Source organism: Pseudodesulfovibrio aespoeensis Aspo-2 (genome assembly GCF_000176915.2).
Lineage (GTDB): Bacteria > Desulfobacterota > Desulfovibrionia > Desulfovibrionales > Desulfovibrionaceae > Pseudodesulfovibrio > Pseudodesulfovibrio aespoeensis.
Map to the genome: position 1 here is coordinate 1,092,368 of NC_014844.1, position 57,364 is coordinate 1,149,731.

49 protein-coding genes, 1 pseudogene and 1 riboswitch (2 of these 51 cut by a window edge) are annotated in these 57,364 nt (G+C 62.7%); of the genes and pseudogenes, 23 read left to right on the forward strand and 27 right to left on the reverse strand.

Annotated elements, in window-relative coordinates:
• Together DAES_RS04855 and DAES_RS17550 are read right to left on the reverse strand one after the other, a co-directional pair.
• On the reverse strand, window positions 1-1,901 hold the 5' portion of the coding sequence (locus tag DAES_RS04855) for a ribonucleoside triphosphate reductase (RefSeq protein WP_013513919.1). The gene continues 160 nt to the left of window position 1, outside the view; 1,901 of the gene's 2,061 nt are visible here — the first part of the coding sequence; its start codon is at window positions 1,899-1,901; its stop codon lies off the left edge, out of view.
• A gap of 176 nt (window positions 1,902-2,077) precedes the next feature.
• Window positions 2,078-2,258, reverse strand: a riboswitch (cobalamin riboswitch).
• Between the two features lie 249 nt (window positions 2,259-2,507).
• On the reverse strand, window positions 2,508-2,660 hold the full coding sequence (locus DAES_RS17550; RefSeq protein WP_157864809.1) for a hypothetical protein: 153 nt from the start codon (window positions 2,658-2,660) through the stop codon (window positions 2,508-2,510).
• A 10-nt stretch (window positions 2,661-2,670) separates the two neighbouring features.
• On the opposite strand from DAES_RS17550, the pseudogene DAES_RS17930 reads away from it, so the two are divergent.
• Window positions 2,671-2,758 (forward strand): annotated as a pseudogene (locus tag DAES_RS17930) (IS5/IS1182 family transposase); the annotation flags it as partial.
• Between the two features lie 14 nt (window positions 2,759-2,772).
• On the opposite strand, the gene pgm reads toward DAES_RS17930, so the two are convergent.
• The gene (pgm, locus tag DAES_RS04860; RefSeq protein ID WP_013513920.1) at window positions 2,773-4,443 is read right to left on the reverse strand and encodes a phosphoglucomutase (alpha-D-glucose-1,6-bisphosphate-dependent); all 1,671 of its coding nucleotides are present in this window, start codon (window positions 4,441-4,443) and stop codon (window positions 2,773-2,775) included.
• 311 nt (window positions 4,444-4,754) lie between these two features.
• On the opposite strand from pgm, the gene DAES_RS04865 reads away from it, so the two are divergent.
• On the forward strand, window positions 4,755-6,668 hold the full coding sequence (locus tag DAES_RS04865; protein WP_013513921.1) for a methyl-accepting chemotaxis protein: 1,914 nt from the start codon (window positions 4,755-4,757) through the stop codon (window positions 6,666-6,668).
• 225 nt (window positions 6,669-6,893) lie between these two features.
• On the opposite strand, the gene DAES_RS04870 is transcribed toward DAES_RS04865, so the two are convergent.
• Both DAES_RS04870 and DAES_RS04875 read right to left on the reverse strand, forming a co-directional pair.
• Window positions 6,894-7,385, reverse strand: coding sequence for a cyclic nucleotide-binding domain-containing protein (locus tag DAES_RS04870; protein ID WP_013513922.1), 492 nt, complete (start codon window positions 7,383-7,385; stop codon window positions 6,894-6,896).
• Between the two features lie 73 nt (window positions 7,386-7,458).
• The gene (locus tag DAES_RS04875) at window positions 7,459-8,697 is read right to left on the reverse strand and encodes a M48 family metallopeptidase (RefSeq protein WP_013513923.1); all 1,239 of its coding nucleotides are present in this window, start codon (window positions 8,695-8,697) and stop codon (window positions 7,459-7,461) included.
• Between the two features lie 213 nt (window positions 8,698-8,910).
• Between DAES_RS04875 and DAES_RS04880 the strand changes: the two genes are divergently transcribed.
• Entirely contained in the window at window positions 8,911-9,786 is an 876-nt protein-coding gene (locus DAES_RS04880) for a tetratricopeptide repeat protein (protein ID WP_013513924.1), read from the forward strand.
• 47 nt (window positions 9,787-9,833) lie between these two features.
• Here DAES_RS04880 and DAES_RS04885 read toward each other — a convergent pair whose 3' ends face one another.
• A complete protein-coding gene (locus DAES_RS04885; RefSeq protein WP_013513925.1) occupies window positions 9,834-10,253 on the reverse strand; it encodes a hypothetical protein in 420 nt (139 codons plus the stop codon).
• Between the two features lie 105 nt (window positions 10,254-10,358).
• Between DAES_RS04885 and DAES_RS04890 the strand changes: the two genes are divergently transcribed.
• Window positions 10,359-10,802 (forward strand): hypothetical protein, encoded by a 444-nt coding sequence (locus tag DAES_RS04890; RefSeq protein ID WP_013513926.1) that lies wholly within the window; start codon window positions 10,359-10,361, stop codon window positions 10,800-10,802.
• A 292-nt stretch (window positions 10,803-11,094) separates the two neighbouring features.
• On the opposite strand, the gene DAES_RS16900 is transcribed toward DAES_RS04890, so the two are convergent.
• Together DAES_RS16900 and DAES_RS04905 are read right to left on the reverse strand one after the other, a co-directional pair.
• The gene (locus DAES_RS16900; protein WP_013513927.1) at window positions 11,095-12,945 is read right to left on the reverse strand and encodes a methyl-accepting chemotaxis protein; all 1,851 of its coding nucleotides are present in this window, start codon (window positions 12,943-12,945) and stop codon (window positions 11,095-11,097) included.
• A gap of 444 nt (window positions 12,946-13,389) precedes the next feature.
• Window positions 13,390-13,683, reverse strand: a complete 294-nt coding sequence (locus tag DAES_RS04905; RefSeq protein ID WP_013513928.1) for a hypothetical protein — start codon at window positions 13,681-13,683, stop codon at window positions 13,390-13,392.
• Window positions 13,684-13,987: 304 nt separating this feature from the next.
• On the opposite strand from DAES_RS04905, the gene nikA reads away from it, so the two are divergent.
• Genes nikA through DAES_RS04930 form a run of 5 tightly spaced genes read left to right on the forward strand, consistent with a single transcriptional unit; the run spans window position 13,988 to window position 18,939 of the window.
• Window positions 13,988-15,535: a nickel ABC transporter substrate-binding protein gene (nikA, locus tag DAES_RS04910; protein ID WP_236608490.1), complete on the forward strand. Its 1,548-nt coding sequence runs from the start codon at window positions 13,988-13,990 to the stop codon at window positions 15,533-15,535.
• On the forward strand, window positions 15,536-16,480 hold the full coding sequence (gene nikB / locus DAES_RS04915; protein WP_013513930.1) for a nickel ABC transporter permease subunit NikB: 945 nt from the start codon (window positions 15,536-15,538) through the stop codon (window positions 16,478-16,480).
• Window positions 16,477-17,328: a nickel ABC transporter permease subunit NikC gene (gene nikC, locus DAES_RS04920; protein WP_013513931.1), complete on the forward strand. Its 852-nt coding sequence runs from the start codon at window positions 16,477-16,479 to the stop codon at window positions 17,326-17,328. The genes nikB and nikC overlap by 4 nt, the downstream gene beginning before the upstream one ends.
• The gene (locus DAES_RS04925) at window positions 17,325-18,137 is read left to right on the forward strand and encodes an ATP-binding cassette domain-containing protein (protein WP_013513932.1); all 813 of its coding nucleotides are present in this window, start codon (window positions 17,325-17,327) and stop codon (window positions 18,135-18,137) included. The genes nikC and DAES_RS04925 overlap by 4 nt, the downstream gene beginning before the upstream one ends.
• The gene (locus DAES_RS04930) at window positions 18,115-18,939 is read left to right on the forward strand and encodes an ABC transporter ATP-binding protein (RefSeq protein ID WP_013513933.1); all 825 of its coding nucleotides are present in this window, start codon (window positions 18,115-18,117) and stop codon (window positions 18,937-18,939) included. Before DAES_RS04925 ends, DAES_RS04930 begins: the two co-directional genes overlap by 23 nt.
• Before the next feature lie 79 nt (window positions 18,940-19,018).
• Here the strand turns inward: DAES_RS04930 and argC are convergent, their stop codons facing one another.
• Complete coding sequence (gene argC / locus DAES_RS04935; RefSeq protein WP_013513934.1) at window positions 19,019-20,074, reverse strand: N-acetyl-gamma-glutamyl-phosphate reductase; 1,056 nt, start codon at window positions 20,072-20,074, stop codon at window positions 19,019-19,021.
• A gap of 93 nt (window positions 20,075-20,167) precedes the next feature.
• Window positions 20,168-20,455, reverse strand: coding sequence for a DUF1844 domain-containing protein (locus DAES_RS04940; RefSeq protein ID WP_013513935.1), 288 nt, complete (start codon window positions 20,453-20,455; stop codon window positions 20,168-20,170).
• A gap of 442 nt (window positions 20,456-20,897) precedes the next feature.
• On the opposite strand from DAES_RS04940, the gene DAES_RS04945 reads away from it, so the two are divergent.
• The 3 genes from DAES_RS04945 (at window position 20,898) to DAES_RS04955 (ending at window position 25,954) form a co-directional block, all read left to right on the forward strand.
• Window positions 20,898-22,004, forward strand: a complete 1,107-nt coding sequence (locus tag DAES_RS04945) for an efflux RND transporter periplasmic adaptor subunit (protein ID WP_013513936.1) — start codon at window positions 20,898-20,900, stop codon at window positions 22,002-22,004.
• Window positions 22,005-22,008: 4 nt separating this feature from the next.
• Window positions 22,009-25,200 carry an efflux RND transporter permease subunit gene (locus DAES_RS04950; RefSeq protein ID WP_013513937.1) on the forward strand — a complete coding sequence of 1,064 codons (3,192 nt, stop codon included), beginning with the start codon at window positions 22,009-22,011 and terminating at the stop codon, window positions 25,198-25,200.
• 163 nt (window positions 25,201-25,363) lie between these two features.
• Complete coding sequence (locus DAES_RS04955; protein ID WP_013513938.1) at window positions 25,364-25,954, forward strand: hypothetical protein; 591 nt, start codon at window positions 25,364-25,366, stop codon at window positions 25,952-25,954.
• A gap of 9 nt (window positions 25,955-25,963) precedes the next feature.
• Here DAES_RS04955 and DAES_RS04960 read toward each other — a convergent pair whose 3' ends face one another.
• Window positions 25,964-26,770: an ion transporter gene (locus DAES_RS04960; RefSeq protein WP_013513939.1), complete on the reverse strand. Its 807-nt coding sequence runs from the start codon at window positions 26,768-26,770 to the stop codon at window positions 25,964-25,966.
• 161 nt (window positions 26,771-26,931) lie between these two features.
• On the opposite strand from DAES_RS04960, the gene DAES_RS04965 reads away from it, so the two are divergent.
• Complete coding sequence (locus DAES_RS04965; protein WP_041271356.1) at window positions 26,932-27,138, forward strand: hypothetical protein; 207 nt, start codon at window positions 26,932-26,934, stop codon at window positions 27,136-27,138.
• A gap of 15 nt (window positions 27,139-27,153) precedes the next feature.
• On the forward strand, window positions 27,154-27,687 hold the full coding sequence (locus DAES_RS04970; protein WP_013513941.1) for a hypothetical protein: 534 nt from the start codon (window positions 27,154-27,156) through the stop codon (window positions 27,685-27,687).
• 82 nt (window positions 27,688-27,769) lie between these two features.
• Here the strand turns inward: DAES_RS04970 and DAES_RS04975 are convergent, their stop codons facing one another.
• Window positions 27,770-28,081, reverse strand: a complete 312-nt coding sequence (locus DAES_RS04975; protein ID WP_013513942.1) for a zinc-ribbon domain-containing protein — start codon at window positions 28,079-28,081, stop codon at window positions 27,770-27,772.
• 117 nt (window positions 28,082-28,198) lie between these two features.
• On the opposite strand from DAES_RS04975, the gene DAES_RS04980 reads away from it, so the two are divergent.
• A complete protein-coding gene (locus DAES_RS04980; RefSeq protein WP_013513943.1) occupies window positions 28,199-29,101 on the forward strand; it encodes a hypothetical protein in 903 nt (300 codons plus the stop codon).
• 158 nt (window positions 29,102-29,259) lie between these two features.
• A complete protein-coding gene (locus DAES_RS04985; RefSeq protein WP_013513944.1) occupies window positions 29,260-30,942 on the forward strand; it encodes a hypothetical protein in 1,683 nt (560 codons plus the stop codon).
• A gap of 73 nt (window positions 30,943-31,015) precedes the next feature.
• On the opposite strand, the gene purU is transcribed toward DAES_RS04985, so the two are convergent.
• Window positions 31,016-31,897: a formyltetrahydrofolate deformylase gene (gene purU / locus DAES_RS04990; protein ID WP_013513945.1), complete on the reverse strand. Its 882-nt coding sequence runs from the start codon at window positions 31,895-31,897 to the stop codon at window positions 31,016-31,018.
• Between the two features lie 229 nt (window positions 31,898-32,126).
• Between purU and DAES_RS04995 the strand changes: the two genes are divergently transcribed.
• Entirely contained in the window at window positions 32,127-32,747 is a 621-nt protein-coding gene (locus DAES_RS04995; RefSeq protein ID WP_013513946.1) for a D-sedoheptulose 7-phosphate isomerase, read from the forward strand.
• A gap of 12 nt (window positions 32,748-32,759) precedes the next feature.
• Window positions 32,760-33,155 (forward strand): response regulator, encoded by a 396-nt coding sequence (locus tag DAES_RS05000; RefSeq protein ID WP_013513947.1) that lies wholly within the window; start codon window positions 32,760-32,762, stop codon window positions 33,153-33,155.
• 19 nt (window positions 33,156-33,174) lie between these two features.
• Here the strand turns inward: DAES_RS05000 and DAES_RS16905 are convergent, their stop codons facing one another.
• Window positions 33,175-36,861, reverse strand: coding sequence for a PAS domain S-box protein (locus DAES_RS16905; RefSeq protein ID WP_013513948.1), 3,687 nt, complete (start codon window positions 36,859-36,861; stop codon window positions 33,175-33,177).
• A 389-nt stretch (window positions 36,862-37,250) separates the two neighbouring features.
• Here DAES_RS16905 and DAES_RS05010 point away from each other — a divergent pair, with 389 nt between their 5' ends.
• Complete coding sequence (locus DAES_RS05010) at window positions 37,251-38,756, forward strand: ATP-binding protein (protein WP_013513949.1); 1,506 nt, start codon at window positions 37,251-37,253, stop codon at window positions 38,754-38,756.
• A 24-nt stretch (window positions 38,757-38,780) separates the two neighbouring features.
• Here DAES_RS05010 and DAES_RS05015 read toward each other — a convergent pair whose 3' ends face one another.
• The 8 genes from DAES_RS05015 to DAES_RS05050 form a co-directional block, all read right to left on the reverse strand.
• Window positions 38,781-40,112 carry a sigma-54-dependent transcriptional regulator gene (locus DAES_RS05015; protein WP_013513950.1) on the reverse strand — a complete coding sequence of 444 codons (1,332 nt, stop codon included), beginning with the start codon at window positions 40,110-40,112 and terminating at the stop codon, window positions 38,781-38,783.
• A gap of 2 nt (window positions 40,113-40,114) precedes the next feature.
• Window positions 40,115-41,608, reverse strand: a complete 1,494-nt coding sequence (locus DAES_RS05020) for a PAS domain-containing sensor histidine kinase (protein WP_013513951.1) — start codon at window positions 41,606-41,608, stop codon at window positions 40,115-40,117.
• Window positions 41,609-41,772: 164 nt separating this feature from the next.
• Window positions 41,773-42,459 (reverse strand): hypothetical protein, encoded by a 687-nt coding sequence (locus DAES_RS05025; RefSeq protein ID WP_013513952.1) that lies wholly within the window; start codon window positions 42,457-42,459, stop codon window positions 41,773-41,775.
• A 1-nt stretch (window position 42,460) separates the two neighbouring features.
• Entirely contained in the window at window positions 42,461-43,744 is a 1,284-nt protein-coding gene (locus DAES_RS05030; protein WP_013513953.1) for a sulfite exporter TauE/SafE family protein, read from the reverse strand.
• Between the two features lie 38 nt (window positions 43,745-43,782).
• Window positions 43,783-44,196, reverse strand: a complete 414-nt coding sequence (locus DAES_RS05035; protein ID WP_013513954.1) for a response regulator — start codon at window positions 44,194-44,196, stop codon at window positions 43,783-43,785.
• Window positions 44,193-44,585: a response regulator gene (locus DAES_RS05040; protein WP_013513955.1), complete on the reverse strand. Its 393-nt coding sequence runs from the start codon at window positions 44,583-44,585 to the stop codon at window positions 44,193-44,195. The genes DAES_RS05035 and DAES_RS05040 overlap by 4 nt, the downstream gene beginning before the upstream one ends.
• A gap of 32 nt (window positions 44,586-44,617) precedes the next feature.
• The gene (locus tag DAES_RS05045) at window positions 44,618-45,049 is read right to left on the reverse strand and encodes a response regulator (protein ID WP_013513956.1); all 432 of its coding nucleotides are present in this window, start codon (window positions 45,047-45,049) and stop codon (window positions 44,618-44,620) included.
• A complete protein-coding gene (locus DAES_RS05050) occupies window positions 45,046-46,743 on the reverse strand; it encodes a sensor histidine kinase (protein ID WP_013513957.1) in 1,698 nt (565 codons plus the stop codon). Before DAES_RS05050 ends, DAES_RS05045 begins: the two co-directional genes overlap by 4 nt.
• Window positions 46,744-47,301: 558 nt before the next feature.
• Between DAES_RS05050 and DAES_RS05055 the strand changes: the two genes are divergently transcribed.
• The 4 genes from DAES_RS05055 (at window position 47,302) to DAES_RS05070 (ending at window position 52,295) form a co-directional block, all read left to right on the forward strand.
• Entirely contained in the window at window positions 47,302-47,718 is a 417-nt protein-coding gene (locus tag DAES_RS05055; RefSeq protein ID WP_013513958.1) for a response regulator, read from the forward strand.
• Between the two features lie 43 nt (window positions 47,719-47,761).
• Window positions 47,762-50,398 carry a PEP/pyruvate-binding domain-containing protein gene (locus DAES_RS05060; RefSeq protein ID WP_083808636.1) on the forward strand — a complete coding sequence of 879 codons (2,637 nt, stop codon included), beginning with the start codon at window positions 47,762-47,764 and terminating at the stop codon, window positions 50,396-50,398.
• Between the two features lie 158 nt (window positions 50,399-50,556).
• Complete coding sequence (locus tag DAES_RS05065; protein ID WP_013513960.1) at window positions 50,557-51,510, forward strand: permease; 954 nt, start codon at window positions 50,557-50,559, stop codon at window positions 51,508-51,510.
• A gap of 2 nt (window positions 51,511-51,512) precedes the next feature.
• On the forward strand, window positions 51,513-52,295 hold the full coding sequence (locus DAES_RS05070; RefSeq protein WP_013513961.1) for a TIGR03943 family putative permease subunit: 783 nt from the start codon (window positions 51,513-51,515) through the stop codon (window positions 52,293-52,295).
• A gap of 7 nt (window positions 52,296-52,302) precedes the next feature.
• On the opposite strand, the gene DAES_RS05075 is transcribed toward DAES_RS05070, so the two are convergent.
• The 5 genes from DAES_RS05075 to DAES_RS05095 form a co-directional block, all read right to left on the reverse strand.
• Window positions 52,303-52,758 (reverse strand): Fur family transcriptional regulator, encoded by a 456-nt coding sequence (locus DAES_RS05075; protein WP_013513962.1) that lies wholly within the window; start codon window positions 52,756-52,758, stop codon window positions 52,303-52,305.
• Window positions 52,759-52,917: 159 nt separating this feature from the next.
• Window positions 52,918-53,916: a metal ABC transporter solute-binding protein, Zn/Mn family gene (locus DAES_RS05080; protein WP_013513963.1), complete on the reverse strand. Its 999-nt coding sequence runs from the start codon at window positions 53,914-53,916 to the stop codon at window positions 52,918-52,920.
• Between the two features lie 189 nt (window positions 53,917-54,105).
• The gene (locus tag DAES_RS05085) at window positions 54,106-54,939 is read right to left on the reverse strand and encodes an acyl-CoA dehydratase activase (protein WP_013513964.1); all 834 of its coding nucleotides are present in this window, start codon (window positions 54,937-54,939) and stop codon (window positions 54,106-54,108) included.
• Window positions 54,936-56,213: a double-cubane-cluster-containing anaerobic reductase gene (locus DAES_RS05090; RefSeq protein ID WP_013513965.1), complete on the reverse strand. Its 1,278-nt coding sequence runs from the start codon at window positions 56,211-56,213 to the stop codon at window positions 54,936-54,938. Before DAES_RS05090 ends, DAES_RS05085 begins: the two co-directional genes overlap by 4 nt.
• A 238-nt stretch (window positions 56,214-56,451) precedes the next feature.
• On the reverse strand, window positions 56,452-57,364 hold the 3' portion of the coding sequence (locus DAES_RS05095) for a hypothetical protein (protein WP_013513966.1). It continues 38 nt past the right edge of the window; 913 of the gene's 951 nt are visible here — the last part of the coding sequence; its start codon lies beyond the right edge, outside the window — the gene reads right to left on this strand; its stop codon occupies window positions 56,452-56,454.

Sequence of the window (57,364 nt, forward strand, 5' to 3'; positions counted from 1 at the left end):
ATATACCCGTGGTCGTCGCATACCGAGAAGGTCGGGGTGACCGAGATGTATGGAATCTTGGTCTTGCTCATGGCCTTGAGCAGGAAGTTCTTGACGCTTTCCTCATCGGGTGCGGCCTCGCCCAGGAAGGTGTGGAAGACAGTTCCTCCGTTGTAGAGGGGCTGCAGTTCGTTCTGGTGCTCCAGGGCGAAGAAGACATCCTGGCTGGCTCCCACGGGCAGCAGGGTCGAGTTGGTGTAGTATGGCACCTCGCCGCCCGAGGTGTGGATGTCGGCGTAGAGCTCCCTGTCGATCTTGGCCAGCCGGTAGCATGTTCCTTCGCCCGGCGTGGCTTCCAGGTTGTACAGGTTTCCGGTCTCTTCCTGAAACCTGACCACCAGCCTGCGCAGATGGTTGAGGGTGCGCTGCATGAGGCTCAGGCCCGAAGGCGTCTCCATCCCTTTGCCAAGCAGGTTGACGCAGGCCTCGTGCCCGCCGATGAGGCCGATGGTGGAGAAGTGCCCCTTGAAGCCGTTCTTCAGGTAGCGGCGGGAGTAGGGAAACATCCCGGCCTCAAGATTTTTCTCCACGATCTTGCGCTTGAATTCCAGGGACTCCATGGCCAGCTCCGCGTATTCGGAAAGCAGCTCAAAGAAGTCCTCCTCGTTGTGGGCCAGGTAGGCGAGCTTGGGCAGGTTCAGGGTGACCACGCCGACAGAGCCGGTCAGATCGCCCGCGCCGAAAAGGCCGCCGGTCTTCTTGCGGATTTCCCGAAGATCCATCTGGAGTCGGCAGCACATGGAGCGCACGTCCTCGGGGTTGAGGTCGGAATTGATGAAGTTCTGGAAATAGGGTGCGCCATATTTGGCGGTCATCTTGAGCAGCAGCTTGCCGACTTCCGACTCCCAGGGAAAATCCTTGGTCACGTTGTATGTCGGGATGGGGAAGGAGAAGATGCGGCCAGCAGCGTCACCTTCGAGCATGACTTCAAGAAAGGCCCGGTTGATCAGAGCCATTTCAAGGGCATACTCGCCGTAGGTCGAATCCAGCAGCTTGCCGCCGAGGATGACGGCCTCGCCTGCGATGTGGGCCGGGGGCACGACGTCAAAGGTGAAGTTGGTGAACGGGCTCTGCCCGCCCCAGCGCGAGGTGGCGTTCAGGTTGAACAGCAGCTTTTGCACCTGCTGCTTGACCGCTGCATAGTCCAGCCCGTCGTGCCGGACAAAGGGCGCGAGATAGGTGTCCACATTGTTGAATGCCTGGGCGCCCGCCCATTCGTTTTGCAGGGTGCCCAGGAAATTGACGATCTGTCCGCACGCGGCATCGAAATGCTTGGCCGGGGTGGACGAGCAGCGATCGCGCAGGTTGAACCCTTCAAGCAGCAGATCGCGCAGGCTCCAGCCCGAGCAATATCCCGCCAGCCCAAAGGACAGGTCGTGAATGTGAAAGTACCCGTGGTTGTGGGCCATGCGCACTTCCTCGGGATACTTCTCCAGAACGTAGCGGGCCTGCACCGAGCCTGCCATGTGCAGAATCAGCCCCTGGAAGGAGTGGACCATGTTCGAGTTTTCGCTGACACGCCAGTCGAGATTGTCGAGGTAGCTCTCGGTGACGCCCACGATATCCATGAATGATTGGTCCTGGGTGCGCAGTTCGCGCCGCTTTTCCCGGTAGAGGATGTACCGTTCGGCCACCTTGTACAGGCGCGCTTCCATGAGCACCTGCTGCACCATGTCCTGGACCTGCTCCTGCTCCGGGGTGTCCATGTCCGCGAGCTTGGCCTCGACCTTTCCGGCGAGCCTGTCGGCCAGCATCGGATCCTTGATGCCGCTTCCCTTGAGCGCCTTGAAGATGGCGACCCCTATGCGTTTGGTGGACCAGGTCTCGATGCGCCCGTCGCGTTTGATGATTTGAGTCGGCATGATCGTCTCTTGGCAGACAGGGCAACGGGGCAACCGGTCGTCCTTCCGATGCGCGTGGGGCATGGGTGTCTGCATGGTCGCCCTTGACGGCGGGACAGCGGCGGAACCGCAGTCGCCGGGCGACGTTGGGATGGAGTGTTTTCACAGTCCGGATGCGGGGTCCGCGCACCACATCAGGAGAGGAATAGCTTCAGGCCGGTCTTCTGGCTCTCCCCACCCGGTTCCGCCTTCCCACCCCAGTGGGGCAGTGGCGTGTTGGAAACGGGCGCATAGGGGGATCACAGCGGCGGGACCGCTCCGGTTTTGCACCGGATTCCCGATTATGGCCTTGCGGCCACCTGAAGAACATCGTGACAAGAGAAAATCTAGACCATGCTTCCGGAGAGCGCAAGCGGGTTGTCTCTGTTTTTTTGAAATCCGTGAATGTGTCGTGATTGGCAGGGTGGGATTTTCTTGATGGTGTGGATGAATGACGGCGGGGGAAATGCGTCGGCAACCAAGCCGTCATTCCCCGCGAATCACATCGCCCACCGCCATTTTCTGGCTGAGGAAATCCACCATGGCGAATCGCGGGGCAAAGACCGGTTCGCGGTCAACCAAGTCGGTTCATTGCAGCAGGAAGGCGAGGATCTCGCAGGCGAGAAGGCTGTTGGCCGCCTGACCGCCAGTGGCCGTGGTGGGAATGATGTCGGAGGCGCATCCTTCGGCGAGGCGCTTCGTGGCCGGACCGTTGAAGGAGTTGCCGAGAAACGATGGCAAAAACCCCGGCCATTGGCGGGACAAAGGCGTATGGGAAAGAGTGCTGGAAACCTTGATAGATGAGCCAGGTTATGCTTGGCTGATGATCGATGCCAGCCAGTGCATTTGGCTTTTACCGCCGGAGGCATTCCAACACGCCTGCCTTGTGGAAGGCGGCGGCGACGATGGCTTGGGCTTCCTGTTGTATGGTGCGCAGGTGGTCGGTGTTTATGAAGGATTCCGCGTATATCTTGTAGATGTTTTCAGTGCCTGAGGGTCGGGCGGCGAACCAGCCGTTTTCGGTGGTGACTTTGAGCCCGCCGATGGGGGCGTTGTTTCCGGGTGCGCGGGTGAGTTTGGCGCGGATGGGTTCTCCGGCGAGGGTGTCGGCTGTGACCATATCCGGGGAGAGGCAGCAGAAGGCGGCTTTTTGTGCGGGCGAGGCAGGGGCGTCCATGCGTTGGTAGATGGGCGCGCCGTGTTCGGCTTCAAGGTCGCGGTAGAGTTCGCCGGGATCGCGTCCGGTGCTGGCGGTGATTTCCGCAGCGAGCAGGTCCATGATGATGCCGTCCTTGTCGGTGGTCCAGACGGTGCCGTTGCGGCGCAGGAAGCTGGCCCCGGCTGATTCCTCGCCGCCGAAGCCGCAGGAGCCGTCGAGGAGGCCCTCGACGAACCATTTGAAGCCGACGGGCACCTCGTGCAGTCGGCGGCCCAGTGTGGCGGCCACGCGGTCGATCATGGAGCTTGAGACCAGGGTTTTGCCCACAGCGGCCTGGGCGGGCCAGTCGGGCCGGTGGGTAAAGAGGTACTGGATGGCCACGGCCAGATAGTGGTTGGGGTTGAGCAGGCCGGAGCTTTTGGTGACGATGCCGTGGCGGTCGTAGTCCGGGTCGTTGCCAAAGGCGATGTCGTAGTCGTCCTTGTGGCGGATGAGCGAGGTCATGGCCCATGGCGACGAGCAGTCCATGCGGATCTTGCCGTCCCAGTCCACGGTCATGAAGGCGAAGGAGGGATCCACGACCGGGTTGGTGATAGTCAGGTCAAGATCGTACATGTCGGCCATGGGTTCCCAGTAGGCGATGCCCGAGCCGCCCATGGGGTCCACGCCGATCTTGAGGCGGGCGTTGCGGATGATGTCGAGATCGACCACGTTGCGCAGGTCGGTGATGTAGGGGGTGATGTAGTCGTGGTGCTCCACGACGGGGTCTTTCAGGGCGCGGGCGTAGGGGATGCGGTTGACGCCCCTGAGCCCGTTTTTGAGCAGTTCGTTGGCCCGATCCTGGATGGCCCTGGTGGTTCCGGTGTCTGCCGGGCCGCCCTCGGGCGGGTTGTATTTGTAGCCGCCGTCGCGCGGCGGGTTGTGGGACGGGGTGATGACCACGCCGTCGGCCAGTCCGCTGGTGCGCCCTTTGTTCCAGGTGAGGATGGCGTGGGAGACCACCGGGGTGGGGGTGTAGCCCAGGCCGCGCTGGATGCGTACCCTGACCCTGTTGGCGGCGAACACTTCGAGCGCGGTGGCCAGGGCGGGCTCGCTCAGGGCGTGGGTGTCCATGCCCAGATGGAGCGGGCCGTCGATGCCCTGGGCTGCGCGGTGTTCGCACACGGCCTGGGTCACGGCCAGGATGTGGTCCTCGTTGAAACTGCCGTCGAGCGACGAGCCGCGATGCCCTGAGGTGCCGAAGCTGACTTTGCAGGCCGGGTCCGCCGGGTCGGGCCTGGTCTGGTAGTAGGCGGCCACCAGCCGGGGGATGTTGACGAGGATGTCCCTGGGCGCCGGTCGCCCGGCCAGTTCGTGCAGCGGCATGAGCTCTCTCCTTCTTTGGTCTGCTCCGGCGGTTGACCGGAATCCACGCATGCCATCCCATAGCACCAATCCGCTGGGTCTGTCATGATCCCGTGTGATAAAATGATAAAGATAACCATTTCTGGATGAAAATTTATAAAAGGGTTGTTTTGCCGGAGATGGCATTGGCATATGGTGTTGTCTGAAGCTTGCACGCGTGTGCTGATTGATTGGTCATTCAGGCTCGGGGAGGCGTGTTCAAGCGTGTTGGCAGGGAGTCGGAGTTGGCCGCTCCCGCCAAGTGTTCGTGAATGAGCAAAGGAGTATTCCCGATGTTGCAAATCGTGACCGGAAAATTGTCCAGAGCGGTACTTCTCCCGGTTATCGCTTCAATTGTTCTGGGGGTGGCCTCGTTGGTCTGGTATGTCAAAACATCATCCTATGAAATGACCCTTGCGAGCGAGACCAGGGGGGCGGCGACCCAGGCCGCAAGCGTGGTAGCGGCTCTCAATCTGTTTGTTGACGACACGCTGGCCGCGACCAGAGCCATGGCCGACCGGCGGGTCATGGCGGAGGTCCTGGCCTCTGATACGGACCCGGCCATCGTGGACCTGGCAGACTCGGCCCTCAAGAACTACGTGGACAGCAACCCCAACTTGTATGGAGCCATGGTCTTTGACGGCAGGGGCCGTTCTCTGGCCGGGGCCATGGCCGACGGCGCGTCCTTGGCCGGGATCGACGTCTCGGACAGGGAATACGTCAGGGGTGTGCTTTCAGGCGAGCCTTCGCATGTCTCGCGCACCGTGTTCAAATCCAAGACCGATGGCACGCTCACCTTTGCCGTCAGCGTCCCGGTGCGCGACGGTGGGGGCAGGATTGTGGGCGGAGTGGCCCTGTTCTCGGCATGGGATGCTTTTGGCAGGGACTTTATCGATCCGGTTGCCATTGGAAACGAGGGGTATGGCTTCATTTTCGACGGTTCGGGCCGTTTCATCTATCACCCCAGGGAGCGCTCCGTCATTCTACAGGATTACAGCGGACACGAGTTTGTGCGCGATGCCATGAACCGCAGGAACGGCGAGATGGTGTACGATTGGGAGGGCCGCGCCAAGGTCATGGCCTTCCGGACAGAGCCGGACACGGGCTGGATCGTGGGCATGTCCGCCTACGAGTCGGATCTTGCAGCCGGCGCGGTGCGCCAGGGGTACGTGCTCATGGGCATCGGGCTGCTCATCGCGGCAGTGGTTTCCGGGCTGGTGGCCCTGTTCATGAATCGTCTGGTGGTGGTTCCGGTGGGACATGGCATGCAGGCCTCGGAGATGATGGCCCGGGGCGACCTGACCCTTGACCTGCGCAGCGATTCGCCCAATGAACTGGGCAATCTGATACGCGCCCTTGGCGACATGATCGGGTCGCTGCGCACCGTGGTCGGCAGGGTCAAGTCCGCCGCCGAGATCGTGGCCGCCGGGAGCGAGGAGATCGCCGCGTCCGCCGAGCAGATGAGCGAGGGCACCACGGAGCAGGCCGCCAGCGTCGAGGAGATATCGGCCTCCATGGAGCAGATGGCGGCGAGTATCCGCCAGAACATGGAGGTAGCCCGGCAGACGCGCGACATCGCGGTCAAGACGGCCAGCGACGCGACCGTGGGCGGCGACGCGGTGCAGCAGACCGTGGCCGCCATGCGCGATATCGCCAGCCGCACCTCGGTCATCGAGGACATCGCCCGCCAGACCAATCTGCTGGCGCTCAACGCGGCCATCGAGGCGGCCAGGGCGGGCGAGCATGGAAAGGGGTTCGCCGTGGTCGCGGCAGAGGTGCGCAAGCTGGCCGAGCACAGCGGCGTGGCCGCGCGCGAGATCAGCGATCTGACCGGCAGCAGCCTCAAGGTGGCCGAGCAGGCCGGGACCATGCTTGAGAAGATCGTGGCCGACATCAAGCGCAACGAGCAGCTGGTGCAGGAAGTGGCCGCGGCCAGCCAGGAGCAGGACGTTGCCGCCGGGCAGATCACCATGTCCATTCAACATCTGGACATCGTGGTCCAGAAAAACGCCTCGTTCTCCGAGGAATTGTCGGCCACGTCCGAGGAGTTGTCCCAGCAGGCCGTGCAGTTGCAGCAAACCATGGAGTTCTTCCGGGTCGGGCCTGGCGAGGCCGGTGGAGTCAGGCAGGCGGAAGGCGGCGTGAGGGTCGTCCCGGCGCGTCCTGGCGGGGCGCTGTTCCGTGGCCAGAGCCTTGAGCTGATGTAGTCGTCCGGATCGAAAAATGGATCGGCGCGCCCCAGGTGGGGCGCGCCTCAGGCTGTTGAGAAAGGCTCGATTGCGTCGTTGCTTCAAAAAAGGCAAACCCTCGCGTATTGTATATACGCGTCGGTCTTGCCTTTTTTTCGCGCCTAGCACTCGAACCTTTCTCAACAGCCTAGCTGAGTGGACTCTGAGGCGCGACCCGGGTCAGGGTGTCGTTTCCTGAGAAGGTCACTTTTTAATGGCGTCGATGTCGCGGTGCAGTTCGTCGATCTGGTGGTTGGCGGCGCGCAGCCGGACGGCCAGGACCTCGGCAAAGACTCGGTACATGACCGCCTGGGTGAACATCTTGCCCGTCTCGCCCATGGTCCTGATGGCCGTGTCGTCCAGGGCCACCACCAGGGTGGTCTGGATCGCGGTGATGGTGGCCGAGCGTGGGCTTGCGTCGCTGATGCCCATCTCGCCGAAGATGTCGCCCAGCCGTTGCAGGCAGCCCACCACCTTGCCCTGCACCGAGATTTCGAGGTTCCCGAAGACGAGGAAGAAGACCCGGTTGTCGAATTCCCCCTCGCGGATGACCACTTCGCTGGCGTCGTAGCGGCGGATGGACGCGGCCTTCATGGCCTGCCGGATGAGGTGGTCTGGCAGGGCGTCGAAGGCCGGGACGTTGCGCAACCGCTCCATGATCTCGTCGTTGGCCGGGTCGAATGGTATTTTTTGCATGGCGTGTGTCCTGGCTGTGGTTGGGTTTTTGCCCCTTTGATCATGTCATATATCCCCGGGGGGGGGGCGACAGTTAACTGGAAAAGGCGGACAGGGCGCGGATGCGGTCCAGGGCCGGGGGGTGGCCGTAGTGGAGCCAGACCTCCAGCGGGTGGGGGGTCAGGTTGGTCAGCGAGCTGGCCGAGAGCTTCTTCAGGGCGGAGATCATGGCTCCGGGGTTGCCCGTGGCCCGGGCGGCAAAGGCGTCGGCCTCGTATTCATGGGCGCGGGAGATGGCGTTGGCGGCCACGGACAGGACCAGGGAGACCGGGGTGAAGAGCAGGACGAAGAAGACCAGCCCGGCGTACACGCTGATGCGCTCCATGCCAAAGGCCGCGAACAGGCCGGGGCTGCTCATGAACAGGGACATGAGGAAGAAGACCGCGCCGGTTTGGGCCACGCCCATGGCCAGCCGCTGCTTGATGTGGCCCTTCCTGGCGTGACCGATCTCGTGGGCCAGTACGGCCACGATCTCCTCCACGGACTGCTCTTTGATCAGCGTGTCGTACAGGGCGATGCGCCTGCGTCTGCCCAACCCGGTGAAATAGGCATTGCCCTTGGTGGATCGTCTGGAGCCATCGATGACGAAGATGCCGGACAGCTCGAATCCGGCCTGACGCGCGCAGGTTTCAAGGGCGCGGCGCAGCTCGCCGTCCTCAAGGGGGGTGAAGGTGTTGAAGATCGGCAAAATCCAGGTGGGTGCGATGTAGGTCAGCCCCAGGGAGAAGAGCACGGCCACGGCCCAGCACAGGAGCCACGCCAGCGGCCCGGCGTGCTCGAAAAAGAGCAGTACCAGGGCGATGAGCGGCCCGCCCAGGATGACTGTCAGGACCAGGCTCTTGAGCCGGTCAAGGACAAAGGTGCGCACTGTGGTGGTGTTGAAGCCGAATCGGCTCTCGTGCACAAAGGTGCGGTAGGCTTCAAAGGGCAGGCCGAGCAGCGATGCGGCCAGGGTCAGTGCGCCGATGAAGGCCAGGCCTGTGGCCAGGGGAGGCAGGTCCAGCGCGCGGATGGCCGTGTCGAGCCGGTCGAAGCCCCCGGCGAGGATGAAGGCGATGATGGCCAGGGTGTCGCAGGTGTCGGTGACGGCTGACAAGCGCATGGAGGCGCGGGCGTACTCCCGCGATTTGGCATAGGTCTGCGCGTCGAAGGCATCCGCGAATTCGGGCGGCGGGTTTGGTGGCATGTGGCGCGCGCCAAGGATGTTGGAGAGCACGCCGAGCAGCCATGAACCGGCCAGGGAGCCGATGATGACGGCGAGGTATGCGTTCACGGACTCTCCTGGGTTGTTGTGGTTGGCCGGGCTGTGGGCATGCGGTGTTGATTCAGGGAATAGGGGTAGCCGCCGTGGCGGTGCGCGTCAACACTTGCTGCCGCGAAACCCGGCAGAAAGACACGGTTATTTTCATGCCACTTGCTAAAAAGGAGACCCTGTATTAGTTTGCGTGGCAACAGTCACGTTACAACCACCGGGAAAACCTGATCGATGACAGCCAAACCCGTCACTGCAAAGGAAATCCGCGAGGACATCGCGCGGGCGCGTGCCTATGCTGGCAAGAGCGACTATCTCAAGACCTTGAGCTGCTTGTCCAACGTCGCGCGCGGGCTGGTCACCAGCCAGATTTTCGGTGCGGAAAAGTTCGAGATATACGCCCACCTGGACGAGGCGTTGCGCGATCTCAACAAGATGAAGATGATCAAGCGTCTTTTCCCAGACGGGCTGACCTATGCGCGGGGCAAGGAAAAGCAGTTCTATCAGACCCTGGTGCGGCTGCACGGCAAGCTCGGCGAGGCCATGCAAAAGGCGCGGCTGACCAAGATGCGCCAGCGTCTTGCCGTGCTGGACGACAACATGATCAAGGCCGCCCGGCTGATCAAGGAAGGCAACAAGCTCGACGCCCGCAAGCTCTACCGCAAGATATCGGAATATTTTCAGGATATAGAAGGGATAAACTCGGACATCGGCAACAGGATGGCCATGTTCGGCATGTTTTCCGAGGCGGTGGAATATCTGGCCAAGGCCCTGGAGACCTCTCCCAACGACACGCGCGCCCACAACGCCCTCATCCTCTGCTACGAGGGGATGAACGATGCGCCCAAGGCCATGGATGCGGTCAAGGAGGCCATGCGCCGCCTCGGCCCCAGCGAGGGGTTGTATCTGCGGCTTGCCAAGCTTCATCTGGGCAAGCGCGAGTGGGGCGAAGCCCACAAGAACGCCCAGGCCGCCCTGGAGCGCAACCCCTTGAACTCCGAGGCGCAGAAGATCGTCAAGCAGGTGGAACCCAGGGTCTTTGCGGGCAAGCCCAGACCCACGCCCGGCACTGCGTCCGCACCCGTCAAGCCGCTCAAGCTGGACCTCTAGCCCCCGGAACAGCCAAAACTCTCCGTCCCGTGCAGACCAGCCCCAGGTCAGTCGAGCATGCGCCGCAGCCAGAGCTGGAAGGGTGGCTCTATCTCGTGGGGCACACGGGCGAGTTCTGGCCGCTGGCGGGTGAAGAGCACCTCGACGCGCGAGCCGGGCCGGTATCGCAGCCAGAGATCGTGCGGCAGCCGGGCCGTATGGTGCCGGGCCAGACCGTCTGAATCCACATATTTGTAATCGATGAAGAATCGCGCGCCGTCCCGTGTGCCTGCCTCGGTCCGGACAGCGGTGACGATCCCGAAGGTGCGCGTCTCGCCGTAGATGCGGAACCGCTCGGCGCGCATGATGTCGTAGGGGGCCATGGACAGCCCCCAGATGATGAGCGCCACTGCCACCGCTCCGATGACGGCGCGCAGGAGCCGGATTGCCGGGGTGCGTCTGACGTGGCTGCTCGAAAGGATGACCATGCCACCTGGATACACGGCGGGCAGTGTCCGTGCAAGGGGGCGAAAGCGCCGGAATGGTGATATAACCCCCTTGCGTCCCGCGTCCGGGCGGATTAGAGTGGCGCAATGGGACGTAAAATTGAGAAATATCAGATAACCGGACCGCTGCAACGGCAAGGCCTCCCTGGCGGAGCCGAAACCATCGTCCTGGTCGAGGATTGCATCCGGCGCATGACCGCCTCGGTGCGCCGGGGGCAGGCGGACGAGATAGGGCGCAGCTTCGGCGAGGAGACCGACCCCGAGGTGCGCCCCCTGGGCTGGTGGGTGCTTGTCTGCGGCGAGCCGCTGGACGACGAATCCTTAAGCGCCCGTGACGCGGCCCGCGACCGGCTGCTGGAAGAGGTCCGGGCCAGCGGACTGGTCCTGGCCGAAAACATCTGGGTCTGGGACGAAGCAGGCACGGCCCAGCTCGTGATCAGCACCGTGCCCAGCCTCCAGCGCGCCGAACGCCTTGCCAGCCACCTCCGCGGCAAGGGTCTCACCATCCGCATCCGCCGCGAGAAGTTCTAGTCCGGCTGTTAAAAATCCCCGATTGCTGCCGCTAACTGGCCGTGGGCGAGTCTTCGAGCCGTACAGATCTCTTTTGGGATAGACCTCGCTGGGGGCTCATGGCCTGTCTGTTTGAAAAAAGAAGGCCGCCAGCCCATCCGTCTTGACGGCTTGTGCTTTGGCTGCATGCTTCTCAAAAAAAAGCTTATGATGTGTTTCCCGTCGATGTTTTCGGGAACTTCCATTTTCGCGAAGATGATCGCCTTATCCTTCTGGAGCCGCCATCTTGATCTCCGCCCGAGATTGGTGCCGATCAAAAAGCGTCATCAACCTGCTCTCCTGGCAGCGGAATCGGTTTGACCCCGCGAGGCTGAATGTCCACACTCCCGTCCAAACGGAAGTAGCTCATGGCCTCCTGAAGTCGTTTGCCGTTGGCTGCAAGCTGTTCACTGGTGGCCCCCATCTCTTCTGAGGCCGAAGCGTTCTGCTGGCTGAGGGAATCGAGCTTGGAAATTTCCGAATGTATCTGCTCGGCGCCAGCCCTCTGCTCATTGCTTCCGGCTGCGATCTCCTGAACAAGATCAGCTGTTTTTTCTATATTGGGCACCAGCTGATCGAGCATCTCGCCCGCTGCACGTGCGGCACCGACCGTGCTGCGGGAAAGCTCGCTTATCTCATTGGCTGCAGATCCGCTTCGCTCGGCCAACTTGCGCACTTCGGCAGCGACCACTGCGAAACCCTTGCCGCTTTCTCCTGCTCGAGCCGCCTCAATGGCCGCATTGAGCGCAAGCAAGTTGGTTTGTCTGGCGATCTCTTCAATAACGGTTATTTTTTCGGCGATATTCGTCATGGCGCTAACGGCTCCCATGACGGCCTTGCCACTCTCCCGGGCGTCTTGGGCGGCCTTGGAGGCTATGCTTTCAGTCTCATGAGCATTGCTCGTGCTGCTGTTGATTCTGTCGGCCATTTGCTCCATGGAAGCCGAAATTCTTTCAATCGATGCCGCCTGCTCCATCGCCCCCTGAGAAAGGTTTTGAGCCATGCCTGCCAGTTCCTTACTGCCCAGGGCGACGTTGTCGGTCGTGGCGTCAACCTCGGAAACGACCTGACTCAATTGTTCCACCATAAAGGCCAAGGCCCTCTGCAAATCTCCAATCTCATCGGCGCGGTCAGCATCTATGGCTGTATCCAGGGAACCCTCTGCAATGCGCTTTGCCGTGGCGACCAAGTCTTTAATTGGCCGCAAGATGTTCGAGAAAAGGAGAAGCCAGATACCCAAAACCAGGACGACAACTTGTCCTATGGCCAAGCATATGATGAGTAATCCAAGAGAACGCGCAGAGGCGAATGCGACATCCTTATCGACAGCCATGACAGTGGTCCAATCAAGCAGCGGGGATTTTTCGAAAACGATAAATTTTTCCACACCAAGGGAGACAGTGTTTTGTATGCCTTTCTTGTTGTTTGCAATGTACGGACCGTACGTCTCCTCAGTAAATATATTCTTTTTTGCAACCAGATCAGTGTTGGGATGGGCCAGCACAACGCCATCAGGGGCCAGTATGAAAGGATATGACTCTGCCGAAGCTCTTGTCAGGATAAATTTTTCAGCAAATTTCTCGATTTCAACACCTGCAGAGAGCACCCCGACAATTTCACCTTCGTTGTATATAGGCGAAGTAACGACGAAGACGTATTTTTTTAACTGTGGGCTGAAGACTGGTGGTGAGATATAGTCATTGCCTTTGGCGGTTTCCTGGAACCATTGCCGATTGGAGAAGTCGGCGTTCACCATTTCCTTGTTGGTGGTCCCTTTGACAATGCCCGTACTAGAAACGATAAGTACGCTGTTCGCTGTTGGATTTCGCGACAAGACGCCATCGAGTAATGAAATGGCTTTATCAACGACAGCAGGGTTGTCTGAATCATGAGACAGCAGGTCTATAATATCACTTGTGCCGGAGAGAGCTATGACTTCACTTTGTACGCCCTGTACCCACAACTCTATGGCCGAGTTCAGGCTGCCGACCGTGTTTTCGGCATTTGTTATGACATTTGATGATATCGACTCCGTGCTCTGCTGGCATATTAGCCATGTTGTGAGGATCATGCCGATGATGATCAAAGCAAAAGTCGGTAACAGAAATTTTGGTGCCAGCCTCATGTAATCCTCCAGATAATACCGATTTTGCAGCGTGAAAACCGGTTATGACTCCGACCTCAGCTCATAGTCCATACTTCAAGTCCGCATTTCAATGTGGTCAAACCAGACGACACCGTCAGCGCACCCATCTGGGTGCCTATTGTACATTTTGAGCACTTCCAGGTGGGAAGAGTCAATTATAATCAACGCATTTGATTGAAAATGAGCCAGCCGAAACAGTCTCTTCGACCTCGCCAACATTTGCTCATGCTTGATGGATGGCCCCCCCTTTGTGGAAATGAAACAGTAAGCCAAGCCGACATGGAGCGGCAAAAGTAAGCGTCTAGGAAGCCCTTGTTCAGGAGGGCAGCCCCCAGGTCGGGATCGGCAGTCCGGCTCAGAGAGAATCGTTCTTTTGCATGCCCTGCGGCAGCAAACCTTTGTGGTTGTTTTCACTAGAATACCTCAGCGAGTACAACGAGCGGGCCACATGAAAAGATGTCCCCTGTTGATTTTGCCGCCCAGAGGGCAGTGGGATTCCACAATCTCTGGCCAACCACCAAGAAATTGCCGGAAGTGCCTATTGTTCCATTCGCGGGTGGCTCGGAGCAGGCGATGGTCCGGGGCATATTCGTAGCGCGTGTAGTTGCCGCCGTTGTTCCAGAGGATGCGCATCCCCTGTTTGTCGTGGGCATAGGTCCAACGGATGGACCGCCCCTGGACATCGTGCTGCACTGTGCAGGAATAGATGGAATGCATGCTTGCTCCCTGGTTTTGTTCCCGAAAGTCGTTTCCGGGAATCCGGGAAAGCGTAGCATGGGGTTTTCCGCCCGCTGCCTCGCGACTGCTTGACCGACAGCGAGGCCGTTTTCCGAGGGCACCTTGGGGGGGCATGAACACTCCCAATATCAGAGTCGGAGCAATTGACACGACAGAAAAGAGTCAGTAGGTTGTGCCACTATTTCTATTTTCATATGCTTTAAACTAATATGAATTAAGGATTGATGTCATGAAGAAAGCCTGTTTTAAATTTCTGGCCGCGTCATTGCTCCTCGCTTCTATCATGGTATTGCCGGGCTCGGCGCATGGGGCCCAGAGCGATACGCTGAATTATTCCTGGTCGGCCAACGTGGGTCCGTTGAATCCCCATGCCTATTCGCCGAACCAGATGTTCGCGCAGGCAATGGTTTACGAACCCCTTGTCCGGTATGCCAAGGGGGGAACAGTCGTTCCCTGGCTGGCAGAATCCTGGGACATCTCTGCGGATGGCAAGGTGTATACGTTCCACCTGCGCAAGGGTGTCCGTTTCTCGGACGGCACCCCCTTTGACGCAGCCGCCGTGAAAATGAATTTCGACGCCGTACTGAAGAGCGCCCACCGGCACGACTGGCTCGAATTTATCGCCCAGATCGCGCAGACCAAGGTCGTGGACAGCCACACCTTCGAGCTTTCGCTCAAAAACGCTTATTACCCGACCCTCCAGGAGCTGTGTCTCATCAGGCCCATGCGTTTCCTGGCCCCCTCGGGCTTCCCTGACGGCGGCGACACGGCCACGTCGATCAAGGCTCCCATCGGCACCGGCCCCTGGAAGCTCGTGGAAACCCGCAAAGGGGAACATGACCTGTTCGAATCAAATGATCTCTACTGGGGAACCAAGCCGACCTTCAAGCGCCTGATGGTCAAGGTCATCCCCGACTCGGACGGGCGGGCCATCGCCTTTGAAACCGGAGAAATCGACCTGATCTTTGGCTCTGGCGGGCACGGGAGTGGCCAGATCGGCATTGACACCTTCAACCGTTTCGCCGCCATGGGCAATCTGGAAACCGCCATCTCCCATCCTCAGGCGACCCGGGTGCTGGCCATCAACAGCAACCTGTTCCCCACCAACGACCTTGCCGTGCGCCAGGCCATTCTGCACGGGGTCGCCAAGGCGGCCATCGTCAAGCATCTCTTCCTTGGTGTCGAGCCGCAGGCCGACACGCTCTTTTCGCCGGACATGCCCTATTGCGATCTCGGCCTCTCCCCATTTGAACATGACGGGCAAAAGGCCGCGGCCCTGCTTGAGGCAGCGGGGTGGAAGCGTGAAAAAGGCGCGGAATACCTGACCAGGGACGGCAGGGAACTGGCCCTGGACATCTGCTTTGTCGGGAACGACACCCTGCAGAAGTCCGTGGCCGAGGTCATCCAGGGAGACCTGAGACGGCTGGGCATCAAGGTCCGGCTCGTGGGCGAGGAGATGGACTCGTTCCTCACCCGTCAGAAGAGCGGCGAGTTTGGCATGATTTTCGGCGACACCTGGGGCGCTCCCTACGATCCCCACTCCTTTTGCAGCTCCATGCGCCAGCCAGCCCATGCGGACTATCAGGCCCAACTTGGACTGCCCATGAAAAAGGAGATTGACCGCAAGATCGGCGATGTGCTCATCAGCGTGGACGAGCAGACGCGCCAGGATTTGTACCGCGACATCCTGACGACGCTGCACGAGCAGGCCGTCTATCTGCCCCTGTCCTACATGACCAACATCACCGTGCACAGGCCGCAACTCAGGGGCGTGGAATTCGGGCCGACCAAGTACGAATTCCCCTTTGAAAACATGCACTGGGAGCGGTAGATGCTGCGATACATCGTCAAGCGGCTGCTCATCCTCGTTCCCATGCTGCTGGCCGTCTCGATCGTGGTCTTCCTGATCCTGCGGCTTGGCCAGGGCGATCCGGCCATGTCCTACCTCCGGCTTTCCAACATCCCGCCCACCGATGCGGCGCTGGAGGTGGCCAGACAGGAACTCGGCCTGGATCTCCCCCTGCCTGTGCAATACGTCCAGTGGTTGGGCAAGGCCGTGACCATGGATTTTGGTCGCTCCTACGTGACCGGCCTTCCCGTGCTCGGAGAAATCCTCTTCTATCTGCCCAACACGTTGAAGCTTGCCGGGTTCTCCCTGCTGCTGACCCTGATCATCAGCCTGCCCCTGGGCATCTGGTCCGCGCTGGAAAAGGATCGCCTGCCCGACCATCTTACCCGCGCGTTCGCCTTTGCCGGGGTGTCCATGCCCGGATTCTGGCTCGGCTTCATCCTGGTGTGGCTGTTTTCTATCCAGCTCGGCTGGCTGCCGCCGCTGGGCATGGGCGGGCTTGACCACATGATCATGCCCGCCGTGTCCATGTCCCTCATGTCCATGGCCATCAACACCCGGCTCATACGCGGCAACATGCTCGACAACATGCACGCCCGCTACGTGCTCTACGCACGGGTCAGGGGGCTGCCGGAGCGGGTGGTTGTCGGGCGTCATGTCCTGGTCAATTCGCTGATCCCGATCATAACCGCCATCGGCATGCACGTGGGCGAGCTGTTCGGCGGCGCGGTGGTCGCCGAGAGCATCTTCTCCTGGCCGGGCGTTGGCCGATTTGCCGTATCCGCCATCTACAACAGGGATTATCCAGTCATGCAGTGCTTCATCCTCATCATGACGAGCATTTTTGTCCTGATGAACCTTGGCGTGGACATCCTCTATGCATGGCTCGATCCGAGAATCCGACTCGAAGGAGGCGGCGAACGATGAACGCAGGCGATCTTTTTCGCACGATCCGGAAACGGGGCGTCCTTGTCCTGGCCTCGATGTTGGCCGTGGCCGTGATCGCGACAGCTCTCTTTGCCCCGGTCATCGCGCCCGACGACCCATCCGCCGTGGTCCTGGAGAACAAGTTTGCCCCGCCCTCGGCGGCACACCCGCTGGGTTGCGACCATCTGGGCCGGGACGTCCTCTCGCGGCTGGTCTACGGAACCCAGACTTCCATAGGCTCCGTGGCCGCGATTATGGGCATCGTCCTGGTTCTCGGATTCACCATCGGCACAATCTCGGGCTACGCGGGAGGCGCGGTGGACTCCTCGCTGATGCGATTCTGCGATGTCTTCCTCACCTTTCCCACCTTCATTCTCGCCATGTTCCTCATCGGCGTGCTTGGAACGGGCATGGTCAACGTCATCATCGCCGTCGCCCTCACCCACTGGGCCTGGTACGCCCGCATCATCCGCAGCATGGTGCTTTCCCTGAAAAACCGGGACTATGTCCTCGCGGCCAAGGTGGCCGGGACAGGCCGTTTCAAAACGGTCGTGCGCCACATCCTGCCGCCGATCATCGCGCAGTTGCTCATATTGTGTACCTTGGACATCGGCCACATGATGCTCCATGTGTCCGGCCTTTCCTTCCTCGGCCTCGGCGTCACGCCGCCCATGCCCGAGTGGGGGGTCATGATCAGCGACGCGCGGCAATTCATATGGACGCATCCCCTGCTCATCATGCTTCCGGGCGGGATGATCTTTGTCACGGTCATGGCCTTCAACCTGCTGGGCGATGCGCTCAGGGATTCCTTTGACCCGGCCTTGGCCGTGCAGGAGGATATCCGATGACCACGCCTTTTCTGGAGGTTCAGGACCTGCGTGTCCGCGCCGCGGGCAAGGAGCTGATTTCCGGCATTAGCTTCTCGGCCATGCCTGGACGGGTTATGGGCCTCGTCGGGGCCAGCGGCAGCGGCAAGTCCCTGACCTGCCTCTCGGTGCTGGATCTGCTGCCCGAGGGCCTCACCATGGATGGGGGCATCCTCGTGGAGGGCGTGGCCCTCGACAGTCGGGCCAGCAGACGGAACATCCGCGGACGCAAGGTGGGCATGATCCTGCAAAACCCCATGAGCTGCTTCGATCCGGTCTTCACCATCCGCACCCATTTCAGGGAAACCCTCGCGGCGCACGGCATGCTTGGCCCGGACACTGACCGGCGAATGCTGGAAGCGTTGGGAGAGGTCGGGTTCGCCGATCCCGGACCGGTGCCGGGCCTGTACCCGTTTCAGATGAGCGGGGGCATGCTCCAGCGCGTGATGGTGGCCCTGGCCCTCATCCTTGAGGCTCCGTTCCTCATCGCGGACGAGCCGACCACCGACCTCGACACCGTGGCCCAGGCGCGGGTGCTTGATCTGCTGGCCGGGCTCAAGTGTCGGCGGGGGATGGGGATGCTGCTGGTCACCCACGATCTCGGCGTGATCGCCCGTCTGGCCGATGACGTTGCCGTCATGCACCAGGGCGGCATCATTGAACGCGGCACCGTGGACGACATCTTTCGATCACCCCGGCATGACTACACCAGGGAACTGATCGCCACACACCTGCAATTCTCCGGGCAGTACCAAGGGAGCCACAGCCATGCCTGTCATCAAGCTCGATAATGTCACGAAAACATATGGTCGCGGGGGATTCTTCAGCAAGCAGGAGCGCATGGCCGTTCTCAAGGGAGTCAGCCTCTCCCTGCGTGCCGGGGAGTGCCTTGGGCTGGTGGGCAGGAGCGGCAGCGGCAAGAGCACCCTTGGCCGGATCATGCTCGGCCTGGAAGCCCCTGATGCCGGAAACGTCAGGATTCTCGGCCAGGACGTGACCGGTTGCAAAACCCTTTCCCCCAAGCTCAGGCGGGCCGTGCAGGTGGTTTTTCAGGATGCCATCGGCTCCACCAACCCCCGCATGACCGCCGGGGAGATCATCGCGGAGCCGCTTCGCAACTTCGACAGGCTGAAGGGGCAGAAGCTCAAGGACCGCATCGCCGAGCTGCTGGAATGCGTGGGCCTCTCGCCCGACGACGCGAACAAGCTGCCAGGACGGTTCAGCGGAGGCCAACTCCAGAGGATATGCATTGCCCGCGCCCTGGCCCCGGAACCTCGGGTGATCGTCCTTGACGAAGCGGTGAGCAGCCTCGACATGCTGATCCAGGCCCGCATCCTCGACCTGCTTGATTCCCTCCGGCACAAGCTCGGCACGGCTTACCTCTTCGTCACCCATGACCTGCGGCTGGTGCGCCGTTTTTGCGACCACGCCTTTATCATGAGCGACGGGACGCTCCACGCCTTTGACCCGAAGAAAATGACGTCTCTGAACGGCGTGCGAGCCTTGGAGGAACTTTCCCAGGCCATCCTGCCCCCCATGCCGTCCCAGGATCGGCGGGAGCCTCTTTCAGCGTCCGGTCAGTCCGCCGTGTGACCGATGCCATGGTGTGGCTCCGCCAGATCGTTGTCCCAGCGTTGCCTCTGTTCCGGCAAACACCTCGTGCCGAACCGGCCTAGGGCATCATCGGGGCCATGGGCAGCCCTTCGTCAATGTCCAGGCCGCAGATGAGGTTGGCGTTCATGAGGGCCTGGCCGGAGGCGCCGCGGCAGAGGTTGTCGATGGCCGAGAGGATGATCAGCCGGTTGGTCCGGGGGTCCACCACAAGGCCCAGGTCGCAGAAGACCGTGCCGCGCACATGGCGGGTCTCGGGCAGCAGCCCCTTGGGCAGGACGCGCACCAGCGGCTTGTCAGAGTAGAAATCCGTGAAGATGTCGTGGATCTCGTCAATGGTCCGCGTGCCCTTGAGCCGGGTGTAGATGGTCGAGAGGATGCCCCGGTCGATGGGCAGCAGGTGGGTGTTGAAGGAGACCGTGATGTTGGTCTCGGCGAGCTTGGTCAGCTCCTGCTCGATCTCCGGGGTATGGCGGTGGGTGGGCAGGCCGTAGGCGCGGAACGAATCCGCCACCTCGCAGAACAGGGTGCCCACCTTGGCCGCGCGGCCAGCGCCGGACGCGCCGGACTTGGCGTCGATGACGATGTCGCCGGTCTCGACGAGGCCTGCGGTGAGCGCCGGGGCCAGACCAAGAATGGCCGAGGTCGGGTAGCAGCCGGGGTTGGCGATGAGCCGCGCGCCCATGATCCGGTCGAGATAGAGCTCTGGCAGGCCGTACACGGCCTCGGACAGCAGTCCGGCGCGGGTGTGTTCGGTGTCGTACCACTGCTCGTACACGGCTTTGTCGTTAAGGCGGAAATCAGCGGACAGGTCCACCACCTTGACGCCCAGCTCCAGCAACTCGGCGGCGATCTCCATGGCGGTCTTGTGCGGCACGGCCAGAAAGACCACGTCGCACTCCTCGGCCAGATCAGCGGCGTCGGGCCGGGTGATGACCAGCTCGCCCAGGGGCAACCGGTGCAGGAAGGGGTAGATGTCGGCCAGCCGTTTGCCCGCCTCGGCGCGGGAGGTGACACGCACCAGCTCCATGGAGGAGTGGTGGACCATGAGCCGGGCAAGCTCCATGCCGGTATAGCCGGTCACGCCGACCAGCCCCGCCTTGATCATATGGGACATGGCTGTCTCCGTCAGGTTTGTCGTTGGGGAACAGGGGCGGCTCCGGTCGCAGGGGCCGGTCGCGCCACCGTCATGTGGCCATGGGTGCATTGTCTATCGGGTCTTGTTCACGTAGGCCATGCGCAGGTTGTAGACGATGTCGCACAGCAGCTTTTTCTCGCTCTCGTCCAGCCCCTTCTCGAACTTGTCCTTGAGCATGCCGAGCACGTCGATGGTGTGCTTGGCCATCTGCCGCTGGAATTCGACCTTGCCGGTGGTCGGGTCCGGGGCCTCGCCCATGGCGACCATGGCCGACGACGACAGGGAATAGATGAAGGTGGTGAAGTTGATGTCCAGCGGAATCCCCTTCATGGGGTTGTCCTTGCATGTGTTCTCGGCCATCCTCGCCTCCGTCAGCCCGCACCCTTTCGCTGCCTGCAGCGCGCCGTGTGGTGCGGTCTGTCTCTATGGAATGTGATTGCGGATCGCGCCCGCAAGCATTCGTAGTAATTCCTGCGGGCTTCGGAGTCAACAACCGTCCGGCCCGGCGACCTTGCATCGAAAACAGGTTATTTCTTGCCAGATTTGCATATTTTATCTAATCAATTGGAGGATAGGCGAACCGCGCAGGTCTTGGAGCATCTCGTTCAGGGCTGGTGGAAGAGCGCGCGATATTGAACGATAATTGACAGTTACCCCAGAGAGAACCCACGATGACACGCACGAGAACTTTTCGGCTGACGAGTCTGTCTTTCCTCATCGCAATAGTGGCGCTGTCTGGCTGTTCTGGCGGGGACAAGGACAAAAAGGACAAGGCGGCAGCGGGGGGGCGGAAGCCACGCCCATGAAGGTGATCCGGGCCGAGACCAGGGACATGCCCGACTGGGGCGAGTTCGTGGGCCAGATCAACGCGGCGGAGACCGTGGACATCCGCGCCCGCGTGGCCGGGTTTCTGATGCAGAAGAATTTCAAGGAGGGGGCCTCGGTTGCCAAGGGCGACCTGCTTTTCGTCATCGATCCCAAGCCGTTCCAGGAGGATCTCAAGCAGGAGCAGTCCGGCCTGGACTACAACCTGGCCCTGATCAAGAAGGCACAGAAGGATTACGAGCGGTTCAAGAAACTCTACGACGAGGGCGTGGTCAGCCGTGACGAGTACGAGAGTTACCAGACCCAGCTCTCCACCCTCAAGGCCCAGGTCAACGACAACAAGGCCAGGGTCGAGAACGCCAGGATCCAGCTGGGCTATACCAGGATATACTCGCCCATCGACGGCGTCATCGGTCGCGTGCAGGTGGATGTGGGCAACCTCGTGGGCCAGGGCGAGAATACCCTGCTGGCCACGATCTCCACCGTGGACCCGGTCTACGTCAATTTCAGCATCAGCGAGAGCGACTATGTCCGCGCCGTGCGCGACCAGTACGCCAAGGACAGCCGGGGCAACAAGGTTCGGATGATCCTGGCCGACGGCAGCGAATACAACCACGACGGTGCCTACGACATGGTGGACCGGGCCGTGGACCCCGGCACCGGCACCCTGGGCGTGCGCGTCACCTTCCCCAATCCGGCGCACATCCTGCGTCCGGGCCAGTATGCCAAGGTCCGGGTGCTTCTGGACACCATCAAGGACGCGGTGGTCGTTCCGGTCAGGGGCGTCATCGACACCCAGGGCATGAAATCCCTGTTCGTGGTGGATGAATCGGGCGAGGTGCGCAGCCAGCCCGTGACCCTCGGCTTTGCGGTCAATGATCTGGTGGCGGTCAAGGAAGGGCTCAAGGCGGGCGACATGGTCATTGTGGACGGCATCCGGCGGGTCCGAGCGGGCATGAAGATCAAGCCAATCGTGACCCAGGCGGACGATCAGCCGGACGCGGCGGACACCGCCACGCCGGGCGCGGGCGATCCGCAGGGCGGGGCGGGGCAGAACGCGACCAGCCCGGAACAGGCCGGGTAACGGCATGTTCGTCAGATTTTTCATCGACCGTCCCATTTTCGCCTCGGTGGTCGCCATCGTCATCCTGATGGTGGGCACCTTGAGCATCTTCGCCCTGCCCATCGCCCAGTATCCGGAGATTTCGCCGCCCTCGGTCAGGGTCTCGGCCTCCTACACCGGGGCGGACGCCCAGACTGTGGAGGAGTCCGTGGCCACGCCCATCGAGGAGCAGGTCAACGGCGCTCAGGACATGATGTACATGAGCTCCATCTCGGCCAACGACGGCTCCCTGAGCCTGACCGTCACCTTTGAGCTGGGCCGCGATCTGGAGCTGGCCACGGTGGATGTGCAGAACCGGGTCAACCTCGCCCTGCAACAGCTGCCCCAGGAGGTCCGCAACACCGGCGTCCAGGTCAAGAAGCAGTCGCCGGAATTCGTGCTGATCATCAGCCTGACCTCGGACCAGCCCCAGTATGATTCGCTCTTTCTCAACAACTACGCCAAGATCAACCTCTATGATGCCATCAAGCGCATCGACGGCGTGGGCGATGTCAACCTGTTCGGCGATCAGGACTACGGCATGCGCATCTGGCTCAATCCAGACAAGCTCACCAGCTACGGACTGACCGTCACCGACGTGATCAACGCCGTGAACGAGCAGAACGTGCAGGCTCCGGCAGGGCAGCTGGGCATGCCGCCCGCGCCCAAGGGGCAGCAGTTTCAGATGACCCTGCGGGTCAGGGGGCGGCTGACCGACGCCGAGGAGTTCGGCAACATCATCCTCAAGGCCAACCCGGACGGGAGCACCGTCAAGGTGCATGACGTGGCCCGCGTCGAGCTGGGGGCCAAGAGCTACTACACCTTTGCCCGCCTCAACGGCCAGCCCACGGCCTCGCTGCTGGTCTACCAGCTGCCCGGAGCCAACGCCCTGGACGTGGTCAAGGATATCAAGAAGACCATGGCCGAATTGGAAACCTACTTGCCAGAGGGGATCAAGTATTCCGTTCCCTACGACACCACCCGGTTCGTCAACTCGTCCATCGAAGAGGTCATGACCACCCTGTTCGAGGCGCTCGTGCTCGTCTTCCTGGTGGTCTTCATCTTCCTGCAGAACTGGCGCACCACCATCATCCCCATGGTCTGCGTCCCGGTTTCGCTCATCGGCACCTTTGCCCTGTTTCCGCTGCTCGATTTTTCCATCAACACCCTGACCCTTTTCGGGCTCGTGCTGGCCATCGGCATCGTGGTTGACGACGCCATCGTCGTGGTCGAGGCCACGCAGCGCATCATCGACGAGGAGGGCCTCTCGCCCAAGGAGGCCACCAAGAAGGCCATGACCGAGGTCACCGGGCCGATCATCGCCTCCACCCTGGTGCTGGTCGCGGTGTTCATCCCCGTGGCCTTCATGGGCGGCATCACGGGCCAGCTCTACAAGCAGTTCGCCCTGACCCTGTCGGTCTCGGTAGTCATCTCGTCCATCAACGCCCTGACCCTGTCGCCCGCCCTGAGCGCCCTGCTGCTCCGGCCCTATGCGCCCATCCGGGGCCCCCTTGGCTGGTTCTTCACCAAGTTCAACTCGGCCTTCGAGGCCGTGACCAGACGGTACAACGCAGGCGTCGCGGCCATGGTCAGGCGCTCGTTCATGAGCCTTCTGGCGGTGGCGGTGTTCGCCGTGGGCTGCGGCGGGCTGTTCTCCATCCTGCCGTCGAGCTTCGTGCCCGACGAGGACCAGGGGTATCTCATCGTCAATGCCCTGTTGCCCGAGGGGGCGTCGCTCGAGCGGTCCAACGAGGTGGCCGAGCGCATCGAGCAATACCTCAAGACCGCCCCTGGCGTGCACGACTACGTCACCCTGGGCGGTTTCAGCATGCTGACCGGGGCCTATTCTTCGTATTCGACCGCCGTGTTCGTCATGCTTGACGACTGGTCGGAGAGGACCACGCCGGAGCTCTCGTTCGACGCCATCATGGGCCGGGCGCAACAGGAGTTCAGGACCATCCAGGAGGCCATCGTGCTCGGCTTCCAGCCCCCGTCCATCCCCGGCCTCAGCTCCACGGGCGGGTTGCAGTTCGAGTTGCAGGACCGCACCGGCGGCTCCATCGCCGACCTCTCCGCCGTGGCCACGGCCTACATGGAGGCGGCGGGCAAGCGGCCCGAGGTGGCCAACCTGTTCACCTCCTTCAGTTCCCAGGTGCCGCAGTACCTGGTCGAGATCGACCGTGACAAGGTCAAGAAGCTCGGCGTGCCCCTGAACGAGGTGTTCCAGACCCTCCAGACCTACCTGGGCGGCTACTACATCAACGATTTCAACAAGTACGGACGCACCTACCGGGTCATGGCCCAGGCAGAGTCCCAGTACCGCACCCGGCTTGAGGACCTGAACAAGTTCTACATGCGCTCGGCAGCGGGGCAGATGGTGCCGCTGAACACCCTGAGCACCGCCGACCGGACCATGGGGCCGGAGTATATCCAGCGCTACAACATCTTCCGTACCGTGGAGATCAACGCGGCCACGCCGCCGGGCTACAGCTCCGGCCAGACCATCAGTGCCATGGAGGAGGTGGCGGCCTCGTCCCTGCCCGAGGGCTACGGCTTTGACTGGACGGCCATCGCCTACCAGGAGAAGCACTCGGGCGGCCAGACCGGCCTCATCTTCGGGCTGGCCATCGTCATGGTCTTTCTGGTGCTGGCCGCCCAGTACGAGAGCTGGGCCACGCCGTTCGCGGTCATCCTGTGCGTGCCGCTGGGCATCTTCGGGGCCATGGCCTCGCAGTGGATTCGCGGGCTCGACGACAACGTCTATGCCCAGATCGGCCTGGTCATGCTCATCGGGCTGGCGGCCAAGAACGCCATCCTCATCGTCGAATTTGCCAAGGAGAAGCACGAGAAGGGCATGTCCCTGACCGAGGCGGCCTTGTCTGCGGCCCATTTGCGCTTCCGGCCCATCCTCATGACCTCGTTTGCCTTCATCCTTGGCGTCATCCCCCTGGTCACGGCCTCGGGCGCGGGCTCGTCGAGCCGCCACGCGCTCGGCACCTCGGTCTTTGGCGGCATGATCGCGGCCACCTGCCTGGGCGTGCTGGTGGTGCCCGCCCTCTACACCTTTGTGCAGGGCATCGCCCTCAAGTACGGGAGCGGCAAGGACGGCAGTGACGGCAGGCCTGAAGACAAACCAGAAGGCAAATCTGAAGAGAGACGGGAAGAAGGCACGCTATAGCCGGGCAATCGGGCCGGACACGAAATCAAACAGGAAGGCGCTCGAGGGGGCGCCTTCCTGCGTGGAGACGCACGGGCAGGCTGGTCGCGGCCCGTGCATCCCGGTTGCGGCCCTGCCCCTGGCATGATACCCCACCCCCAGATCACAAGGGGGGCGCACAGCCATGTCGTATCTCAAGGAATTTCAGGCAGCGGCGAACCGCACGGCCAAATGGAAGCTGGGCCGGTATGACGTGTCCAAGGCGGCGTCGCCGCCGGATCAGGCCATCCTCAACGCGCTTGAGACTTCAAGCCATATCCCTTTTGCCGAGCGGGCGGGCAAGGGCATGGCCGTCAACTTCGGCATGTTCCACATGCTGGTGAAGCGATTCGGCCAGACCGGCTGCGTCATTACCATGGGGTCCGTGTCGCTGCACGGAATAATGCTCGTGGACGCGCCGCCTGCGCACTTCAAGGGGATGCTGGCCGACCAGAGCGGCGAAGACAAGCTCTCCACCTATCATTTGTGGACCACCTTGCCCGGCGGTGTGATCCTCGATCACGTCATCCTCCCGATCCTGCACCGCGACGGCGTGATCGAAGTCAACGCGGCGATCCCCTCGGAGCGGTATGTCTGCGCCCCGGCGGACGCGCTGCCCCACGGGCTGGCCTATCATCCGGCAGTGGTGGGCGAGGCGTTTTTCGTGGCTTCCGGCACCATTGACCGCGAGGCCATGAGCTATCTCATGGGCGACCGGTTTCCCAGGCAGTATTGAAGCGGGCGCTCAGTCCGTATTGCACGGCCCCAGGGGGTTCCCGCAGTGGGGGCAGACGCGCGTGCGCTCCTTGTCCCTGGCATACTCGACAAACCCGGCGCTGAGGATGCCCGCAGGCACGGCGAACATGCCGATGCCGAGCAGGGCGATGACCGAGGCCAGCACGCGGCCCATGCCCGTGATCGGGTACACGTCGCCGTAGCCCACGGTGGTCAGGGTGACGATGGCCCACCACATGGATTGGGGGATGGAGCTGAAGGCGTCGGGCTGGGCCTCGTTCTCGAAATAGTACATCAGGCTTGAGGCGATGATGAGCAGGATGCCCACCATGAAACCGGCCACCACCAGCTGCTCCTTCTTGCGTACCACCACCCGGTAGAATACCTGGATGGCGTCGGAGTAGCGGCCAAGCTTGAGCACGCGCAGCAGGCGCATGAGCCGGACCGCGCGCAGGAAGATGAGATCCGCAGGCAGCAGGAAGGGCAGGTAGAAGGGGAGAATGGCCAGCAGATCGACCAGCATCAGCGGGGAGAGGGCGTGCCGGGCGCGTCCGGCAAGCCCCTGGGCGCGGTTTGGTCCGCCCACCCAGAGCCGGGCCGCATACTCTGCGGTGAAGATGCCAACGGAAAGCCACTCGAAGGTCCTGAGCCAGAACCCGAACTGCAGGGAGACCTCGCGCACGGTTTCAAGGATCACCGCAGCCACGTTGAGGACGATGAGCGCAATGAGGAACGTCCTGATCTTCCTGGCGCGGCGATCGCGTCCTTCCGGGTCCTCGAGCAGCAGGTAGAGTGTCTCTTTCAGCGGTTCGCCCATGGTGTCTCCCCCCTTATCCCTCTGCCGCAATAGACGCTTTTGACCGCCTTCTGTCAACGGGGGCGATGCGGACCGCCTTGCGTCCTCGCTTTTGCAAATTCCGGGCATCGGGTGTACACCACTGACGAAACGACCCCTATATCAAATGGATGATTGTGACGATGAGGTTTGTCGACAGGATTCGCAAGCAAGGGTACACTCGCTATCGCGGCGCGGTGGACGCCTCGGTGTACGAGTATTTCAATTGCGACTGCTCGTGGAAGGCCGTCTGGTATCTCAAGGACGGCCACTACCAGTGCTGTGGTTGCAAGGAACGGTGCGAAACCTCTGACCCGGACGGATTCCAGCTCTTTCTCGACACACGCTAGCCAACAGGATCGAGCATGCGCCATATCACACGCCTGACACTGAGCCTTGCCGTGGCGGTCCTCATCGCCGTTCCGGCCCTTTTTGCCGCCCCGGCGACCGCGACGGAGTTTACGGACATGGATGTCTGCCTTGGCAGGCAGGTGCTGGCGCGCATGCTCTGCAAGCCGGTGGAGGAGATCAACTATGTCTCCAAGCTGCGCGAGGACATGTATTTGTTCTCGGTCTTCTACGCCAACCGCGAGACCCATTTCTTCGTGGGCGTCGGCAACGACATCATCCGGGTGCAGGGCAAGGAGTTCAAGACCGTGACCCGGACCATCTCCTACAAGTTCGATTCCGCGTCCAGGTGCGGCGTGGTGGAGTATGTCGCGCCCGGCTGTCCGGCCTCGGGCCGCATCGTTTGCTGCGCCCAGAAGAGCGCCGAGGAGACCCTGGAGGACACCTTCTGGGACCGGCCCATTCCGGAGCTGTTGGAGGAGGATCTGCGTAAGGCGTTGCAGGGTGCCAACGCCACCGAGCCGGAAGACGGCGGGCAGCAGGGTCAATAGGGAGCCGACAGTCGGATCAGCAACGCCCCCCTTGCTCACAGGCGAGGAGGGCGTTGTCGCGTCTGCCGGGCCGGGCAGGCCGTCAGATGCGGCGCAGCCAGACAGCCAGGCCAAGGGCCCCGACCGCCGGATACAGGGGCCACCACACTTCATAGACGAGGCAGGTGATGCCCACGCCGCCGAGCACGGCCACATAGGCCCAGGCCTCGATCATGCGTTGCAGCGAGACCCGCGCCCTGGGATCGATTCCCCCGTGCCGGAACGACGAGAGCAGCCAGTTGGAGGAATCCTCCACAGGGGCCGGTCGGTGCGACGACTGGAGCTTCCTGCCGCATGATTCGCAGGAGCGGGCGACTTCGTCATTTTTCTTGCCGCAGCGGTTACAGACAATCACGGTGTTTTATTGCCTTTTCATTCAAGGCGGTCAAGCGCAACGCGACCGGGGTGTTGACTCGGCGCGTGTTCTGTGGATACAGCTTCAGAAAATCCCGCCTGAGGTGCCGTCCAGATTATGACCCGAACCGTCCGCCTGCTCATCAAGAATCCCGTCGAGGTGGATCGCGAGGTCCGCACCATCATAGCCTCCATGTTCCCGGCCTTCGACTTTGCCGACTACCAGACGGCCTTTGCCGACGTGGACCGCCTCTTTCACGGCAGGATGGAAGGGTTTCACCCCTGCGATACTGGCTACCACGACTGGAGCCACACCTTGGGCGTGCTCCTGGCCACGGCCCGGCTGCTGCACGGCGTCCATCTCGACCGCCAGGAGCTTTCGCCGCGCATCGTGGGGCTGGCCCTTGCGGCAGCCCTGTTTCACGACACGGGCTACATCCGCCGCGAGGAGGAGCGCATCGGCACCGGCGCACGCTTCACCGCCACCCATGTGGCCCGGTCCATCGACCGGCTTGAGGAGTATGCGGACAGGCGCGGCTGGCCAGTGGCCGACATGCTGGACATGGAGTGCATGATCCAGTGCACTGATCCCGGCTGCTCGCCCAGGGCCGTGGTCCACACCAACCTCGAAGCCATGCTTGCGGCCCACATCCTGGCCACCGCGGACATCATCGCCCAGATGGCCGACGACATCTACCTCGAAAAACTTGATCTCCTGTACGGCGAATTTGCCGAGGCAGGCATCACGGACTTCACCTCCGAATACGACCTGGCCGCCAGGACGCGCGGTTTTCACTCCTTTATGCGGACCCGGATGGAGAACTCGCTCTCCAATGTCATCGGGTGCATGGGCTCCCACTTCAGGCAGCGCCACGGCGTGGAGCGCGACGCCTACTCCGAGGCGGCCCGGCGCAACATGAACTACCTCGGCCTGATCCTCGACCAGTACGGCCCGGAGTTCCGCAAGGGGCTTCGCCGTCGCCTGGACCGCAAGGAACATCCGTTCCAGATGGCCGCCTGACCGCCCTGGTCCGGGAGGCGTTTGCACAGCCCGCGTGTAGGGGGGCCGGACCAAGCCAGGGGGGATGTCGGGAAAATCATATTTATTTTGCAAAAAAATGAGAGTTCGCCTAGGGTTCGATACAAATCAACCCTGTGAATGCATGGCGTCGGGAGAGCATGAGCGCACCACCACCGGAAGCCGGCGGCCCCCAACTGGACAAGGCCCAGCGGCTCACCGCCTACCAGCACAAGCTGCGCGCCCTCAAGGAGCGCTCCTCCCTGCGCGAGGTCATGGAGCGCGAGCTGCTGCTGGAATTCATCAGGGTCAACCACGCCAACATCAGCGAATACCCGCTGCTCAAGGCCCAGCAGAGTAGCGTCATCGAGTTGCTCTGCGGCCGCACAGGGCATCCGGGCTACGAATACATCCACAAGCACGTCGCGGGATTCATCGTCCAGCTTGGTCACTACGAGAAGGCGGTCAAGACCGGGGACACGGTTCGCGCCGACGAATTGCAGGCCGGGTTGCTGAACACCGAGTCCATGCTCATCAAGTGCGTCCAGGGCATTGTCTATGCCATGGCCCTGATCACCGACAATTTCGAGGAGATCGTCCTCCATTACTTTGGCCAGGGCGCTCTCAAGGAATACAGCGACCTGATCGAGAAGCATGAACTGAACGAGCGGTTCTGGAAGGCCTTTGTCCAGCAGTTCATCGCCATGCGCGTGGCTGGAGCCCATCGCGAAATCCTCGCCGGGGAGCGGTTTACCGTGACCAAGGAGAAGAACTTCCTGGTCATCCGGTTCCTGTTTGACGACATCCTGGCCCGGCTCAATCCCACGGACCAGAAAATCGAGAAGACGCGCATCCAGAAAAGCTATGTTGCCAGCCGCACCGAGTTCGACGGACGCAGGCGGGCCAAGCTCATCCAGACCGTGCTGACCAAGGGGCTGGCCGGGCTCTCCCAGGCCAGGGACATGACGGCTGGCGAACTGCTTCAGGCGGCCCGCATCGCCTGCATCGATCCGGTGGGGACCATTTTTGAAACCACGTATGAAAAGCGCGCCCTGGACAGGGCCGCGTCAGGCGGACCGGGCGACCCGGAGCAGGCCAGACGGGAGCAGATCGAGTTCAAGTTCCTGATGGATCAGGTGGTGGCTGTCGGGCTTGGCGCAGCCATCGCCATTGGCCGGACCAGTGACCATTTCTACAACGCCCTCGAAGAGTTCGTGCCCGACCAGATCGAGGCCATCCGCCCTCTGGCGCGGGATTTCAGCATCCCCACCCTGGAGAAGCTGCTTTTCTTTCTGCTCGAAAACCACACCATCCACATCCTCACGGAAACAGGCCGGGAAGAGGGCGGCAAGATCCAGGTGCGCAGCGGGCGCGCCCGGCGCGTGTCCAGCGCCACGGTGGACGGGCTGCCCGGCATGAGCAAGATCCGCAAGACCCAGCTCTTTGCCAACGACACCACCCGCGAGGGCATGCTCCTGTTCAAGTCCAAGACCGGCAAGCAGCTGGCCGCGGCCACGGACATGCTCAGTCTCGAACCCGACCTCAAGGAGCAGTTGTCCGCCCAGTGGAACGAGGCCATCTTCCGGGTGGACATCATGGTCCTGATCAATCTGGAGCAGGTGGTCAGGACGACCACGAACCTCAAGGTGAAGCTGGGAGAGATCCTACAGAAATACGGCGTGGGCAGACGGGATGTCCAGCCCCAGGCCGCTGCCGTCGAACCAGGGTCGCCCGCGCCAGGGGGCGGGCCTGAAATCGAGCCAAAAATCGAACCAAAAATCGAGCCAGCGCCCGAGCCAGCATCCGAACCGAACACGCCCGACCCGGCTCCAGACCCCGCCTGAGCAGAATCCGTTCCGCTTGCCAGCGCATTTGTCTTCGATCCAGGCCACCGGTCTGGGCCACCGGTCTGGGCCGCTATCTGGGAAAAACGATGGTCTTGTTGCCGTCCACGATGACCCGGTCCTCCAGGTGCCACTTGACCGCCCTGGCCAGGACATGGCGCTCGATGTCTGCGCCCAGCCGCTTGAGGTCGTCGAGGTCGTGGCTATGCGTGACCCGGATGACGTCCTGCTCGATGATCGGCCCCTCGTCCAGCTCCTGGGTGACGTAGTGGGCTGTGGCCCCGATGAGCTTGACCCCGCGCTGGTGCGCCTTGCGGTAGGGGTCGGCCCCGACAAAGGCGGGCAGGAACGAGTGGTGGATGTTGATGATCTGGCGGTTGAAGCGGGCCACGAAGTCCTGGGTCAGGATCTGCATGTACCGGGCCAGGACGATCAGGTCCGCCTGCCCCTCCATGAGGTCCATCATGGTGTCCTCGGCGCCGACCTTGTCGCGCAGGGTCGGCCCCACCGGAACGTGGTGAAAGGGCACGCCAAAATGCTCCACCGAGCCGCGCAGGTGCGGATGGTTGCTGATGACCATGGACACATCGGTCTCCAGGTCGCCCCGTTTCCACCGCCACAAGAGCTCCATCAGGGCGTGGTCCACCCTGGAGCAGAGGATGACCATCTTCTTCGGCTCCCAGACCGGGTTGAGGCTCCAGTCCATGATGAACCCGTTGCTGACCTGCCCGGCGAATTCCGCGCGCAACTGCTTGAGCCCGTCGAGATCAAGCCCCGGCAGGTAGAACTCGTTGCGCATGAAGAAGCGGCCCCCCTCGGGGTCGGTCGAGTGCTGGTTGGAGTGGATGATGTTGGCGTTCTTCCTGTGCAGGAATCCGCTGACAGCGGCCACGATGCCGGGCTGGTCCGGGCAGGTGATGAGCAGCCGGACGGTGCTTTCCTTGGAGTCTGTCATGGTCGTGTGTCGCCTGCTTGCTGATGGACGCTCCCCGGCCTTGCGGGCAGCGCGAATGACTGGGCCTGACCGAGCCATCTACCCCAAAAAACGGACGAATAAAAGTCTTTTGCGCCAGCCGGTTCCGGGCGCGCTCCGGGCAAAAGCCGGGGGGCACCGATTGCGCGCCGCGCCGATTTGCTATAGGGTCGTGATTCCACGAAAACGCGAACCCTTGAAGGAAACATATATGTCCGAAGCTGCTCTCAAGAAGGTCATGGATCATGCTGCCGCCGGGCTGACCGCGCGCAAGGCGTTTTTCGACGCCAAGGCCGGGCTGGTGGTCGAGATTGCCAGGGCCATAGCCGTGTGCCTGGCCAGCGGGGGAAAGGTCATGTTCTGCGGCAACGGCGGCAGCGCAGCCGACAGCCAGCATCTGGCCGCCGAGTTCACCAATCGCTTCAGACTCGAACGTCCGCCCCTGCCCGGGCTGGCCCTGACCACCGACACCTCGGCCTTGACCGCCATCGGCAATGACTACAGCTTTGACGAGGTCTTTTCCAAGCAACTCCAGGCCCTGGGCCGCCCCGGCGACATCCTGGTGGGCCTTTCCACCTCGGGCACCAGCGCCAACGTCATCCGGGCCATGCGCGAGGCTCGGCGCGCCAGCATTGTCACCGTGGGGCTGTCAGGCCAGAGCGGCGGCGAGATGACAGCGGTTTCCGACTTCCTGGTGACCGTGCCGTCCACCGACACTGCCGTGATCCAGGAAATCCACATCGCCGCCGGGCACATGCTGTGCCATCTGGTGGATCATTTCCTGTTCGAGGCCGTGTCCGAACTCACCCCGTTTCTCCCCCAGCAATCCTAGCAGCCAAACACCATGCGCACCCTCATCGTCGAAGACACGCTCATCAATCAGGAATTCCTCAGGATGATCATGTCCGCCTGGGGGGAATGCCACGTGGCTGACTGCGGCGAGCGGGCGGTCGATGTCTTTGCCGGAGCGCTGGAAGTCGCCCCGTTCGACATCGTGCTCATGGACGTCATGCTGCCCGGCATCGACGGGTTGCAGACCCTGGAACGCATCCGAGCCTTGGAGCAAAGCCGCGGCATCCTGCCCGGCGACGGGATCAAGGCGATCATCACCACGGCCCTGGACGAGGCGGACAGGGCGGCCCAGCTCCGTGACCATGGTTTCGCCGTGTCCTGCCTCGCCAAGCCCGTGCGTCAGGACGCCGTGGAACGGGAACTCAGGAAGTTCGGCCTCATCGGCTGAGTCCGGCCTCTGTCTGCCCTCATCTGTCTGCTTTGTCGTCGGTTGTCTCCTGGGTGCGGGCATGCACCACGCGGATGATTTCTCCGGTCAGGGCGGTCGCCTCCACGGGCTTGGCGACGTAGCCGTCCATGCCCGCCTCCAGGAGTTTTCTGCGGTCGCCGGACATGGCAAAGGCGGTCAGGGCGATGATGGGGATGTCTTTATTGGCTTCGCCCGCCCCCCCCTGCCTGATGGCCCTGGTGGCGGTCACCCCGTCCATGACGGGCATATGCACGTCCATGAGCACCACGTCGAATTCGTTTTGGCGCAGGGCGGTCAGAACCTGCCCGCCGTTGTCGCAGACCGTGACCTGACACCCCGCCTTTTCCAGGTGCCGCCTGGCGGCGATGGCGCTGACCCGGTCGTCTTCGGCCAGGAGCACGGCAAGGGAAATCGCCGTGTCTGCCGGGCCGGTTTTTTCCATATGGGTGGCGGGTTCCGCTCCCTGCGCCGTGCCGAAATTGATGCTCAGGTGGACCGTGGTGCCCACCCCGACCCGGCTTTCGATGCACAGGGTGCCGCCCATGAGGGCGACAAGCCGCTTGGTGATGGACAGGCCGAGCCCGGCACCCTGGTATTGCCGGTTCCAGCTGTCGTCCACCTGGGTGAAGGGCTGGAACAGCTGGCCCAGGCGGTCGTCCGGGATGCCGCATCCCGTGTCCTTGATTGAGAAGAGCATCCGGCACGAGCCCGGCTTCAGGGGCGACAGGGTGGTTGCCTCCACGGTGACAGTCCCGGAACTCGTGAATTTGAGGGCGTTGCCCACCAGATTGCTGATCACCTGCTGCAGGCGTATGGCGTCGCCCAGCAGTGTTGTCGGTATTTTAGGCGAGACGCGGAACTCGAAGTCTATGCCCGACTGGTTGGCCACGGGCAGGAAGAGATCCCGGACCGTGTTCAGGGATTCGTGCAGGTTGAACGGTTCGGCCATGATGATCAGTTTCTCGGCCTCGATCCGCGAGATGTCCAGGATGTCGGAGAGCAGGCGGGTCAGCCGCCTCGACGCCTGGATGGCGTTGCCCACATAGTCGTCCTGTTCATGGTCGAGCCGGGTCTGCTGCATCAGCTGGAGCATGCCGAGGATGCCGTTCAGGGGAGTGCGGACCTCGTGGCTCATGTTGGCCAGGAACTGGGACTTGGCCCTGGTGGCGGATTCAGCCGTCTCCTTGGCCGCGATCAGTTCGGCCTCGTACTTCTTGCGGTCGGTGACATCCCTGGCGATGGCGTAGGTCAGCCCTTTGTCCGCCATGGGGCGCGCCACCCAGTTGAGCCAGATGTACTCGCCGGACTTGCACCGGTACCGGTTCTCGAAATTCACGACTTCATCACCGGCCATCAGCTTGTCCCGGATGATATCGGCGGTCATCTGCACGTCGTCCGGATGGACCAGGGCCGTGTATGGCTGGCGCAACAGTTCCTCCTCGGAATAGCCAAGGGTGGACATGAAGGCGGGATTGATCCGGAGAAACCGCGCGCTCCGGTTGTCGGATATGCTGATCATGTCCTTTGACAGCTCGAAGATGCGCCGCAAGTCCTCCTGCGCCTGCATCCGCTCCGTGACATCGGCGAAGATGCAGGCAAAGCGGCCCGGCGCGGGGCGGAACGCCGTCACCTCGAAGTGCTTCCTCAGCATGTGGGAGTAGCTTTCGAAGTGCAGCGGCTCCCCGGTGAGGGCCACATGGCCGTATTTTTCCACCCAGGCAGACTCTGTGTCGGGCAGGATTTCGAGCACCGTGTGGCCGAGGACCTCCTCGGCCTTCATGCCCGTGTGCGACTCAAAGGCGGGGTTGACCGCAAGGAAGCGGTAGTCGATTGGTCTTCCGCTCTCGTCGCAGATGATCTCGTGGACGGCGAACCCGTCGAGCATCTTCATGAACAGGCTCTCGTAATCCTGTTCCGCCTGCCGCTGCTCGGTGATGTCCCGGCTGATGGACAGGGCGGATTGGATTTGCCCATTGGCGTCGAACTCCGGGATGAGCCGCCAGTTGAAAATCACCGGCCCCTTGCGGCTCTCAAAAGGAAACTCCGTTTCTACGGGCTCTCCGGTCTCGAAGACTGTTTTGATGACCTTGCCCCAGAACAGGCAATCCTGCTCCGGGAATCCAAGCTCCGCATGGGTCTTGCCGAGGAACGCCTCGGACGTTGGCTCCACATAGGCCTGGACGCTGTCCGAGACAAAGAGGTGGCGGCCCTCCCTGTCAAAGCGCATGACGATGTCCGGCATGCCTGCGAGCAGGGCGCGATAGCTCTCCCGGCTCTGAAACAGCGCCTGCTCGAAACGTTTGTGTTCCGTGACATCCTGGTTGGCGCCGATGGTCTTGACGGGGTTGCCGTGGGTGTCGCGCAGGAGCAGGTAGGTGACCACGATGTGTCTGACCTCGCCGTCGCGGCGCACGATGCGATGTTCCAGCCGGGCGGTGTAGTTTGGCTTCTGAGTGACCAGGACCCGGGCCACTTCCCTGGATACCATCGTGGCGTCGTCGGGATGCAGGAATTCGCGCTCATAGGTTTCGCTGGTCATGTGATAGCCGCCCTCGCGCTGCGCCGTGGTCCCGTACAAGGAGTAGAACTGGTCGTTGAACAGGAACGTGCGGGTCGCAATATCCATTTCCCATGGGGCGATATCGGCCATATCCATGGCCAGCCGCAGTCGGGTCTGGCTCTCCTCCAGCTCGCTGCGCTGTCGATTCAGGGCCTCCTGCACCTGCTTGCGTTCGGTGATGTCCTGGCAGGTGCCCTGCATGACCGTGGCTTGTCCTGTGCCGTCATCTTTGCGCATCCCGCGCATGGCCACAGTTCGGGTGGTTCCGTCAGGCCTTTTGATGCGAAAATCGAGAGAGAACGCGCCCGACTCCCGTGTTCGCGACAGGATGTTCTTCACGGCCTGCACGTCGTCGGGATGGATGCTTTGGATGAACGTGTCGCGGTTTGGCGGTCCCTGCTCACTGTCGAGATCCCACAGGCGGAACATCTCGTCCGACCAAGTGGCCGTGCCGGTCGCGGAGTCATAGGTCCACGAGCCGATCAGGGCCAGCTTCTGCGCCTCGACGAGGTGGAGGCGGTTCTCGGCCAGTATCTGTTCGGCCAGCCCGCGCCGCAGCCGATTGATCAGTAGTAGGCCCATCAGGCAGGTGCCCACCGGGAACAGGAGCAGGACCGGGGCCGTGATCCTGGCCAGCACGACTTTTGCCGTTTCCCAGGGCAGGGTGAGCATCAGGGCCAGCATGGTCAGGTGGAGCGTCAGGCCGAACAGGAACATCTCCCCCCAGGATGCGTCTGCCAGGGGTTTTTTCTTCATGTGCCGCCAGATGACGCCGATGGCCCCGGTGGCCACGATCACGGTCACCCCGGTCCAGGCTCCCTGGCCGCCCAGGGTCAGCCTGAAGGCCGCGGTGGCGATCACGGCCACAACGGTCGCCACGGTGCCGAAGAACAGACCCGAGATGCCGAGCAGCACCGAGCGGGCGTCGAAGACCACGCCGGGCAGAAGTGTCCAGGGCGTGGACATGATGACCATGCCGATGGCTCCGAGCACGAGGCCCGCAAAGACCTGCCTGAGCGAAGCCTTCCCCGCCGTCCACCGGGCGGCAAAGACATCGTAGAAGATGGCGGCAGCCAGCAGGAGCGACACGTTCTGGGCCAGGGAGATAAAGGAGGCGGTCATCATCGACGCACCATGGGAGCGTGCCTCCTGGCGTTGGCCCTGGGTTTATGCCGCATGCGATTCCCCTTTCCCCTGGTTTGCCGCCTGCCCTGGCGCAGCCAGACTCGGTGCGCTTTGGTGCGCAAGGCTGTGGCCTGATCAGGCACCTTGGGCGCGTACATGGGTACAAGGCCCAGTTATTGATTCTGCACTATATCTTGGCATGCCCAGCGGGTTGCCGCAATGATAATTCTCGAAACAGCAGCCCCTTGGCCGGGCAGGAATCCCAGTCGCGGCAGTTTGTTGGGCGGAAGTCTGGGGCGATCCCGCTCCCGGCCCCACCGGCCTGGCCGGGCTTGCCACCGGGTGGGGGTTCCCGTAATGCATGATGAAGCGCAAGGAGGAGGCCGGGCATGGGCGACTTTGATTACGACCACTTGGGCGTGTGCTACTGGAACGGCACCATGAAGCCTCTGGTTGTCGGAATAATCGGCACCGGACCGGGGCTCAGGGCCCTGTTGGACATCATCTACGACGAGGCCTTCAGGGAGTTCCTGCCCGATATCCACCTCGCCGCAGTCAGCGACATCCCCAAAGAGACCGACACTTCGCGCTTCACCGACATCAACGTGCCGGTGTACGACTCCTTCGAACGCATGCTCGACCGCCATCCGGACATCAACCTGATCGTCGAGATGACCGGCAGGCCCGGCATGCTCGCCCGGCTTCGGCAGCGCACCCATGAGGACATATCCATCCTCGACCACCGGGAGGTCGTCTTCTTCTGCGGGCTGCACGACATGGCCCTGGTCAAGAAACACTACATGGACAGCCTGGCGCAGCAGCGCAGCCTGCTCCAGTCCATCCTCGACGGCATCCGCGAGGACATATTCCTCCTGGACAAGCAGGGGATGGTCGTCGATATCAACCGCATTGTCTGGGAGCGGGCCGGGGTGCCGAGAAAGGAGCTGCTTGGCAGGCCGTGCTGGCATGCGGCCCGTCTCAGGGACGGTTCCCAGTTCTGCAGCCAGTTGGACCCGGTCTGTCCCTTTCACAAGACCCTGGCCAGCGGGCAGAAGGAGGAGACCCTGGTGACCAGGGTCAACAGCGAGGGGTTGCTCCAGTACTATCGGCTCTATGCCTACCCCATCCTGGGGGCTCGCGGAGAGATGACCCACGTCATGGTCATGCACCGGGACATCACCAAGCGCACCCTGCAGGAGAAGCATCAAAACCAGCGCGACAGGCTGGCCATCGTTGGCGAGATGTCCACTTATCTGGCGCACGAGATCCGCAATCCCCTCTTTGCCATCGGCGGATTCGCCAACGCGCTGGTCCGTTCGCCGAGCCTGACCGAATCGGACAGGGAAAAGGCCAAAATCCTGGTGGAGGAAACCAGACGGCTCGATGTCATGCTCACGAGCATGCTCAATTTCGTGCGCGCTTCGGAGCTGAAGATTCACGAGATGGACATCCTGGCCGTGAGCCGGAGCGCAGCGGAGCTGATGACCATCGGGTACGGCAGCCAGGGATACTCGATAGAGGTGCGCGGGTCCGGGCCGCTGCCCGCCGTGCTCGGAGACGAGGACACTCTCAAGCAGTGCATCGCCAACGTCATCAAGAACAGCATCGAGGCCATGCCCGGCGGCGGCGTGGTCCACCTGGACATCGAGTTGGCCGGGGACAGCGTGGCCCTGCATGTGCGCGACAGCGGCACCGGCATGGACAAGAACGGGCTGGAGCGCGCCTTCAACCCGTTTCATTCCACCAAGGAGGGCGGATACGGACTCGGCCTGGCCATGATCAAGAAGAAGATCGAGGAACTGGGGGGCAGGGTGGAGATAGCCAGCCGCTTGGGCGAGGGGACGACCGTGACCCTGTTCCTGCCCGCGGCCCTGGACGTGGGCAGCCCGTTGTGACCGCCATCCGGTCCTGGTTCCTGGTTATTCCTGCCCCATCTTCCTGAGCTTTTCCCGGAGCGTCTTCCGGTTGATTCCCAGTATGTCGGCTGCGTGGGACTTGTTGTTGCCGACCATGGCCAGGACGTTCATGATGTGTTCGTGCTCCACCTCAGCCAGGGGGCGGTCCACCCGGCCCGACATGGACAGGCTGAAGCGCATGGCGTCCGGCAGGTCCGTCACCTCAATGGGGTCGTGGTCCACGATGACGATCAGGCGCTGGATCAGGTTCTCGAGCTCGCGCACGTTGCCGGGCCAGTTGTGGCGGCGCAGTGCCTGGAGGGCATCGTCGCTGAAGGACGGGGCGGGACGCTGCATGGCGGCGGAGAACTTGGCCAGAAAGGCGTTGATGAGGACGAGAAGATCGTCGCCACGCTCGGACAGCGACGGGACGTGGATGTCCACCACGTTGACACGGTAGAAGAGATCCTCGCGAAACGAGCCCTCCTCCACGAGCAGCTTGAGATCCTTGTGTGTGGCGGCCAGGATGCGCGTGTCCACGGTGTTGACCCGGCTCGAGCCCACCTTGCAGAACTCCTTGGACTGGATGATTCGGAGCAGCTTGGCCTGCATGTTGGGGCTGGCGTCGCCGATCTCGTCCAGGAAGATGGACCCGGTGTTGGCGATTTCGAAAAAACCCGCACGACCCTCCTTGGCCCCGGTGAACGCGCCCTTGACGTGGCCGAAGAGTTCGCTCTCGGCCAAGCTGTCGGGGATGGCCGTGCAGTTGACCGGCACAAAGGGCGCGGCTCGGCGGTCGCTGTTGTAGTGGATGGCCCTGGCCACCAGCTCCTTGCCCGTGCCTGAATCCCCGGTGATGAGCACATTGGCGTTGGTGCCAGCGGCCTTGCCTATGCGGCGGAAAACCCGCTGCATTTCAGGGGAATTGCCGATGATGCCGTAGTTGTCCGTCTGAAATGGGGCGGCGCTCAGGGTCCGTCGCCGCTGGAGCCGGTCCACGATCCGCCCGACAGCCGAGAGCAGCTCATCGGTGGTGAACGGCTTGGGCAGGTACTCCCCAGCCCCGTCCTTGATGGCTTCCACCGCGCCGGGAATGGACGGATAGCCGGTGATCATCATGATCTCGGTATCCGGGTAGTTGCCCCTGACATGCTTGATGAGATCAAGCCCGGTGGCCTGGGGCATGCGGTAGTCGGTGATGACCAGATCGATGTTCAGCTCGTCGAGCAGGGGCAGGGCCTCGTCCACGCGCAGGCAGGTGAACACCTCGTATCCGCTTGGTTCGAGGTTGCGCTTGAGCACTTCAAGCGTGCTCGCGCTGTCGTCCACTGCGAGGATGCGTATGGGATTGCTCATGGTCACTGCTCTCCATTGGTTCGGCTGCAGGGAAAGGCTACCTCAAATCGCGTGCCCTTGCCAGGAGTGCTGTCGACCTGGATGAACCCCTCGTGCGCCTTGACGATGCCATGCACCACAGAGAGCCCGAGCCCGGTGCCCTTGTCCACGTCCTTGGTGGTGTAGAAGGGGTTGAATATTTGTTTGAGCTCCTCGGGGGGGATGCCGGGGCCGGTGTCCTCGATGACGATGTAGGCGTCGTCGTTGTAGTTGATGGTCTTGACCGTCAGCACCCCGCCTTTTTCCATGGCCTGGATGGCGTTGGCCACGAGGTTGACCACCACCTGGGTGATGTGCTGGGGGTCGGCCATGACGCGCGGCAGGTTTTCGTCCAGCTCGCAGACGACCTCGATGTTGTTGCGCTTGGCCCCGACCTCGGTGATGCGCAGGGCCTGCCGGATGGTCTGGTTCAGGTCGGTCAGGACGAACTGGGGCGGCATCTGGCGGCTGAAGAACATGACCTTGCGGATGATCTCGCGCGCGTGCAGCGAGGAATCAACGATGTTTTTCAGGTCGTTGACCACCTGATCGGAAAGGCTTTTGGCCTGGAGTGCCAGCTGGGCAAAGCCGAGGATGTTGGCCAGGGGTTCGTTGATCTCGTGGGCCAGCCCAGCGGAAAACTGGCCGATCTTGGCCAGCCGGTCGGCCTGGCGGAGCTGCTGTTCCAGGGATTGTCTGGCCTTGCGCTCCTCCCGCTTGGCCACGATCAGCGCGATCTGCTGCGCCACGGTTGCCAGCAGGTCGGTCTCGTCCTCGATAAATTCCGTGCTCCTGGCCCTTCTGGCGTGGTCGTCCTCCATGGAGACGGTCAGCGTGCCCCGCCTGTCCTTGTTGACCATGATCGGCTCGGAGAGGGAGTTGCCGGTGTCGCGGTATCCCGGTGTCTCCAGCCTGAGGTCGTCCACGGTCAGGGCCACATGCGTCTTTTTGGGCTGCTGGAACCCAAGGGGGAGCAGGGTGACGACCCTGCTCAGGATGACATCGAGCTCCTGGTGCATGTCCACCATGAGCAGGCTGATGTGGTACAGGCAGCTCAGCTCCTTGTTGCGCTCAAGCAGGGTGGTGCGCTCATGGAGCAGCCCCTTCTGGCGCACCATGTGGTCTGTCACGTCCTGGCCCACGCACAGGATGCTGATGACCTCGCCGGTCGAATCGGACAGGGACTTGAGGTGCCAGTCGATGTAGACCTTGGCTCCGCTTCTGGTGCGGATGGTGCCTGCCGTGGTGGAAATGGCCTGGTTGCGCAGGGAGTTTGCGACTGCCTTCCTTGCTGCGGCCCGCTTGTCCTCGGCGATGAAGGTCTCGAACCAGTCCCGGCCCGCCAGCTCCTTGATGGAATAGCCGGTCAGCTTTTCCAGTTCGGCATTGCCATGGATAACGCTTCCGTCAAGGTCAAAGGTCACCACGATGCCGTGGCTCAGCTGCATGACCGTGTCGTAGTAGTTCTGAAGGTTCATCGCTCCATTCCTGTTGGTGGGAAAATAGTGTGTATCACACGGCGAGTAAACTCTTTCCATCCAATTTCGTCGTGCCGCCATCGGGCAGGGTATCCCCAAAGGGAGCACGGCCCGGCTTCCTGGGATGCCGGGCCGTGCGATGAGCAGGGTGTCAAGTCCTGTGGCTAATGACTCAGGCGCAGGCCCCATCCCTCGAAGACGAAGAGGATGGCGAACCCATACCAGAGGGTATAGAACACATAGAACGCAAGCGAGAAGATGACCGTGCCGATCCGCTCGCTGATGTGGACGGGCTCGATGGTGAAGTAGTTGTACGCGGTCTCGACCGCGCGCGTCTTCACCGTGGAGACCACCTTGGCAGCGGCGAACTCTTCCTGGTGGGAGAGTTCCTTGTCCAGCAGGCCGAGGGACACCCACCAGTTGTAGGTCGCCCGCTTGGGCAGGAGGCCGTACTTGCCGGTTACCGAGTCGCCGTCGTTGTGGTACATGAAGTCCGCATCGGCGATGCTGGCGTCGAGGATGGTCTTCAGGGAGCCGGTGACTGCCACGTCGTTGCCGTTCACGGTGGCGCTGATGCCTGCCGCAGTCATCTGGGCCGCAGACTGCGCAGCCACGTTCTCGTCCTTGTAGTGCAGGTTGAGGTTGATCTCCTTGTCCGCGACCTTCTCGGCCTCGGTGCTGGCCATGGGGATGTAGTAGACCGATCCCTTGGAGATCGAGTTGTAGAGCGCGTCAAGGTAGGCCATGGAATTCAGGCCGTTGAACATCGGTTGGAACATGTAGAAGAGGACCACGAAGAACAGTACGAGCAGGACCATTCCTCCGGTGAATTCTTTCTTGTTGTGGATCATGTTACCGCGCCTCCTCGCCCTTCAGGGCCTTGATGTTAAGCAGGAACGTTCCGATAACCCAGACCGAGAAACCGCCGATGACGATGAAGAAGGCCCAGATTCCGATCTCGTTGAGTATTGATCCCAAGGCCGGAGAGATTGGGAGTATGTCCATCTCGCCAAGCTTGCCCGGCAGGGCGAAGATGCGGTTGATAAAACCGGAAAGCACGGCCATGGCGTAGAAGCCGCGGATGGTGATGCCGGGGACGACCTTGGTGACCAGGGCGCCGATCTGGATGCCCAGCAGCGAGCCGAGCAGCATGCCCATGGCCAGGGTGTAGAAGATGAAGCCGTAGATGGCGTACTGGCTGATGGACGCGAAACCGGCGGTGAAGACGATCTGGAAGATGTCGGTGCCGACAGTGGTCATGGACGACACGCCGAGCACGTATACGAAGATCGGGAAGGTCAGGAAGCCGCCGCCCACGCCCATGATGCCCGCGGCCAGGCCGACCAGGATGCCGGACAGGACCAGGAAGACCCAGGATATCTGCCTGCCGCCGGGGGTCAGGTCATGGTCAAACGAGACCATGGGGGGGAACTTGACGTTCTGGAGGCTCTTGGCCATGCCGCCGAGCTCCGCGCCTTCGGTCTTGCCGCCGTGGGAGCAACTGCTGTTGCCCGCCTTGCGGCAGCGCAGGAAGTCGATCAGGGAGTAGAAACCCAGGAAGCCGAGCATGAAGGAATACACGGTGGTGATGAAGGCGTCGCTCAAGATCGGGTTGATCTCGTAGAGGACGCGGTTGATGATGCCGCCAGCCGACGCGCCGATGATCGCTCCGATGAGGAAGACGGCCGCCAGCGGGACCGAGACGTTGCCGAGCTTGCGGTGGATGACGCTGCCCATGATCGCCTTGGCGAAGATGTGGAACAGGTCGGTGCCGACCGCCAGGATGCCCTTGATGCCCGCGCTCATGAGCGCCGGGGCGATGATGAAGCCGCCGCCCGCGCCGATGCAGCCGGTGATCAGGCCCGCGCCCATGCCGATGCCGATGGAGACCAGGAAGATGCCCAGGCTGTAGAAGGCCGGGCTGTATGCCTTTTTGCCGCCCAGAATGTCCGGCAGCATCGGTCCGATGTCGTCGGCCAGGGCGATGCCGCCGATGATGATCGGGATGAGCATCAGGCCTAGCACGATCCTGAGCTTTTTGCTGCCCATAATGTGCCGGGCGTTGTCGATTTCCCACCTGGCGAGAGCGCCGGCCCCCGCCATCATGAACTGACCCCATTGGTTGAAGAATCTCATTGTTGTCCTCGCTTCCTCTTGAGTTGATTTTTTGCAGCCTACTCCACTGCCGCCCCCTGGCGGTCATCCTGCCCCAAATTCCGTTTCCTGCGTTGCGCCGCATCCTCGATCTTGTTTATGAGCTCGTCCACGTCAGCCGGTTTCATGACATAGTCATACGCGCCCATTGCCAGGCAGGAGATGACCATGTCCGAATTCGAATGCGCCGTGAGCATCAAGACCTCCACGCATGGATGCAGCCGTTTGATCTCCCCGAGCGTCTTGATCCCGTCCATGCCGGGCATCATGATGTCGAGAAGGGTGACGTCCACCTCTTCATCAGCCAGGACCGCGAGTGCCTCGCGTCCGTTTGTGGCCAGACGCGTCCTGATGCCCCGCTTCATGAGCCGTTTCGACAGGGGGGCGATGAAGTCCGCTTCGTCGTCCACCATGAGCACCGTGATCGTCTTCATGACTGGCTCCCCCCGGATCTGGCGAACCGTAACACCTTGGCCATCAGCACCTCGAAGTCTATCGGCTTGGAAAGGTAGTCCGCCGCTCCGAGCCGCATGCTTGCCTTCACCGCCGACTCGCTGCCATGCCCTGTGAGCATGAGCACCGGCAGTTCAGGGTCAAGCAACCTGAATATCTTCAGGATTTCGACGCCATCCATGCCTTCGAGCTTGAGGTCCAGGATGGCGATGTCGAAGTCCTCCCCGCGCAGCAGGCGAACGGCTTCCTCCCCGCTCGACGCGGTGGTCGCGGCGATGCCCCGTCTGGTCATCCGCTTGGCCAGCACTTCGGTGAAGCCTTTCTCATCGTCCACGATGAGGAGCCTGATGTTCCTCGGGGTGTCGCTCATGTCGTTCCCATTCGCGGGTTGCGTGTTGGTGGTCAGGCCTGGCGCTTGTATATCGCCGTGGCCCTGGCCTCGGCAGCCTCCATCTCGTGCGTGCGCTTGAGTTCCACCGCTTCCTTGATCTTTTCGGTAAGCACGTCAAAGCTGCACGGCTTCATCAGGTAGTCGTAGGCGCCAAGCTGGATGCCCTCGATGGCCGAGGGGACGGTGGCATGCCCGGTGAGCATGATCACCTCGACCAGCGGGAACGCCTGCTTCACTTCCTGGAGCACGGTCAGCCCGTCCTTGCCCGGCATTTTCACGTCCAGAACCATGACCTCGATGCCCGGATTCTTTTCAAGTTGCTGGATCGCCTCGTCGCCGTTGAACGCCGTGAAAACGGTCATGTTCCTCTTGGTCAGACGCTTTTCCATGGTTTCGACAAAACCGGATTCATCGTCCACAATGAGGATGGTCGCATCAATCATGGGTTTCCTCCCTGGGTTGTTTGGGATGGCTGCAAGGGCAGCCGGATGTTGAAGCGGGTGCCGTGTCCCACGGCGCTCTCGACCTCTATGGTTCCGCCCATCTGGTGGATGATGCCGAAACAGATGGACAGTCCGAGGCCGCTGCCCTTGCCCACCGGCTTGGTGGTGAAGAACGGATCGAATATTCTGCTCAGATAGGCTTCGGGGATGCCCGGCCCGGTGTCGGCCACCGAGATGAGCACCTCGTTTTCGGTCTGGTGGCACGATATGGCCAGGGTGCCGCCATCCTGTTCCATGGCCTGGATGGAGTTGTTGATGAGATTGAGAAAGACCTGCTGCAACTCGGTCGGGGACGCCTCAATGGGCGGCATGTCGGCGTCGATGTCCAGCGAGAAGTCGATCTGGGCGTAGCGCGCCTGCTGCATGGAGAGGCTGACGACCTCCTCGATGAGCTCTGGCAGGACGACGGTGGTCACGCGGGAGTCGGTCTGCCGGGCGAAACTGAGCAGCTTGTGGGTGATGTCCTTGCAGCGCACGCCCTGGGTGCGGACCTGGGCCAGGGCCCTCTGGATCTCCTGACGGCACGACATCTCGGTTCCCTCGTCCTCCAGCAGGTCGCCTATCCACCCGGCCTCCTCCATCATGATGGCCACCGGGTTGTTGATCTCGTGGGCGATCCCCGCGGCCAGCTCGCCGATGGAGGCCAGCTTGCCCGCCTCGATCATCTGCTTGCTCATCATCTCGGTCTTCTGGTCGATGAGCCTGAAGCGGGCCACCAGCTTGCGCGACATGAACAGGGCCATGACCACGATGCCCAGGCCGCCGAGCAGGAAGACGACGATGGCGATCCGCTCGCTGCGGATAAGATCGGAGAAGGCGTCGGAGAGAGTCTGCTGGTAGACGAGCCTCCAGTCTGCCCCCTTGAGGCTGGCGGAGACCACGATGTATTCTTCGCCGTCGCTCCCCTGCGACTTCTGGATCAGCACCCCGCGCTGCTCGGCAGGATGCGAGAGCGTCTCCGAGGAGACCATGGTCAGATCCTGCTTGCCGATGGCCGGGGGTCTTGTCTGGAAGGTGCCGTCGCGGTTCAGGATGTAGGCATATCCAGTGTCGCCGATGCGGATGTTCTCCACCAGGTTGCTGAAGGCGAGAAAGTCTATGGTGGCCCTGAGCGTCCACTGGACTCCGGACGCTTCGTTGTTGACGGCGATGATGAAGTGGGGGGAGCGCCGAAGCCCCAGGAAGACATCGCTGATGGCCGCAGGCGTGTTGCGGGAGTTCCTGTACCACTCGGCGTGGGAGTAGTCGGCCCCCAGAAGGTCGAACGGCCCGGCATAGGCCACCTGCCTGCCGTTGCTGTCGATGACGCCGAGGTCCACAAAGATGCGGCCATACTGCTGCTGCATGTCCTTGAGGGTCAGTTCGAGGAATTCGGGTGTGATCAGCTGTTCGTAGGTGAACGCCTTGTTCAGATACTGGACCTCGTACTGCTTCTCGGTCAGGAAGGTGTCGATGGATTCCTTGTGCTTGTCCACCACCACGCTCAGGTGGGCGTAGACCTTCTCCGTGTATATGGATGCGAACTGGTCGAAGATGAGCCCGCCGACCAGGATGAGCGGCGCAAAGGAAACCGCAATGACCATCAGGGTCAGGTTGCGGGATAGCTTGCCGTAGGGCTGCGTCTCGATGGGCATGTCGTCGCTCTCTTTCCTACTAGGAATTGGATCATCTTTGGCCCGGATCAGTGCTCTGCTGTCGCTTGAGCAATCGACGTGCCAATGCGGATGGCCGGGATATTCTGCTCTTTTTTCCATGTGTTTTTCAACACCTTTAAAACATTGATCTTTTCCGATTGCGTGATGGGTTGAACTCCACATCTGGGCCGGCGCTGGCGGTTGGTCGTGCCCCTTTCGGGCGGCATTTGGTGCTTTGATGGGGTGTTTCGCCCCAGTGGGGCGAAACACCCCACTGGGGCAAAAGCGGCGAAACGCCCCGCTTGGCAGCGCAAAGCCCTTTGTCTCTGGTATCAGGTGATACAAATCGCCCCACCCGGAGCCGGCGCTGGTGCGCGCCGTGGTACCCGCGGGCGCGTTCAGGCGGGTCTGCGGCCTGGATTCATTGAATCAACCACATGCAATTCCGAAATATTTGTATTAATTTCGCGGATGGGGTAGTTTTCTGCATGGGCTGCGTTCCCACTGGCATTTTGGCATGGTCATTGTAGGATGGGCGCATGCGCCTGGAGGCTTGCCGTGAGTGATATCATACGCGTTCTGCTTGTCGATGACGAAGACGGCTTCATTGCGGCCCTGTCCAAGCGGCTGGACCGCCGGGGCATGTCCGTGTCCACCGCCTCGGGCGGCGAGGAGGCCATGGCCCTGCTGGAAACCGAGTCCTATGATGTCATGGTCCTGGACGTGAAGATGCCCAGGATGGACGGAATGCAGGTGCTCTCCATGGTCAAGAGCCGCCACCCGGCGCTGGAGGTCATCCTGCTCACCGGGCATGCGGACATGAATTGCGCCCTGGAGGCCCTGTCTGCCGGGGCGTTCGATTTTCTGATCAAGCCCGTGGGCATAGAACTGCTGGCATGCCGGATCATGGCGGCGGCAAAGGGCAAGTCCCTGCGGGGCGGATGCGCTGTCGGCGACGGCGGCGTGGACGGCTGAGTGATTGCGCGGGGATCGGGTGCCGCGGGTCGGGGTCTGAGACATGGGGTCGCGTCAGACCCGCTGCAAGGGGGCCATGATGGTTGAGGGGATCAGGCGGATTTTCAGAAAGCTGGAGCTGTTCTTTGCCGATGGCGAATCGCCCGGCCCCGAGGAGTTGCGCGAGTCGTTCCAGGTGCGCTACCACACCTTCAAGCAGCTGATCAACGCCAACACCCAGGCCCTTGAGGCCATGGCCGAGATCGAGGAGGCCATGCAGGGGCGGATTTCGTTCGGCTTTGGGTTTGTCCGCGCCCGGACCGCGCGCGTGACCGCGTTGGTCTATTCCATCATTCGCAATCTCGAAGCCCTGGCTCCGGGCCGGTATGCCGCGCTCTTCGACAGTTTCGAGATCATCCGGGGCAATATCCAGGCCGCTATGCCCCCGGTGGAAAAGCATGTCGAGGGGCGGCGGGTCGTGTCCCTGGCCGAGATCGACCGCAACGATTCAGGCGAGTGCGGCACCAAGATGGCCCATCTCGGAGAGCTGAAGAACCGCATGGGATTGCGCGTGCCAGACGGGTTCGTGGTCACAGCCGATGCCTGCCGCCAGTTCATGGAATCGGGCGGACTCAGAGAGGAGATCGACCGGATCATCCAGTCTGCGGCGGCCACGGAGCCAGCCCAGATGCAGATGCTCGCCGCCTCGGTGGCGCAGTTGGTCATGGATGCGGAAATGCCGCCCGAGATCGGCTCGGCCATCACCCGCGAGTATGAGGCCCTGGCAACGCGGCTCGGCCACAGGCCCAATGTGGCGGTCCGCTCGTCGGCTCTGGGCGAGGACGAGTCCGGCTCGTCCTACGCGGGCCAGTACCGGTCCCTGCTCAACATCCACTCCGACAACCTGCTCTCCTCCTACAAGGAGGTCGTGGCCGCCCTCTACGGGGTCCAGGCCATGGGCTACCGGCTCAAGCGGGGGCTTGACACGCCGTCCATGTGCGTGGGTTTCATCGAGATGGTGGGAGCCCAGGCGGGCGGGGTCGTCTATACCCGCGACCCCATGTCGGAACACGCCGAGGCTGTGCTCATCAGCTCCACCTGGGGCCGCCCCAAGTCTGTCGTGGACGGGGCCGGGCTGGCCGACAGCTTCGTGGTGGACCGGCGGACGCTGGCCCTGCGCGAGCGCAACATCGCCGTCAAGAGCACCTGCCTGCGCTCCAGCGCCCAGGAGGGTGTGTCGTCGGACTGCGTGCCGCCGGACAAGGTCTCGGCCCAGTCCCTGACCGACGGACAGGTGGAGGAGCTGGCCCGCACCTGCCTGCGCATCGAGAGGCAGTTCGGCTATCCTCAGGACATTGAATTCGCCATCGACGGGCAGGGAGAGGTCGTCTACCTCCAGGCCCGTGCGGTCATGCTCACGGCAGAGCCGGTCCTCCGCCCGTTGCCCGACTCGGCGGCGGTGCTCATGGCTGGCGGGGTCAGGGTCAGCGGGGGGATTGCCGCGGGCAAGGTCCACCATGTGCTCAAGAGCGCCAGCGCCCTGGTCTTTGAGCCGGGCGGCGTGCTCGTGGCCCGGCAGCCGAGCCCGGATCTGGCCGTGCTGCTCCCCAGCGCCTCGGCCCTGATCACCGAGCTTGGCGGCGTGGCCGGGCATCTGGCCACGGTGGCCCGCGAATTCCAGGTGCCCGCCCTGTTCGGGCTTCAGGACGCACTGGACCAGATCCCGGACGGCGCGATGGTCACGGTTGACGCCGACGGGCGGCGCGTACTCAAGGGAGTGGTGGAGTCGCTGCTCGAACCCGATGTCGGGCAGGCCAACCTCATGGAGGGGAGCCCGGTCTTCCAAACCCTGGCGGCCATCGCCGAGCATGTTACCCCGCTGCACCTGCTGGACCCCGAAGGGCTGCGCTTCCGCCCCGAAAACTGCACCACCCTGCACGACATCACCCGGTTCTGCCATGAGAAGGCCGTGGCCGAGATGTTTTCCTTTGGCCGGTCCCACAAGTTCAGCCGGTACGAGGCCAAGCAGCTCCATGTGGACGGCAGCCCCAAGCAGTTCTGGGTGGTCAATCTCCAGGACGGGTTTGTTGCCGAGCCGGAAGACAAGTGGGTGGAGCTCGGAAACATCGCCTCAATCCCCATGCTCGCCATGTGGAAGGGGATGAACGCCTTTTCCTGGGACGGCCCGCCAGCCGTGGACGGGCGGGGATTCCTCTCGGTCATGTTCGAGGCGTCCATGAACCCCAAGCTGAACGTCACCGGAGGCGGGTCACTGGCCTTCAAGAATTATTTCATGATTTCCAGAGAGTTCTGCTCGCTCCAGTCCCGTTTTGGGTTCCACTTCTGCAATGTGGAGGCGTTGGTCGGCGAGTACGCGGTGGAGAACTACGTGGGATTCCGCTTTTTCGGCGGGGCTGCCGATCCGGGCCGGCGTCGGCTGCGGGTGCTCCTGGTGGCCGAGGTCCTCGAAGGGTTCGGATTCCGGACCATGGTCAGGGAGGACAGCCTCGCGGCCAGGGTGGAGGGCAGGGACAAGGATTTCATGATTTCGCGGCTCGCCGTCCTCGGCCACATGATCATGCACACCCGCCAGCTCGACATGATCATGCGCGACTTGGGCCAGGCCAGGGCGTACAAGGCCAAGCTGTGCAGCCAGCTCTCCGAGCTCCTGAACAACGGCGAGTACGCCTGCCGAACGTGATCCGCTTTGGGTTCCACTTTCCGGCGGGCAGGCCCCGCGCCCCTTCAATTTCGCACGGGATTCCTGTATAGGGACGGTCGGCATCGGCGGCCAGCCGGGCCGCAATGGTCTGGGGCCGTCGCTTTTCGACAGCGGCCCGGAGCGCGCGAGGAGTATCCGTGATCGAAAGTCTTGTCCTGATGGCCACGGCAGCCACCGCCATCGTGCTGGAGGCCGCCCCCTTTCTGCTGCTCGGATCGCTCATAGGGTCTCTCATCGAGGTGCTCGTGCCGGAGCGCACCTTATTGCGCGTGATCCCGCGCAGCGGGGTCGGGCAGGTGGCCACCGGAATTTTTGCCGGGATGCTCCTGCCCACCTGCGAGTGCGGCATCGTCCCGGTGGTCCGGCGGCTGCTGCTCAAGAACGTGCCGCCGCGCGTCGCCATCCCCTACATGATGGCTGCCCCGGTGGTGAACCCCGTGGTTCTCGGCTCCACCCTCTTCGCCTTTCAGGGCGACCTGACCGTGGTCGGGCTGCGGGTGCTGCTGGTGATCATTCCGGCGGCGGCCCTGGGGTTTGCCCTGGGCAATGCGGGTCCGCGCTCGGTCCTGCGCCAGCGCCCCATAGACCTCAAGCGGTTCGGCGAGGCCGAGGCGGAACTGGTCGCCAGCCATGACGCCCATGAGTGGGGGGGGGGCTGCGGCTGCGATCACGGCGCGCAGGGCGCGGGCGGAAAAGCCCGGGCGGTCTTGTTCCACACCGCTGCCGAGTTCATATCCATGGGCAGGTTCCTGGTCTTCGGCGCGGTGGTGGCCGCCGGATTCAAGGCTTTCCTGCCGCCCTCGGTGCTCGGCCTGTTTGCCGACAACCCCCTGCTGGCCGTGGGCGGCCTGATGCTCCTGGCCATCGCCCTGTCCATCTGCTCCGAGGCGGACGCCTTTGTGGCCGCGTCTTTCGCCTCGTTCCCGGTATCGGCCAAGGTGGCCTTCATGGCCATCGGCCCCATGGTCGATCTCAAGCTTATTCCGCTGTTCCTGACCGTGTTCAACCGGCGCGTGGCCCTGGCCCTGATCGTGGTGCCCGTGGTCACGGTTTATGTCATGGCCGCGGTGCTGGCCGTGGGAGGGGGGTAGACATGGTCTGGCTGTTCCGTTTCACCGAGGCCTGCCTGCTTGCGGCCATGGGCGCGTTCATGGTCGCCCTGGCCCTGTCGTCCGGGTACTGGCAGTATCTCAACCCCAAGTATTCCTGGCTGACCCTGGCCGCCGGGGCCTGCGTGATCGCGCTCGGTTTTGGCGCACTCTTCGACCTGCACCGGCGGCGCAAGGCGACCGAGTTGGGGGCCGTGATCGTGTTTCTCTTCCTGGCCGGGGCCAGCCAGACACTGCCCGACCTGCTCTTCGAACCTGTTGCGGCCATCCCGCAGCGGGGCGGTCTGACATTTTCGGACGAGTATGCGGACGGCTTTGATGTGGAGCCGACCGTGTCCTTTGGCGGTCAGGAGTATGTCAGGATCAACGCCGCGGAACTGATCGCGGGCGAGTCCGGGGGCTGGACGCAGGAGGGCGGGCGGTACGCGGTCCAGGGGAGCCTGGCCAGGACGCCGGAGTTGGACAGGGCCGGACTGGTGGCCGTGACCCGGCTCTTCATTTCCTGCTGCTTTGCCGATGCGGCGGGCGTGGTCGCCCTGGTCCGGGTGGATGATCCCGCGTCGCTTACGCCCGGCACCTGGGTCAGCGTCATGGGGCGGCTTGTCCCGGCCCCGCCCCTGCCCGAGACCGAGATAGCCATCTATGGCGCGCTGACGGCCATCCGCAGCGACCGTTTCATCCTGGACGCCGAAAACGTCGAAACCCCGGCATTCACCGGGGTTCCCTACCTGTTCGAGATCAATTCACAACAGCCTTTCGCCTATTGAAGAGTGGTCAGCCGCTCTTGGCCGCTTTGCCGCTGCACACCGAGCAGACGCCATCCAGCCGCAGATCGACGCTGCTGATGCGCATGGGCAGGGCATTGCCCAACGCCTTCTGGTCAAAGTGCAGGGTGTCGTTGTCCACGCACTGCACCTCGCCGCACTGCGTACAGTGGAAATGGCTGTGGCCGTTGGGCCAGCGCCCGCCTCGGGCGCAGTAGCGCACGGCTCGTTCCGTGGAGTTGATCCGGTTGACTGCGCCGTTTTCGGCCAGCAGGTCGAGTATCCGGTAGACCGTGACCCGGTTGAGCCGATGCTCGGCCAGGACACGCTCATAGACTTCACGGGCGGTGAGCGGGTGATGGCTCCCGGCCACGGTCGAGAGCACCAGGATGCGGTTGAGGGTCGGCTCAAGGCCGGTCTGGGCCAGAAAGGAACGCGCTGCGGCGTGGGCGTCCGGGGTGTGCATTGCTCATGTTCTCCTGAGACAGTGTCGGGGTCGGGACAGTGTAGAGGAACTCCGCGCGATTATCCAGTCCCTGGCAAGGCTGTCGGCGTTTGCCGCGCATTGTCGGTGGTTGGCGGCGGCGCGGGAGGCGCGTTCCTCCCGCGTCGCCGTTGTCTTGTGCTAGCGCGCGGCCTGGCTGATGGCCTGTGCGGCGTGGAGCATGGTGGCGGCCCAGTCCTCGGCCAGGGGGTCGAGTTCGGCGGTTTTTGCCCCGATCTCGGCGGCGATGACCGCCGCGCTTTTTTCCGAGAACTGGGGCTGGACAAAGATCACCCTGATGCCCAGGTCGCGGCCCTGTTTGATGATCTGCGAAAGACCCTTGGGGCTTGGCTCCTTGCCCTGGGATTCGATGGGGATCTGGGTCAGGCCGTATTGGTGGGCGAAATAGCCCCAGGAGGGATGAAAGACCATGAACGAGCGGCGGTTTTCGGGCAGGGTGTCGAGTCGGGTGCGGATTTCAGCGTCCACCCGGTCGATTTCGAGCAGCAGGGCGTCCGCATTGGCCCGGTAGACGGCCTCGTTGGCCGGGTCCATCTTGATCAGTCCTGCGCAGGTGTTCCGGGCCAGCACGCGCGCGCCGTCCGGTGAAAGCCAGACATGGGGATCAAGGGTGCCATGGTCATGGTCATGGTCGTGATGAGCGGCGGCCTGGTCGTGTTCGTGGTCTTTTTGGGCCGCGCCAGCCGTGTCGTGCGCGTGGTCTTCATGGCCGCCGTCCTCGTCGTGACCACCGTCCTCGGCGTGGTGGGCATGGGCGGCCATGGGGATCTTTTCGATGCCCCGGTCCGTGGCCACTATGCGCATGGTCGGGTTGGCGCTGTTGATGCGCGGCAGCCAGACCTCCTCGAAGTTCACGCCGATGGAAAAGTACGCCTTGGCCCCGGCCAGCGCGGTCATCTGCCGCGGGGTCGGCTCGTAGGTGTGCGGGCTGGCTCCGGGCATGACCAGCACCGAGACCTCGGCCAGATCGCCCGCGATCTTCTCGACAAAATATTTCTGGGGCAGGATGCTGACAAAGACCGGGCTGCCCGCCAGGGCGTTGCCCGCGCCAAGGACGACGCCCAGGCAGAGGGCCAGCGTGGCCAGCAGGGCGTGTGTTTTTCCTGATTTCAGAGGCATGGTTCCCTCGGTGCGAACCCAGAACAGGCCGGGTCGCTGTTTGCAAAGTTTCGGATGCACGGCAAGAGCAATTCAAGTGCAAAATGAAACACAGTTGCATTTGGTTGTCAACCGTCCGGGCGCGAATGGGGGAGGCGAAGGGGACCGGGTCGAACCGGGCCTTGGCAGGTCGAGCCAAGGCCCGGTTCATCAGGAATTCACGCGCGGGGCGAGGGAGGAGTGTCGCGGCAGGTCGGTCCCGGTCAGTCCGACCAGCCCGGCCAGGGCCGCGCCGAGTGCGCCCGCCATGTCCGGCTGGTCCGGGATGAGGATGTCGGTGCCGATTTCCGCCTTGAGCTCGCGGGCGAGCAGGGTGAGCACGCAGGGGTTGTTGGCCACGCCGCCGGTAAAGACCAGGGGCAGGGCAAAGCCCACCCGGCCAAGCATGTTCACCGTGCGTTTGACGATGGCCTTGTGCAGCCCCAGGGCGATGCTCTCCGGCGGCGTGCCGCGCGCCATGAGCGAGGTGGCCTCGGTCTCGGCAAAGACCGTGCACATGGAGCTGATCTCCGGCGGGTCCGAGCCCTTGAGGGCATAGGCTCCGAACATTTCCACCGGAATCTGGAAGACCCCGGCTGTGTACTCCAGGAACTTGCCGGTCCCGGCGGCGCACCGGTCGTTCATCTCGAACTTGACGACCCTGCCCGGCTGGCCCTCGTGGCCGGGAGCCAGGGCGATGGCCTTGGTGTCCTGGCCCCCGATGTCGAGGACCGAGCGCGCCTGGGCAAAGAGGTGGGTCGCGCCCATGGCGTGGGCCTTGATCTCGGTGATGGACGAGAGCGGGCATCCCAGGCCCAGGCACTGGATGAGGTTGCGGCCATAGCCGGTCCCGACCAAGGAAGCGGGGCGCAACCCCTCCAGCAGCCCGGCGCACTGGGAAACGGGATCAAACGTGGTGGGAGCGCGCAGGGCACGGACCACCTCGCCGTTCTGGACGGCCACCAGCTCGATGGAGCGGGAGCCGATATCGAGGCCGACGATCACGCCAGGGTCTCCACGAACGCCTCGATGCGCGTCTTGAGCTGCTCCACGTCCTCCATGGAATAGTCTGTCTCTATGGAGAGCATGGGGATGCCTGCCCCGGCCAGGGCCTTGTCCACCTTGAGAGCCTCGTGTGAGTATGGCTGGCAGAAGAGCAGGCTGTAGTGGATGACGCCGTCCGCCTTGACCATTTTGGCCAGGCTTGTGACGTTGTCCAGCCGCTCGGTGTTGGGCGTGAAGCAGGCACAGTCGATCTTCATGTACCGGTCCGCGATGGCGTCGATCATGGCCTCCAGGGTGGTGCCGGATTCGTCCGTCAGATCGCGGCTGTTGCGGGTGCCGATGCAGGACTCCTCGCCCACGATGACCGCGCCCGCGCTCTCGACCACATAGGGGAGCTTCCAGTTGGGCACGGCCATGGGACAGCCGGAGAGCATCAGCCTTGGCGTGTTGGCCGGGGCCACGCCCTGGCCCGCCGCGATGCGGGCCTCAAGCTCGTCGCACAATTCATTGATCTTGGCCGTGAAGCGGACCGGCTCGTCGTAGAAGCTGATCTGGTTGATGAGCAGGGCATCGCGGCCCGAAATGGGCGCGGGCGAGGCGGCGCGCAGCTTGGTCAGCCGTTGCAGGGCGCGCCGCTTGGCATTGGCTGTCCTGATGCCCTGGGCGAGTTTTTCTGCGGTGATGGTCCGGCCCGTGACCTTCTCCAACTCGGCCATGTAGCGCACGATCTCGGACCGCCACAGGGCGCGGGCCGCCGGGGTCTTGGTCTGCGGCACTTCCATGACATAGGTGGGGGCGATCTCGTTGAAGGCCTCGTAGGCCTTCTTCTTGCCGTCGCAGGTGGTCTCGCCCACGATCAGGTCGCACGATTCGGTGAAGGGACACAGCCGGGCCATCTTGAAGCCGATGAAGGACTTGATCAGGGCGCAGGTGTTGCGCGGCACCAGCTGCTCGGCCAGGTTCGTGCCCGCCTCGGCCCCGGCGCACAGGCCGACGTGGACGGCGTCGGCGGCCAGCGTCATCTCCTCGGGTACGAAGACACAGAACGATCCCACCACCTTGCGCCCCTCGGCCTTGGCGTCCTGCAACTCCTTGATGCGCAGGCCGTGGACTTCGGAGAGCACGAAGTCGAGATATTCCGCGCCCCGCAGCCGGTTCTCCTGCGAGAGGTAGATGTCGCCGTAGAATTTGCCCAGCACCCCCAACAGCGCGTCGTGCGCGGGCAGGTCGAGGTTCAGTTTTTCCCACATCTGCGTGTGCGTCGAATCGGACATGCGGCCTCCTGGCTGATCGTAGATCGAAATGTTTCAGGGTGTTCACCCATTTTGATAGATAATATCTATTTGGTGATGCGATATGTCTCTATAGCATCAGAGGCGGCGGGCGGGGAAGCAATTCTGATTGGCCCAAGGTTCGGCACCGGACGAGAGGGGGACGTTTGAGGGCAGGGGGCGAGCGACGGGCGCGAAGTGTCGCGCCCGTCGGTTTCTGGAGGGAGGCGTGTTCAGGGGATCAGATGGAGCAGCGCAGTTGACCGAAGGGGTTGGCGAGCCGCGGTAGCCAGGGCGCGCTGAAGAAGGCGTGTCCGGCCCGTGGAATCCGCGTGGCCGGGGTGTCGGGATCAACGCGCACGGTCACGGCTTCCGGGGTGAACTCGACGACCATGGGCACCATCTCTCGCTCGGTGTCGCCGCACAGGCTCTCCCGTTCCTTGGGCGTAAAGAGGGCGGTGCGCCCGTCAGGGGCGGCCACGGTCAGCCGTGTCAGGATGGTGGCGATCCTGGCCACTGAGCCGTCGCGGTGAAAGACCAGGGAATTGGTGTCGCCATTGACTCCCACCGCGTCGGGATCAAAGGCCGCGATCTCTCCGGCAGGGGTCTCCACCGGGGTGAACCTGGCCGGTTCGACAGAGCGGATTGTGCCGTTGGGCAGGAAGGCCACGCCCATACGCGTCTCGATCACGCCCGCCGGGGTGGGGATGGAGACCGTGTGGCCGGGCCAGAGAGTCAGACTGCGCATGGCCCCGGAGGGATGGAAGCCGACGCCGATGACCATGGCCGTCAGCACGCCCACCGGGGTGAGCAGGGTCAGGGGCGCGGCCAGTCCGGCCTCGTCGTCCTGGCCCCAGTAGCCCGAGAGCTTGCCATTGAGCGGAAAGACCCGGCTCAGGGAGCCGTCCGGATGAAAGGTGAGCATCTCCGCCGGGATGTCGCCCGCCGGGGTGGAGACGATGGTCTGCGTCTCCAGCGGCAGGGATTTCAACCGGCCCGATTCGTGGAAGACCACGGGCTGGACTTCCTTTTTGCGCAAATCGTCGGTGGTGTGCTGCGGGATCAGTTTCCCCAGCGGGGTTTCAAGGGCGCAGGCGACTCCCGGACGGCAGGAGAGCAGTGCGCCGCTGGCGTAGAGTTCCTGTCTGCCGGTC

Bases quoted from the DNA above. Each gene is read 5' to 3' on its own strand.
- pgm (WP_013513920.1), bottom strand. From the start codon at position 4,443: ATGCCGCTGCACGAACTGGCCGGGCGACCGGCGCCCAGGGACATCCTC.
- DAES_RS04865 (WP_013513921.1), top strand. From the start codon at position 4,755: ATGTTGCAAATCGTGACCGGAAAATTGTCCAGAGCGGTACTTCTCCCG.
- DAES_RS04870 (WP_013513922.1), bottom strand. From the start codon at position 7,385: ATGCAAAAAATACCATTCGACCCGGCCAACGACGAGATCATGGAGCGG.
- DAES_RS04880 (WP_013513924.1), top strand. From the start codon at position 8,911: ATGACAGCCAAACCCGTCACTGCAAAGGAAATCCGCGAGGACATCGCG.
- DAES_RS04885 (WP_013513925.1), bottom strand. From the start codon at position 10,253: ATGGTCATCCTTTCGAGCAGCCACGTCAGACGCACCCCGGCAATCCGG.
- DAES_RS04890 (WP_013513926.1), top strand. From the start codon at position 10,359: ATGGGACGTAAAATTGAGAAATATCAGATAACCGGACCGCTGCAACGG.
- DAES_RS16900 (WP_013513927.1), bottom strand. From the start codon at position 12,945: ATGAGGCTGGCACCAAAATTTCTGTTACCGACTTTTGCTTTGATCATC.
- DAES_RS04905 (WP_013513928.1), bottom strand. From the start codon at position 13,683: ATGCATTCCATCTATTCCTGCACAGTGCAGCACGATGTCCAGGGGCGG.
- nikA (WP_236608490.1), top strand. From the start codon at position 13,988: ATGGTATTGCCGGGCTCGGCGCATGGGGCCCAGAGCGATACGCTGAAT.
- nikB (WP_013513930.1), top strand. From the start codon at position 15,536: ATGCTGCGATACATCGTCAAGCGGCTGCTCATCCTCGTTCCCATGCTG.
- nikC (WP_013513931.1), top strand. From the start codon at position 16,477: ATGAACGCAGGCGATCTTTTTCGCACGATCCGGAAACGGGGCGTCCTT.
- DAES_RS04925 (WP_013513932.1), top strand. From the start codon at position 17,325: ATGACCACGCCTTTTCTGGAGGTTCAGGACCTGCGTGTCCGCGCCGCG.
- DAES_RS04930 (WP_013513933.1), top strand. From the start codon at position 18,115: ATGCCTGTCATCAAGCTCGATAATGTCACGAAAACATATGGTCGCGGG.
- argC (WP_013513934.1), bottom strand. From the start codon at position 20,074: ATGTCCCATATGATCAAGGCGGGGCTGGTCGGCGTGACCGGCTATACC.
- DAES_RS04940 (WP_013513935.1), bottom strand. From the start codon at position 20,455: ATGGCCGAGAACACATGCAAGGACAACCCCATGAAGGGGATTCCGCTG.
- DAES_RS04945 (WP_013513936.1), top strand. From the start codon at position 20,898: ATGAAGGTGATCCGGGCCGAGACCAGGGACATGCCCGACTGGGGCGAG.
- DAES_RS04950 (WP_013513937.1), top strand. From the start codon at position 22,009: ATGTTCGTCAGATTTTTCATCGACCGTCCCATTTTCGCCTCGGTGGTC.
- DAES_RS04955 (WP_013513938.1), top strand. From the start codon at position 25,364: ATGTCGTATCTCAAGGAATTTCAGGCAGCGGCGAACCGCACGGCCAAA.
- DAES_RS04960 (WP_013513939.1), bottom strand. From the start codon at position 26,770: ATGGGCGAACCGCTGAAAGAGACACTCTACCTGCTGCTCGAGGACCCG.
- DAES_RS04965 (WP_041271356.1), top strand. From the start codon at position 26,932: ATGAGGTTTGTCGACAGGATTCGCAAGCAAGGGTACACTCGCTATCGC.
- DAES_RS04970 (WP_013513941.1), top strand. From the start codon at position 27,154: ATGCGCCATATCACACGCCTGACACTGAGCCTTGCCGTGGCGGTCCTC.
- DAES_RS04980 (WP_013513943.1), top strand. From the start codon at position 28,199: ATGACCCGAACCGTCCGCCTGCTCATCAAGAATCCCGTCGAGGTGGAT.
- DAES_RS04985 (WP_013513944.1), top strand. From the start codon at position 29,260: ATGAGCGCACCACCACCGGAAGCCGGCGGCCCCCAACTGGACAAGGCC.
- purU (WP_013513945.1), bottom strand. From the start codon at position 31,897: ATGACAGACTCCAAGGAAAGCACCGTCCGGCTGCTCATCACCTGCCCG.
- DAES_RS04995 (WP_013513946.1), top strand. From the start codon at position 32,127: ATGTCCGAAGCTGCTCTCAAGAAGGTCATGGATCATGCTGCCGCCGGG.
- DAES_RS05000 (WP_013513947.1), top strand. From the start codon at position 32,760: ATGCGCACCCTCATCGTCGAAGACACGCTCATCAATCAGGAATTCCTC.
- DAES_RS16905 (WP_013513948.1), bottom strand. From the start codon at position 36,861: ATGATGACCGCCTCCTTTATCTCCCTGGCCCAGAACGTGTCGCTCCTG.
- DAES_RS05010 (WP_013513949.1), top strand. From the start codon at position 37,251: ATGGGCGACTTTGATTACGACCACTTGGGCGTGTGCTACTGGAACGGC.
- DAES_RS05015 (WP_013513950.1), bottom strand. From the start codon at position 40,112: ATGAGCAATCCCATACGCATCCTCGCAGTGGACGACAGCGCGAGCACG.
- DAES_RS05020 (WP_013513951.1), bottom strand. From the start codon at position 41,608: ATGAACCTTCAGAACTACTACGACACGGTCATGCAGCTGAGCCACGGC.
- DAES_RS05025 (WP_013513952.1), bottom strand. From the start codon at position 42,459: ATGATCCACAACAAGAAAGAATTCACCGGAGGAATGGTCCTGCTCGTA.
- DAES_RS05030 (WP_013513953.1), bottom strand. From the start codon at position 43,744: ATGAGATTCTTCAACCAATGGGGTCAGTTCATGATGGCGGGGGCCGGC.
- DAES_RS05035 (WP_013513954.1), bottom strand. From the start codon at position 44,196: ATGAAGACGATCACGGTGCTCATGGTGGACGACGAAGCGGACTTCATC.
- DAES_RS05040 (WP_013513955.1), bottom strand. From the start codon at position 44,585: ATGAGCGACACCCCGAGGAACATCAGGCTCCTCATCGTGGACGATGAG.
- DAES_RS05045 (WP_013513956.1), bottom strand. From the start codon at position 45,049: ATGATTGATGCGACCATCCTCATTGTGGACGATGAATCCGGTTTTGTC.
- DAES_RS05050 (WP_013513957.1), bottom strand. From the start codon at position 46,743: ATGCCCATCGAGACGCAGCCCTACGGCAAGCTATCCCGCAACCTGACC.
- DAES_RS05060 (WP_083808636.1), top strand. From the start codon at position 47,762: ATGGGGTCGCGTCAGACCCGCTGCAAGGGGGCCATGATGGTTGAGGGG.
- DAES_RS05070 (WP_013513961.1), top strand. From the start codon at position 51,513: ATGGTCTGGCTGTTCCGTTTCACCGAGGCCTGCCTGCTTGCGGCCATG.
- DAES_RS05075 (WP_013513962.1), bottom strand. From the start codon at position 52,758: ATGCACACCCCGGACGCCCACGCCGCAGCGCGTTCCTTTCTGGCCCAG.
- DAES_RS05080 (WP_013513963.1), bottom strand. From the start codon at position 53,916: ATGCCTCTGAAATCAGGAAAAACACACGCCCTGCTGGCCACGCTGGCC.
- DAES_RS05090 (WP_013513965.1), bottom strand. From the start codon at position 56,213: ATGTCCGATTCGACGCACACGCAGATGTGGGAAAAACTGAACCTCGAC.